At 55.7% G+C, this 57,671-nt stretch carries 47 protein-coding genes and 1 pseudogene (2 of these 48 cut by a window edge); 15 read left to right on the top strand and 33 right to left on the bottom strand.

Going from position 1 to position 57,671, the window contains the following annotated elements; genetic code table 11:
• The 6 genes from D0Y96_RS04195 to D0Y96_RS04170 all read right to left on the bottom strand — a co-directional run.
• Positions 1-912, bottom strand: partial view of a glycosyltransferase family 61 protein gene (locus tag D0Y96_RS04195; RefSeq protein WP_158562189.1) — the 5' portion only. The gene continues 78 nt to the left of window position 1, outside the view; 912 of the gene's 990 nt are visible here — the first part of the coding sequence; it begins with the start codon at positions 910-912; its stop codon lies off the left edge, out of view.
• Between the two features lie 235 nt (positions 913-1,147).
• Complete coding sequence (locus tag D0Y96_RS04190; RefSeq protein ID WP_117298118.1) at positions 1,148-2,719, bottom strand: carboxylesterase/lipase family protein; 1,572 nt, start codon at positions 2,717-2,719, stop codon at positions 1,148-1,150.
• 150 nt (positions 2,720-2,869) lie between these two features.
• Positions 2,870-4,174 (bottom strand): diaminopimelate decarboxylase, encoded by a 1,305-nt coding sequence (gene lysA / locus D0Y96_RS04185; RefSeq protein WP_117298117.1) that lies wholly within the window; start codon positions 4,172-4,174, stop codon positions 2,870-2,872.
• A gap of 220 nt (positions 4,175-4,394) precedes the next feature.
• Positions 4,395-4,880 carry a hypothetical protein gene (locus tag D0Y96_RS04180; protein WP_117298116.1) on the bottom strand — a complete coding sequence of 162 codons (486 nt, stop codon included), beginning with the start codon at positions 4,878-4,880 and terminating at the stop codon, positions 4,395-4,397.
• 56 nt (positions 4,881-4,936) lie between these two features.
• Positions 4,937-5,743: an alpha/beta fold hydrolase gene (locus tag D0Y96_RS04175; RefSeq protein ID WP_117298115.1), complete on the bottom strand. Its 807-nt coding sequence runs from the start codon at positions 5,741-5,743 to the stop codon at positions 4,937-4,939.
• A 203-nt stretch (positions 5,744-5,946) separates the two neighbouring features.
• The gene (locus D0Y96_RS04170) at positions 5,947-6,111 is read right to left on the bottom strand and encodes a hypothetical protein (protein ID WP_158562187.1); all 165 of its coding nucleotides are present in this window, start codon (positions 6,109-6,111) and stop codon (positions 5,947-5,949) included.
• A gap of 21 nt (positions 6,112-6,132) precedes the next feature.
• Here D0Y96_RS04170 and D0Y96_RS04165 point away from each other — a divergent pair, with 21 nt between their 5' ends.
• Positions 6,133-6,867, top strand: a complete 735-nt coding sequence (locus D0Y96_RS04165; RefSeq protein ID WP_147324903.1) for a bestrophin-like domain — start codon at positions 6,133-6,135, stop codon at positions 6,865-6,867.
• 729 nt (positions 6,868-7,596) lie between these two features.
• On the opposite strand, the gene D0Y96_RS04160 is transcribed toward D0Y96_RS04165, so the two are convergent.
• Complete coding sequence (locus tag D0Y96_RS04160) at positions 7,597-8,196, bottom strand: carboxypeptidase-like regulatory domain-containing protein (protein ID WP_117298113.1); 600 nt, start codon at positions 8,194-8,196, stop codon at positions 7,597-7,599.
• Positions 8,197-8,347: 151 nt separating this feature from the next.
• Between D0Y96_RS04160 and D0Y96_RS04155 the strand changes: the two genes are divergently transcribed.
• Positions 8,348-9,259, top strand: a complete 912-nt coding sequence (locus D0Y96_RS04155) for a hypothetical protein (protein WP_117298112.1) — start codon at positions 8,348-8,350, stop codon at positions 9,257-9,259.
• Here D0Y96_RS04155 and D0Y96_RS04150 read toward each other — a convergent pair.
• From D0Y96_RS04150 to D0Y96_RS04135, 4 genes are all read right to left on the bottom strand, one after another.
• On the bottom strand, positions 9,250-10,047 hold the full coding sequence (locus D0Y96_RS04150) for a DUF2076 family protein (RefSeq protein ID WP_158562185.1): 798 nt from the start codon (positions 10,045-10,047) through the stop codon (positions 9,250-9,252). The two genes, D0Y96_RS04155 and D0Y96_RS04150, sit on opposite strands and share 10 nt — an antisense overlap.
• A gap of 156 nt (positions 10,048-10,203) precedes the next feature.
• Positions 10,204-10,929 (bottom strand): RNA methyltransferase, encoded by a 726-nt coding sequence (locus tag D0Y96_RS04145; protein WP_117298110.1) that lies wholly within the window; start codon positions 10,927-10,929, stop codon positions 10,204-10,206.
• A 13-nt stretch (positions 10,930-10,942) separates the two neighbouring features.
• Positions 10,943-12,421: a protein kinase family protein gene (locus D0Y96_RS04140; protein WP_147324902.1), complete on the bottom strand. Its 1,479-nt coding sequence runs from the start codon at positions 12,419-12,421 to the stop codon at positions 10,943-10,945.
• Between the two features lie 120 nt (positions 12,422-12,541).
• Positions 12,542-12,865, bottom strand: coding sequence for a hypothetical protein (locus D0Y96_RS04135; protein WP_117298107.1), 324 nt, complete (start codon positions 12,863-12,865; stop codon positions 12,542-12,544).
• Positions 12,866-13,093: 228 nt separating this feature from the next.
• Between D0Y96_RS04135 and D0Y96_RS04130 the strand changes: the two genes are divergently transcribed.
• The 4 genes and pseudogenes from D0Y96_RS04130 (at position 13,094) to D0Y96_RS04120 (ending at position 16,361) form a co-directional block, all read left to right on the top strand.
• Complete coding sequence (locus D0Y96_RS04130; RefSeq protein WP_199480175.1) at positions 13,094-13,537, top strand: CoA-binding protein; 444 nt, start codon at positions 13,094-13,096, stop codon at positions 13,535-13,537.
• A gap of 10 nt (positions 13,538-13,547) precedes the next feature.
• Positions 13,548-13,979 (top strand): annotated as a pseudogene (locus tag D0Y96_RS20360) (protein-disulfide reductase DsbD domain-containing protein); the annotation flags it as partial.
• A gap of 141 nt (positions 13,980-14,120) precedes the next feature.
• Complete coding sequence (locus D0Y96_RS04125) at positions 14,121-15,716, top strand: protein-disulfide reductase DsbD family protein (RefSeq protein ID WP_252263553.1); 1,596 nt, start codon at positions 14,121-14,123, stop codon at positions 15,714-15,716.
• 30 nt (positions 15,717-15,746) lie between these two features.
• Entirely contained in the window at positions 15,747-16,361 is a 615-nt protein-coding gene (locus D0Y96_RS04120) for a thioredoxin family protein (RefSeq protein WP_117298105.1), read from the top strand.
• A 90-nt stretch (positions 16,362-16,451) separates the two neighbouring features.
• Here the strand turns inward: D0Y96_RS04120 and D0Y96_RS04115 are convergent, their stop codons facing one another.
• The 3 genes from D0Y96_RS04115 to D0Y96_RS04105 all read right to left on the bottom strand — a co-directional run bounded on the left by D0Y96_RS04115 (position 16,452) and on the right by D0Y96_RS04105 (position 19,513).
• A complete protein-coding gene (locus D0Y96_RS04115) occupies positions 16,452-17,057 on the bottom strand; it encodes a hypothetical protein (RefSeq protein ID WP_117298104.1) in 606 nt (201 codons plus the stop codon).
• Positions 17,058-17,174: 117 nt separating this feature from the next.
• On the bottom strand, positions 17,175-18,509 hold the full coding sequence (locus D0Y96_RS04110; protein ID WP_117298103.1) for a replication-associated recombination protein A: 1,335 nt from the start codon (positions 18,507-18,509) through the stop codon (positions 17,175-17,177).
• The gene (locus D0Y96_RS04105; RefSeq protein WP_252263482.1) at positions 18,506-19,513 is read right to left on the bottom strand and encodes a TrmH family RNA methyltransferase; all 1,008 of its coding nucleotides are present in this window, start codon (positions 19,511-19,513) and stop codon (positions 18,506-18,508) included. The genes D0Y96_RS04110 and D0Y96_RS04105 overlap by 4 nt, the downstream gene beginning before the upstream one ends.
• 30 nt (positions 19,514-19,543) lie before the next feature.
• Here D0Y96_RS04105 and D0Y96_RS04100 point away from each other — a divergent pair, with 30 nt between their 5' ends.
• Complete coding sequence (locus tag D0Y96_RS04100; RefSeq protein WP_117298102.1) at positions 19,544-20,188, top strand: L-threonylcarbamoyladenylate synthase; 645 nt, start codon at positions 19,544-19,546, stop codon at positions 20,186-20,188.
• A 50-nt stretch (positions 20,189-20,238) separates the two neighbouring features.
• Complete coding sequence (locus D0Y96_RS04095) at positions 20,239-20,835, top strand: YdcF family protein (protein WP_434090767.1); 597 nt, start codon at positions 20,239-20,241, stop codon at positions 20,833-20,835.
• A gap of 109 nt (positions 20,836-20,944) precedes the next feature.
• Here D0Y96_RS04095 and D0Y96_RS04090 read toward each other — a convergent pair whose 3' ends face one another.
• Positions 20,945-21,820, bottom strand: coding sequence for a DUF92 domain-containing protein (locus D0Y96_RS04090; protein WP_117298100.1), 876 nt, complete (start codon positions 21,818-21,820; stop codon positions 20,945-20,947).
• 113 nt (positions 21,821-21,933) lie between these two features.
• On the opposite strand from D0Y96_RS04090, the gene D0Y96_RS04085 reads away from it, so the two are divergent.
• Positions 21,934-23,490, top strand: a complete 1,557-nt coding sequence (locus D0Y96_RS04085) for a YncE family protein (protein WP_117298099.1) — start codon at positions 21,934-21,936, stop codon at positions 23,488-23,490.
• A gap of 72 nt (positions 23,491-23,562) precedes the next feature.
• On the opposite strand, the gene D0Y96_RS04080 is transcribed toward D0Y96_RS04085, so the two are convergent.
• The 13 genes from D0Y96_RS04080 to tssB all read right to left on the bottom strand — a co-directional run bounded on the left by D0Y96_RS04080 (position 23,563) and on the right by tssB (position 38,692).
• On the bottom strand, positions 23,563-24,015 hold the full coding sequence (locus D0Y96_RS04080; protein ID WP_117298098.1) for a hypothetical protein: 453 nt from the start codon (positions 24,013-24,015) through the stop codon (positions 23,563-23,565).
• Positions 24,016-24,026: 11 nt separating this feature from the next.
• Positions 24,027-24,419 carry a hypothetical protein gene (locus D0Y96_RS04075; RefSeq protein ID WP_117298097.1) on the bottom strand — a complete coding sequence of 131 codons (393 nt, stop codon included), beginning with the start codon at positions 24,417-24,419 and terminating at the stop codon, positions 24,027-24,029.
• A complete protein-coding gene (locus D0Y96_RS04070; RefSeq protein ID WP_117298671.1) occupies positions 24,419-25,249 on the bottom strand; it encodes a PAAR domain-containing protein in 831 nt (276 codons plus the stop codon). The genes D0Y96_RS04075 and D0Y96_RS04070 overlap by 1 nt, the downstream gene beginning before the upstream one ends.
• Before the next feature lie 11 nt (positions 25,250-25,260).
• Entirely contained in the window at positions 25,261-27,447 is a 2,187-nt protein-coding gene (locus D0Y96_RS04065) for a type VI secretion system Vgr family protein (protein ID WP_117298096.1), read from the bottom strand.
• Between the two features lie 62 nt (positions 27,448-27,509).
• Positions 27,510-30,179: a type VI secretion system ATPase TssH gene (tssH, locus tag D0Y96_RS04060; RefSeq protein ID WP_117298095.1), complete on the bottom strand. Its 2,670-nt coding sequence runs from the start codon at positions 30,177-30,179 to the stop codon at positions 27,510-27,512.
• A 35-nt stretch (positions 30,180-30,214) separates the two neighbouring features.
• Positions 30,215-31,273, bottom strand: a complete 1,059-nt coding sequence (tssG, locus tag D0Y96_RS04055; RefSeq protein ID WP_117298094.1) for a type VI secretion system baseplate subunit TssG — start codon at positions 31,271-31,273, stop codon at positions 30,215-30,217.
• Entirely contained in the window at positions 31,237-33,078 is a 1,842-nt protein-coding gene (gene tssF / locus D0Y96_RS04050; RefSeq protein ID WP_117298093.1) for a type VI secretion system baseplate subunit TssF, read from the bottom strand. Before tssF ends, tssG begins: the two co-directional genes overlap by 37 nt.
• Before the next feature lie 5 nt (positions 33,079-33,083).
• Entirely contained in the window at positions 33,084-33,548 is a 465-nt protein-coding gene (tssE, locus tag D0Y96_RS04045) for a type VI secretion system baseplate subunit TssE (RefSeq protein ID WP_117298092.1), read from the bottom strand.
• Positions 33,549-33,565: 17 nt separating this feature from the next.
• Positions 33,566-35,413, bottom strand: a complete 1,848-nt coding sequence (gene tssA / locus D0Y96_RS04040) for a type VI secretion system protein TssA (protein WP_158562182.1) — start codon at positions 35,411-35,413, stop codon at positions 33,566-33,568.
• Positions 35,400-36,128: a type VI secretion system accessory protein TagJ gene (locus D0Y96_RS04035; protein WP_117298090.1), complete on the bottom strand. Its 729-nt coding sequence runs from the start codon at positions 36,126-36,128 to the stop codon at positions 35,400-35,402. Before D0Y96_RS04035 ends, tssA begins: the two co-directional genes overlap by 14 nt.
• A gap of 12 nt (positions 36,129-36,140) precedes the next feature.
• Complete coding sequence (locus D0Y96_RS04030; protein WP_117298089.1) at positions 36,141-36,617, bottom strand: Hcp family type VI secretion system effector; 477 nt, start codon at positions 36,615-36,617, stop codon at positions 36,141-36,143.
• A 66-nt stretch (positions 36,618-36,683) separates the two neighbouring features.
• Positions 36,684-38,177 carry a type VI secretion system contractile sheath large subunit gene (gene tssC, locus D0Y96_RS04025; RefSeq protein WP_117298088.1) on the bottom strand — a complete coding sequence of 498 codons (1,494 nt, stop codon included), beginning with the start codon at positions 38,175-38,177 and terminating at the stop codon, positions 36,684-36,686.
• Entirely contained in the window at positions 38,174-38,692 is a 519-nt protein-coding gene (tssB, locus tag D0Y96_RS04020; protein ID WP_117298087.1) for a type VI secretion system contractile sheath small subunit, read from the bottom strand. The genes tssC and tssB overlap by 4 nt, the downstream gene beginning before the upstream one ends.
• A gap of 315 nt (positions 38,693-39,007) precedes the next feature.
• On the opposite strand from tssB, the gene tssK (D0Y96_RS04015) reads away from it, so the two are divergent.
• Positions 39,008-40,360 carry a type VI secretion system baseplate subunit TssK gene (tssK, locus tag D0Y96_RS04015; RefSeq protein ID WP_117298086.1) on the top strand — a complete coding sequence of 451 codons (1,353 nt, stop codon included), beginning with the start codon at positions 39,008-39,010 and terminating at the stop codon, positions 40,358-40,360.
• Positions 40,361-40,398: 38 nt separating this feature from the next.
• Here tssK (D0Y96_RS04015) and D0Y96_RS04010 read toward each other — a convergent pair whose 3' ends face one another.
• Positions 40,399-40,623, bottom strand: coding sequence for a hypothetical protein (locus tag D0Y96_RS04010; protein WP_117298085.1), 225 nt, complete (start codon positions 40,621-40,623; stop codon positions 40,399-40,401).
• 1,766 nt (positions 40,624-42,389) lie between these two features.
• Here D0Y96_RS04010 and tssK (D0Y96_RS04005) point away from each other — a divergent pair.
• The 3 genes from tssK (D0Y96_RS04005) to D0Y96_RS03995 are packed head-to-tail and all read left to right on the top strand — an operon-like array spanning position 42,390 to position 47,875.
• Complete coding sequence (gene tssK / locus D0Y96_RS04005; RefSeq protein ID WP_117298084.1) at positions 42,390-43,742, top strand: type VI secretion system baseplate subunit TssK; 1,353 nt, start codon at positions 42,390-42,392, stop codon at positions 43,740-43,742.
• Positions 43,742-44,428: a DotU family type IV/VI secretion system protein gene (locus D0Y96_RS04000; RefSeq protein WP_117298083.1), complete on the top strand. Its 687-nt coding sequence runs from the start codon at positions 43,742-43,744 to the stop codon at positions 44,426-44,428. The genes tssK (D0Y96_RS04005) and D0Y96_RS04000 overlap by 1 nt, the downstream gene beginning before the upstream one ends.
• Before the next feature lie 9 nt (positions 44,429-44,437).
• Positions 44,438-47,875: an ImcF-related family protein gene (locus D0Y96_RS03995; RefSeq protein WP_117298082.1), complete on the top strand. Its 3,438-nt coding sequence runs from the start codon at positions 44,438-44,440 to the stop codon at positions 47,873-47,875.
• A gap of 64 nt (positions 47,876-47,939) precedes the next feature.
• Here D0Y96_RS03995 and D0Y96_RS03990 read toward each other — a convergent pair whose 3' ends face one another.
• Positions 47,940-48,749 carry a PP2C family protein-serine/threonine phosphatase gene (locus D0Y96_RS03990; RefSeq protein ID WP_350448962.1) on the bottom strand — a complete coding sequence of 270 codons (810 nt, stop codon included), beginning with the start codon at positions 48,747-48,749 and terminating at the stop codon, positions 47,940-47,942.
• Between the two features lie 213 nt (positions 48,750-48,962).
• Between D0Y96_RS03990 and D0Y96_RS03985 the strand changes: the two genes are divergently transcribed.
• Positions 48,963-50,576 (top strand): serine/threonine protein kinase, encoded by a 1,614-nt coding sequence (locus tag D0Y96_RS03985; protein WP_117298080.1) that lies wholly within the window; start codon positions 48,963-48,965, stop codon positions 50,574-50,576.
• A 12-nt stretch (positions 50,577-50,588) separates the two neighbouring features.
• Complete coding sequence (locus D0Y96_RS03980; protein ID WP_117298079.1) at positions 50,589-51,572, top strand: CsgG/HfaB family protein; 984 nt, start codon at positions 50,589-50,591, stop codon at positions 51,570-51,572.
• A 38-nt stretch (positions 51,573-51,610) separates the two neighbouring features.
• Here D0Y96_RS03980 and D0Y96_RS03975 read toward each other — a convergent pair whose 3' ends face one another.
• The 3 genes from D0Y96_RS03975 to D0Y96_RS03965 form a co-directional block, all read right to left on the bottom strand.
• Positions 51,611-52,318 (bottom strand): YkgJ family cysteine cluster protein, encoded by a 708-nt coding sequence (locus D0Y96_RS03975; protein ID WP_252263549.1) that lies wholly within the window; start codon positions 52,316-52,318, stop codon positions 51,611-51,613.
• Between the two features lie 232 nt (positions 52,319-52,550).
• Positions 52,551-56,777, bottom strand: a complete 4,227-nt coding sequence (locus tag D0Y96_RS03970; protein ID WP_117298077.1) for a TonB-dependent receptor — start codon at positions 56,775-56,777, stop codon at positions 52,551-52,553.
• A gap of 70 nt (positions 56,778-56,847) precedes the next feature.
• Positions 56,848-57,671 carry the 3' portion of a tetratricopeptide repeat protein gene (locus D0Y96_RS03965; RefSeq protein ID WP_147324901.1) on the bottom strand. It continues 223 nt past the right edge of the window, so 824 of the gene's 1,047 nt are visible here — the last part of the coding sequence; its start codon lies beyond the right edge, outside the window; its stop codon occupies positions 56,848-56,850.

Genomic DNA, 57,671 nt, shown 5'->3' with positions numbered 1-57,671 from the left:
CTCCGCCGTTTCACCCACCACAAAGGCGTACCGCAGATCCAGACAATCGGCGCGGTCCTTGTATACATTGTTGAAGCGGAAGGGCGGCTGCAGTGCGCAGATCGCTCCTCCGTCGGCCACGCTGTACAGCGCATGCGCCAGATGGCTGCCCTCGATCCCGAAGGCGACCCGTGCGCCCACCATCTGCCGCGCAATCTCTTCGGCCGTCATCTCCTCCGGCGTTACCATGACGAATCCCTGCGATACCAGCCACGCCTCGACTTCGTCGATATTCACCAGGTCCCGCTTCGCGCCGCCCTTGCCCCGCCGGATCCACACCCGATGATTCTTATGCGCCGCGCCCACCGTCTTCAGCCGTTCGCGAAGCTGCGCATACCGGCTCTTCCGGAAGCTGTTCTGCCCTGTGTCTCCCAGCAGCAGCAGCCGTTTGCACTGAATGTTCGTAATCTCTCCCGGATTCACCCCGAAGATCGCGCTGTATCCCGGCTCATGCGTAAAGCGCTTCCGCTTAACAATCACCGGAGATGCATAATCCTTCAGCACCAGGAACCGCGCCACATCATCCGCCATCCAGTGCCCGAAGTAGACGCCCCCGTACAGCGAGCAGGCCAGCGCGGCCTCCGGAATCTTCTCCGTCCGCTCCCTGATCACGAGCGGCCGCCCCTCCGCCGGGCTAACCGGATAAACGATGGCGCGCTTATACACATAGCCGTTCAGAATCTGCGCATTCCACAGCTCATGCACCATCGTGGCCCGGTGCTCCTTGGCCCCGCCGCGGATACGCAGCCTCTCCGTATCCATCGTCGTGTCTTCCATCACGGCGGTGATCAGGTCCAGATCGCTTTCGAGATAAATGGCGGGCCGGGATACCAGCGTTTCCGCCGGCGACAGTACGATCTCCCGATCGCTCATGTCATGCAGCGTCAGAGGTCGCCGGAAAATCTTCTGCAGCAGCCTGAATCGGAGCGGAGTGAAGTTCATGCGGGTGCAAGGCCATTATGCCGGGTCATCGAAGACGATGCCAGCATGTTCTCTGTCACCGGCCCCGAACGGAGTCGGACAGCCCTCGATCAGAACGCCGGAAGAAACAATTTGAGAAAAGATTTCAAGGTGGACGAGCCCTCCCGCCCACCTCAAAGCACGGAGATCATTCCGCCGCTGGTTTGCTCCACACATCCTGCAGGAACAGATCCCGGTCGCGATGCTCATCCGGCCTCGCCTCTGAATTCGCGTTCAGATGCATCACCTGCCACTCCGGAGCTTTGTACTGCGGCCAGTTTGGCACCGGGGTCCCCGGCGCGCCAGCTGTGGACGTACCATTCGGATCGCCGGTTTTGGCGAAGTTCGTCCAGTATGTCTCGATCAGGTCCGACATCTTATAGTCCTCAGGCGTCCACTTCGCATCCGGTCGCGAATCCAGCACCCCGAAGACATACTCGATATCGTCCGAGTGGAACGTTCCCATCGATGCGCTGTGAAATTTGTCCCCCGGCTGCGGCATCTCGAACTTGTAGCGGTACACCGGAGCGCCGCCCGTCTTCACCTGCGCCTCCAGCCACGCCCAGGTTGAATACGCGATAAATTTGTCGCCCGCGTAATCCTCCATCGCGCGCACCGCTTCCGCATCGCTGGTCGCCGCATACGCCTTTAGAAAATCCGCAGCGCGATCGCCAAACAGCTTTTCTGCCTGTGCCTTCATGTTTTCAACCGTCGGCTGCTCGGCCGATGCAAGGACATTCTCCGTCCCTTCATCGCGATTCCACCCCGCCAGCAGCGGCACATGCGCCTGCTTGCCCTCCGCGTAAATCTGCGGAACACTCTCGGGCAGAAAATATCCGTCCACGTCGGGACCGAACCGCTCCGGCGTTCCCTCTACCTTCTTCGACACCGCGGCCAGCAGATCCTCCGCGCTCATCGCCCGCAGCTGCGCCAGGTCCGAAGTCCCCGTGGCCCGTTTGATGTAATCCGCGTCCCTGACCTCACGGGTCGCCAGCGGCTGAAACGGCAGCGTCGCGCTGAAGGCCCCGCCGCTCTCTCCGATCGCCCGCTCAAATAATCCCCGGGCCAGCGGAGACGCCATCTGCGCGCTTACCGAAAACGATCCCGCCGACTCGCCGAAGATCGTCACCTGCGCCGGATCGCCCCCGAACTCCGCAATATTCTTCTTCACCCACTGCAGAGCCGCCGTCTGATCCATCAGCCCGTAATTCCCTGCTGCGTGCTGCGGCGACTCCGCCGCCAGGTCCGCATGCGTAAAGAATCCGAAGACGCCCAGCCGGTAGTTCATCGACACCACCACCACGCCCTTGTGCGCCAGATGCTCGCCGTCCTGCCGTGGCTCCGACGTGCCGCCGCCCGTAAAGCCTCCGCCGAAGATCCACACCATCACCGGCTGCTTTGCATGCTTGTCCTTTGCCGAAGTCCATATATTCAGGGTCAGGCAGTCCTCGCTCTGCCCCGCATCGCGAAAGCGCATGTCGTCGTAGATCTGCGGCTGCATGCAGCGATGTCCGAACTCCGTCGCCTGCCGTACTCCGCTCCACTTCTCCGCCGGTTGCGGAGCCTTCCAGCGCAGCGATCCCACCGGCGGCGCCGCATACGGAACCCCCAGGAAGGCACGCACCTGCCCATCCGCGCTCAGCCTGCCTTCGACCCTGCCCTTATCGGTTTTGACCTTCAGATTGTCCTTTGCATAGCCGGGAAGAGCCAGCATCGCCATGCACGCACACCCCCAAAGCGCACCGCGTCCGGCACGGAAAACCTCTGCGCGAGAAAACATGAGCAGCTCCATTGTCAGGAAATCACAGCGTTCAACACCCTATCAGACCTGCCCCGTGCGGCGCACCTTAAGCCCTTGGCGGCTGCGGCCTTACAGCGTCTCCGGCGCCAGCAGATCCTGCATCGTCTCTCTCCGCCGGATCAGCCTCGCCCTGCCGCGCTCGATCAGCACCTCCGCCGGCCGCGGCCGCGAGTTGTAATTCGAGCTCAGCGGCATTCCGTACGCTCCGGCATCGAGGATCACCGCCAGATCGCCGGACTTCAGCGCCGGCATCTCCCGGTCGCGCGCAAAGAAATCGCCCGACTCGCACACCGGACCCACAAAATCAGCCACCACGCGCTTCTTCGATTTCGTGCGCGTCACCGGCACAATCTCATGGTGCGCCTGGTACAGCGCCGGACGAATCAGATCGTTCATCGCCGCATCCGCGATCACGAACACCTTCTCGCCGTTCTTCTTCACGTAAAGCACGCGCGTGACCAGCGCTCCGGCCTGGGCCACCAGAAATCGCCCCGGCTCCAGCAGCAGCGTCACGTCGCTCACTCCCTCGACGGCCTTCTTCACCGCCGCCGCATACTGGGTCACTTTTTCCTTTGGATCAAAGCTGTGCGCGCCCGAAGCATCGTCTCCGCTCAGCGACAGGTGATACTCAATCCCCAGACCGCCGCCCGCATCGAGAAACTCAATCGTATGGCCGTCCCTGCGCAGATCCCGGATCAGCCCCGCAACCCGCTCCGCCGCCGCTCCAAACGGCTCCGCGCTGCGAATCTGCGACCCGATGTGCACGCTCACGCCGCGCGCATCCAGATACTTCGCCTTCGCCGCCTCTCGATACACCCTGCGCGCCCTGCGAATGTCGATTCCGAATTTGTGCTCCCGCAGCCCGGTCGAAATGTACGGATGCGTCTCCGCAAACACATCGGGATTCACCCGCAGTGACACCCGCGCCCGCTTCCGCTGCTTCGATGCGCGCTCCGCCAGCAGCTCCAGCTCGCCTTCGCTCTCCACGTTGAACAGCAGAATGCCCGCGCGCAGCGCTGCATCCATCTCCGCGGCCGTCTTGCCCACGCCCGAGAACACTACCCGAGCCGCCGCCGCGCGGTTCACCGCCAGCACCCGCTCCAGCTCGCCGCCCGAGACAATGTCGAAGCCCGCGCCCTGCGCGTCCAGCAGCTTCAGAATCGCCAGCGCCGAATTCGCCTTCACCGCATAGCAGATCAGGTGCGGAATCTCCGCGAACGACTCCTGAAACAGCTTCAGCCGGCCGGCGATCTGCTCCGCCGAGTACACGTAGAGCGGCGTGCCGAACTTCTTCGCCAGCCTGTCAAGCTGCACACCATCGCAGCACAGAATCGAATCTTTACCGGAATAAGCAAACGGACGAGCAGAGTTCAAGCGGCCTCGAAGTCAAAAGAGTTTTTCCTGAGACTATCGGGCTTCCCTTGCTCCCGTAAAGTCGCTGCATCCTCTGGCAGCGGGCCGGATTAAAATCCGGCAGCAGGCCGGTTGAATGGTTCTGTATCAGGGCACGGCTTCAGCCGTGCCGTAACCAGCCTGAAAAGGAAGGGGCTTCAGCCCCTGCGGAGATACTGACCCACGACCTGTCTCCGTAAAGTCAGCGCATCGCAGGCGGCTGCGGAGGCATAGCCCAGGCGTACCGGCGCCTGCGGAAAAAAGCGCTTATCGTATAGAGAATCAAAATAAGAATCACCACCGGGACCATCAGCAGAGCAAACGGAAAGATCACCGTGTTCTCGTTCACCTGTCCCGCTTTATGCGAGTGCAGACCTCCGCCAAAGACCACGCAGTTGCCGCCCACGCTGCCGTTTTCACCAAGCTGCACGCCACCCAGAAAGGTAACGACGTTGCCCTCGATGTGATTTTCCGATTTCACGCTGCCCAGAAAGGCGACCGCATTCCCGTGCAGCTCTCCCTCGACCCGAATCGAGCACAGAAAGCAGACCGCATTTTCCGCCGTATCTCCCTGCTGCACCACAATGTCCTGAAGAAACCCCACACGGTTCCCATCGGCCCAGGCCTTCGGCAAAGCCACGCTCGCCAGCAGAGCCAGGCAAATCACCGTCATCAGGCGACGAATCATCGTCAACTCCTTACACGTATCTGCTGTTCCTACGCAGAATCCCGCTCCGCGGTTCCTTAACCGGCAACGGAATCGAAAAATCTTCTGAGCATCGACCCCGTCACCTCCGGCTGCTCCCACGGCGCAAAGTGTCCGGCATCGGGAATCTCGTGATATTCCGCGCCATATCCCCCGTTCCGGATCGTCTCCGCCAGCAGCCGCATATCCGCCGGCGGGCTCGCGCCATCCTCGCCGCCCGCGATCACGCAGCATGGTACCCGGATCGTCTTCGCCGTCGCCACCGAATCCGGCCTGGCCGCCAGCCCCTGCTGCACCGCGATCACCGCTTCGGCGCGCATCGCCTGCATCATCTCCCGCGCTTCGCCGACCTTCTGCGGTGTCCGTCGCCGCGCCGTCGGCCCGATCAGGCTGTTCAGCGACGCTTCGATAAAATCCCCTGTGCCCCGCAGCCGGACACCTTCGATCGTCTCCCGGCGCTTCGCCCGGTTCACTTCCGCATCGGCCTGCGGCCTGCTGCCGCTGAAGACCAGCGCCTGCACCCGCTCCGGCATCCGCCGCCATATCTCGTAAAGCGTGTAGCCGCCGATCGAGCAACCGCCGAAGAGCGCCTTTCCAATGCCTTCCTCCGCCATCAGCCGCTCCACATCGGCGCCCAGCTTCTCCATCGTGATCGCGCCTTCACCCGCCTCCGACTGCCCGTGGCCGCGCAGATCCGGCAGGATCACGCGATACCGCTCTGAGAGAACTTCCGCGACCGGCAGCCAGAACCGGTGGTTCACCGGCGTCGGATGCAGCAGCACCAGATCCTGCCCACTGCCCGTTACGGTGTAAAAGAGCCTGTCTCCGCCCGACGTATAGAACATCCCTCTATCTCAACCCAAATCCCGCCCTCTGTCCAAATCTCTGCCGGGCGCCCATCCTTTGCACCTGTCTTTGGCGCGATGGATGGAAAGGCATAAATCCCAACTGCGTCATCCTGAGCGAAGCGCCGCAGGCGCGAAGTCGAAAGATCTGCGGTCGTTTCATCTCAGGGCCTTGTATCAGAGCTTTGTATCAGGGCACGGCTTCAGGCCGTGCCGTAACGAGCGAAAAATAAGCCGGGCTTCAGCCCCTGAAACACTCCTTTTTTTAATACCCCTGTTTCAATCCAGTTGACGATACGCTTCGTAGCCGGAATGCTGAATAGCTGGATATCAGGGAGGGCCGCCTCGTGTTCTGGCTGATCGCTCACACAGAAATCTTTTTTCCTTTTTTGCTTCTCGGCCTGGCGCTGCTGGTGGAGCTTGGCCTCCGCACCCGGCGAGCTTCGGGTGATCTCGATGCCGTCCAGCCATTCATCGAATCGGCGCGTGACAGACTCGGTGTGCTCCTGAGTTTATTGCTCGGATTCTGCCTGCCCATGTCCCTGCCGCACTACGAGCAGCGCACGCAGCTGGTCACCGACGAAGCGAACGCCATTGCCACGGTCGCGCAGCGGGCTCAGATGATCCCCCAGCCATTCCAGGGCAGGATTCTTCAAACGCTGCCTGCCTATGTGGATGCCCGCCTCGAATTTGCCCAGGTCAGTCTCGACGGACCGGCGATGACGGCGTCCGTCTACCGCGCGGAACAGCTGCAGCAGGAAATGTGGCATCAGGCGATGATGCTCATTCCACAAAACGTCACTCCGCTGACTGTTCCTCTGGTGCAGGCCATCGGGGATTTAAGCAACTCGATCGAACAGCGTCAGGCCGCGGCTGAAAAGCATATCCCTACCGTCCTGTGGTGGGTTCTCATTCTGATATCGGCGCTGACCTGCTTTGTGGTGGGCTACAGCATGCGGGGGCGAGTCCTGCTGGGCATACTCGTTCTTCCGCTGACGGTCGCGATTGTCCTCTCTCTGGTCTCTGAGCTGGATAACCCCAGAACCGGCCTGGTTCGCGTGAGCCAGCAGAGCATGCTTCGGCTTCAGCAGAGCCTCAATGCAGAACCTGCACCCGGCCGGTAACTGTAATCCGTGGTATGCCAGCGCTCTCTGTGTCTGCAGCGCAGCGGCTCTTATTCGATCCGAAACCAGGAATGCAGAATCCCAGCCGTTGTCATCCCGACCGAAGCGCCGAGGCGCGCAGCGGAGGGATCTGCATTTTCTTTCCCTCTGAAACCCGGGTGCCCCACCTTCGCGACCGGGGTCCCCTGCGAACAAAGTTCGCTGGGGTGGGAAGCTAAGGTGGAAAGGTATCTTGCACCAGCAAGATCTCGTAGAAGCCCCGGCTTTTAGCCAGGGAATAAAGTCCGACGCGAACACGCCCTTTCCCGCTGCCGAAGCCGGAACGCGGCAGCTCGAGGATGCGTCTGTCAAGTCCCTTTATCGCCGAATACTTTCCATATGGTTGATTCCGCGGAGCTTATTCTTCCATCCAGATGGCATGAAATTTCCTCCGCCCTGCTACGCTGAATACAGAACCTGCAAAAAAAAACGCTGGAAATCGCGTCGTGAATGCGTCAAAGACGGCCCTGAGCGTACTGCTCCGGAATCAGGCACATCGCTTCACTGACTGCCGTCGATGCCTTACAGACGTCCGTCCATGCGGCACTCGCATCCGTGACCGAAGTGCTCTGTTTTCCGTCACATAGCTAGTTCATGCCAACTCGACGTGTTGAAAACAGGGCACTTACGGAAAGGAAGAAAAAATCAAACAAGAAGCAGGGATGTTCGTCCCGGTATCCGGTATGAAGCTCAGTGACTGGGCTGTGAGCCGGAGCTGCTCTGAGCGTCCTGCTGGCTGCCCGTCTGATCCTTACTCCGGTCGCTGGTCTGATTCTTCGCATCCGGACTCTTGCTGTCATTATTCTCCGGAGCCGGCTTTGCCGCTGGCTGTTGCGGTGGCCCACCCTGCTGCGCCGCAGGATTGTGCTTTTCGTAGATCGAGTACTGACGGGACGGTGACTGCAGATGGATCACAATCTCCTTCGTATCCGCCTTGATCGGATAATCGTTCCCGAAGGTCTGATACCCGCTCTTGATGACCTGCAGACGAAGCGTATCGCCGATCGGGATCACGTCCAGGATCGCCTGGCCGTCTTCGTTCGTCTTCAGCTCCATGCCGCCCTCATCCTTGTTGTCGCGGATGGGGTGAAACACGACGGCGGCGCTCTCCACCGGCTTGCCGTTTTCGCCCTTCACCACGGTGACCGTAATCCTGCAGGTCGGCGGCGGAGGCGTGTACTTCCGTCCCCGGCGTGCCTGTGCGTGAAGCGAAACTGTCAGAAGGAAGACCGATAACGATCCGGCCAGAACGGGGACAAGTCCCCGGCGAAGACGTACTGCGAAGCCCATGCAACTATTCTAAGCACGCGCGCCGACCGCTGAAAAGAGGCATTCGGATGGCCGGTTGCCGCCCGGATAAACCTCGAGCGCCGGTAATCCGTCTAACAGGATGTGCATACACCACAATCAGGGCAGAATCGTTCCAGGCAGGAGAACCTTTGTGCGCTTTAGGCACCTTGCTGGTCTGTTCTTCTTCTTTCTGATTCCCGCTGCCCCGGGTACCTTTGCGCAGCAGGCTCCGGCCGCACCGCCGCAGTCCTCTGCCGCTGATGAGGCCCCGGTTGCTCTCGTGCGCATCGCCACACAGAACGAGCTTGCCGCAGTCCGGGAGCACACGCCCCTCCGCTTTCAGCTGCGCAAAATCGATGACCGCCGCGATACGACCCGCGAAATCATCGAAACCCGAAACGGCGACGTGGCCCGCCTCATCGCAGTCAACGGGAAACCTCTCAGCCCCGACGCCATGCAGGCCGAGGTGGGACGCCTCGAATATCTGAGGGAGCATCCTGAGCTGCAGGAGCATCGCCGCAAGCGGGAGCAGGAAGACACCGATCGCGTCAACGGCATCATCCGCCTGCTGCCCGATGCCTTCCTCTATCGGGATGAGGGTATGACCCCCTGCCCTTCGGGACAGTGCCGCCGCTTCACCTTTTCACCGAAGCCGGACTTCGATCCGCCCAACCTCGAAGCGAATATCCTGCGCGGCATGGCGGGCGAAATGTGGATCGATCCCGGCCAGCAGCGTATTACGCGCATCGAAGGCCACCTGATTGACGATGTTGATTTTGGCTGGGGTGTTCTGGGCCGCCTGCACAAGGGAGGCACGGTGCTGCTGGAACAGTCTGAAGTGGGCAGTCACCAGTGGGCGATCACCCGTCTGAAGCTGAATCTGACCGGCCGGGCGCTGCTCGTCAAGTCTCTCAGCATCCAGCTCACCGAAGAGGAGAGCAGCTTTTCGCCGCTCCCCTCTCCCGTCGATTTCCGCCAGGCCATTCAGATGCTGATCCACTCCGATGGCAGTTCGGCGCAGCTGGCCGGCCTCCGGGATGAACCAGCGCCCGCTCAGCTGTAATCGTCTCCGCTTCCGCTGAAGTCTCCCCCGCCGGAATCGTCGACATAGCTCTGATCGTCACCGGTGTCGCCGCCGGAGTTGTCGTCATACGGTCCCTGCGGCTGTTCGTCCGGACCGCTGATATCGGAGGAGGCATCGAACGGTCCCTGAGGCTGCTCATCGGGACCGTTCGTTCCGTAGTTGTCCTGCTGCGGTGACTCGTAGTAGTTGTTGATCACGGTCTCTTCACCGGGAGCGCCGGGATATCCTGCGCCGCCACCCCAGCCGCCTCCATAACCGCCGCCGTGCTCAAAACCGTGAATCAGGGATTCAACCCCCTCAAAGGCCAGCATGCCTCCCGCAACTCCCGCCGCCGTCGTTGCCGCCGACCGCAGAAATCCACCCGCGGCGCCCGGCCCCGGCTGTCCATAAACAGGAGGAGCCGCAGCATACTGCGGAGGTGCCTGTGTGTATTGCGGCGGAACCTGCTGGTAACCCTGCTGCTCCTGCGCATAGGCCTGCTGCGCAGGCGGTGCATTGCGATGCAGCAATCCGCCCAGGAAGCTGGTCGCCCGCGCCGGCGGAGGCTGTAACGTCTGCTGCTGGCGAAGCTGCTGAAGCTGTGCCCGCGCCTGATCGAGCGCGATGTTCTGAATCAGAACGGTTTGCGCCAGCTTGTAAATCGCATCCGGATCGCGCGCGAGGCCGTCCTCGAGCAACGCCTCTGCGTCAGGGTCCTTTTCCGTAAGTTGTGTTCCCTGGACTTTCTGCACCAGGTCCTGCAACATCTGTGCTTCCTGCGGAGTCATGCCTTCTCCTTTGGCCTGCCTCACGCAGACAAATGTGACCCGGCGAGGCATCCTCTCTTCGATACGTAAGATGCAGCAGGAATGTTTCAGTGCGATAAAGCCGATGGCTTCTGAAGGAGATCCGGCGTCACAAACGCTGTAGAACGTCCTCTGTTTCTACCGGGCCCGGCTGATCCTGGACCGAATCTTCGCCAGCATTCCAGTCAGAATTCGTGCATCTTCCGAATTGCACTGCAGACGGCGAACAAGGCGGCGAATCTTCTCGACGCTGCTCGTTTCTGTACCAGCCTTGATGTAGCCGCTTTCCGCGAGAGTTTCAGCCAGCATCCCGGTCAGCCGTTCCAGATCGCCCGCTTCCGCGTATTCAAATGGCTCTTCACAACGAGCGGAAGCGTTGTCATCGCGTACGATCTCGTAAAGACACACGGCCACAGCCTGCCCCAGATTCATCGAGCTGTTTTCAGCGTGCATCGGGATATGCATCAGCCAGTCGCAGTGGCTGAGATCCCCTTTTGATAACCCGTGCTTTTCCGAGCCAAAGAGCAAAGCGACTTTGCCGGAAGTCAGCCGCTTTCGTATTTCTGCGCCGCCCTGCTCCAGCCGCAACAATGGATGCACGATCTCTCGGTGTCCCACTGCCGTTGTGCCGACAATCAGCGAGCAATCCGCAACAGCATCGGCAATGCTGCCGAATTCTTCGGCTTCCTTTAACAGATCGGCTGCACCCACGGCGGACTGCGCTTCGCGAAAAGAGACTTCATAGGGATGGACCACGCGAAGCCGCGAGAATCCGAAATTGTTCATGGCTCGCGCAGCCGCACCGATATTGAGCGGATTACGCGTCCGCACCAGAACAACCTGCAGAGAATTGAGTTCGGTCATCACCGGCAAGAGGCTATTTTAACGGGATCGTATTGCCCCCCGTCGCCACAGTTACCGTATGAACCCGGTAGTTGCGCGCATAACTGTCTCGCGGCAGCCCGGCACGAACAGCCTTTGCCCTCAACTGCATCGATTGCTCCCGGCTCATCCATCCGCCCAGAGTCACGAGATAGGGTTTGCCTCCATTCGGAGAAAACACTTCCGCAGTGAATTGTGGATACTTCTGAGCCAGCGCACTAACTTTTTGCTCCGCCTCGCTCCGCAGACCATAGGTCCAGACCACCACACGCCAGTTCTGAGCGGGTCCCGGCTGTTGAGCAATCTCCGACACCGGCCTCCCCACAGGCCGAGCAACCATGGGTTGCGGCATAGCTTGTGCCGGAATTGCTGACTGTTCAGACTTGATCGCTGCGGAAGTCGTGTGATGCAAAGCACTCCACATCACCACCGCCACGCCGATCAACAACAGCACGGCAACTCCGATAATCAGGGGAGCACTTCTGCGCGTCATTGAGCTGCTGGTCCATGTTTGCCGCCACTGCCGGAGCTTCCGGAGGATCTCTCCCTGCTGCGCTTCCTGATCATCATCTGATGATTCCGCCGGAAGCGCAGAGGGCGCGCGACGCCCGGTCTCCTCCCCGGACACCACCCTTGCCGCTTCCACCAGGCTCGCCGGAAGCTCCGTAATCGGATCTTTCGACGATGCAGGCATTGCCTGAAATGATCGATCGACAGATGCTGGTGTCACCGCCGGCAGTTTCTCCGCATCTTCTCCGCGCGAAACAATCGGTGCAGGTGTATTTACACGCATATTGACTTCGTGCCGAATCACGCCTGCCGTGGGCACCGAAATTGGAGTTACCTGAGCAGGACCCCCGCTTTTTTGCTCACGCTTCGGCAGAGCTCGCCCAATGATTCTGCTGATCCCATGCAGATCTTCTGCCGCGCAGCTCTCGAACTCAGCGCCAACGTCAACCTGCTGAAGACAATCAATGCGCAGCTTTACCGTCTCGCCGGAGGCCACGACGCTGGATGCATCCACTTTTCCATGCACGAGACCTTTCTCATGAACGGCACCGAGACCGGACACCAGCGCATTGACGATCTGCCGGGTTTCCGCTGTTGTCAGCGTCCTCTGCCGCAAAATGTCGTCGAGATTCTGCTCAACTGGCTCCATAACGGCATAGACCAGTGGAACCTCACCGATTTTTGCTATCCCTACATCCTGAATGGCAACCACATGAGCATGCTGAATCCGCGATGCAGCCTGCAGCTTTTTCAGTAATGGGCCTTCGTCATTCAGGACCTCGGTGACACTTACCACAGCGCACCGGCCCTGCTCATCTTTTTCCGTATCGAACCACGCCAGACGGCCTTCTGAGCGCATTAGCCGGTTCAGCCGGTAACGTCCGGCCAGAAGATAGCCCTCCAGATCGTTCCATAAGACCGGATGCTTTACACGAGACAATCTCATTTTCTTTGATGACTCCACCGAAACTACTCGGCACTACGAAAGAACTCTTCGGCAGATCATTTGCGGCGGGGTGTTAAGCAGAATGATTGCGAGGAGCTGGGAATTTGAATTCTTTCGATTCTTGTCTGTCCCTGTCGCTCAGGCTGTAGCCAGAAAAGGCCGGTCTCCTTCGGCTGAGGTGGGCGCGGCGGTTTTTACCTGCGCCAGCAGGCGCATACCTTCCGCTGCAAGCTCGCGTGCCATCTGGCGCAGTTCGCTTGGCCGCTCGTTGTAGGTATTGGTGAGCTGAACCAGTGCCGCAGCAGCCTTCAGCTTGGCGACACCTTCGAATGCTGCGTCATTTGCCCCTGCAATGGCCTGGACAATGTTGTCCGCTGTGACGCGAAATACATCTTCGCCAGAGATGATGTAGGCCGTCTGTTGCTGTTCGCTCTGTGGGTTGAATCCCGGAACGCTGGACATTCTGCGTTACCTCACTGCATGAAAATTCGCTCCATCGGCAAACTCATTTATGCCGAAAAGCTTTTACTGAATAGTAAACTTGCATTCCGGCCTCATGAACGCCGTCGCGGCAAAATTCCAGTAGAAAATTACATCGGAACAAAGATGGATACCGGACGCCAAAACCGCAGCATACCTTTCGTTTTGCACACTCTGTATGCTGTATGAAGTCGATTGGGAGATCTGCTGTTGAATGAGCCGGAAACAATCCGCGAAATCCTCGATAAAACAGAGACCATCGCCGTCATCGGTCTGAGCAATCGCGAAGACCGCGCGAGCCTTGGTGTCTCGCGATTTATGCAATCCCGTGGTTACAGAATTATTCCGGTAAATCCCGCTATTGAAAATGTGCTCGGAGAGAAGGCTTATCCGACCCTGGATGAGGCCGTCGAAGCGCTTGGTGAAAATCAGATTCAGCTCGTAAACGTCTTTCGTGCGCCGGAATTTGTTCCTGAAATCGTGAAAGATGTGATTCGCCTGAAGCTTGCCTATCTGTGGCTGCAGGAGGGTGCAGGCCACCCGGAAGCTGCCGCCACGGCTGAAACTGCAGGCATTAAAGTCGTTATGGATCGCTGCATCCTGCAGGAGCGCATGGCCGCAGGATGGTCCGGACATCCGGAACGCGTAAAATAGCGCTATACACATGCGCACGCGGCTTCAGTTCGCTCTGCTGATCTTTGTGGGAGTCTTATTCGCCGTCCTGCAGGCAGACGCGGCGACCCCGGCTTCTGCACCCGGTCCGTCTGCTGACTCTCAGCATCTGACTTTGGAACTGGTATCCCCTGCGGAAGCAATCTATCCCGGAGAAAGTTTTCACGCAGGCCTTTACTTCAGGCTGGAGTCAGGATGGCATGTTTACTGGACCAATGCTGGCGATTCCGGAGAACCACCCTCTGCTCAATGGACGCTGCCGGCCGGTGTAACGGCCAGTCCTATACAATTTCCGACTCCCCGGCGCCTTCCTCTTGGGCCACTGATGGACTTCGGCTACGAGCATGAGGTGCTCTTTCCTGTCCCCATGCAGGTTGCAGAGAACTTCAGGCCGGCCGGATCAACAGCAGTTATCGCAGCAAAAGTGAGCTGGCTGGTTTGCCGGGAAGTATGCCTTCCTGGAAAAGCGGAAGTAGCTCTGACGCGCAAGGTACTTGCTGCACCGCCATCGTCTGCAGAAGAAGACGCTTCGGCGAAGGTACTTTTCACGCGATTTGCCGGAACTATGCCACAACCTTTGCCGGCAACCGATAAAGCTACCTTCTCCAGCACGTCAAAGGAATTTACTCTGGCCGTGCAGACTGGTTCGCGCGAAAGCTCTGCGGAGTTTTTCCCATTCGACCAGACCATCATTGCCAATGCAGCACCGCAACCAGCTAAGCCATTGTCCAGCGGTATCGCGCTCACCCTTACCAAAGATGACAATATCCAGTCTTCCCCCAAAGAGCTTCACGGCCTGGTTGTCTTTCCGAACGGAAAAACATATGAGATTCACGCGGTACCAGGCAGAATTCCGGATGCGCCAGCCGCTGCTGGCCTGACAGAAGGTGGTCCTGGAACTCTCATAAAGATTGCTGGTTTTGCCTTTCTCGGCGGCATCATCCTTAATCTGATGCCGTGTGTCTTCCCCGTTCTCTTCATAAAGGGACTCGCTCTTGTAAATTCCTCACAGCATGAACGGCGGCAGATGCGCCTGCACGGCTGGGTCTATACGCTCGGCATTGTTGCTTCATTCTGGGCCGTCGTGGCTTTGCTTTTGATTCTGCGCGGCGCAGGCCAGCAGCTTGGCTGGGGATTTCAGTTTCAGTCACCCACCTTTATCGCGGTGATGGCGCTTCTGCTCTTCTTCCTGGGACTCTCTCTCGCCGGTCAGTTCGAAATCGGCTTGTCCCTGACCAGCGCCGGCGGCAGCCTCGCGAATAAGGGCGGCTATGCGGGCAGCTTCTTCACCGGCGTACTGGCTATGGTGGTAGCCACTCCGTGCACAGCTCCCTTTATGGGGGCTGCGATCGGTTACGCACTCTCCCACTCTGCACTGGTCAGCTTTGTAGTTTTCACTGCTCTGGCGCTCGGACTGGCCGCGCCTTACCTGCTGCTGGCATATAACCCGCGCTGGACAAAGCTTCTGCCCAGGCCCGGCGCGTGGATGGAGATTCTGAAACAGGCTGTTTCAGTGCCGATCTTCGGCACAATCATCTGGCTCGTATGGCTTTTCACGCAACTGGCGGGAACTAATGCACTCCTCGGCCTTCTGGCAGGATTTCTGTTACTGGCAATCACAGGATGGGTGCTCGGCCGCTGGCCTGCAAAGCCATTTTCCACTATCTGCGCAGCTCTGCTTGTGATTCTCAGTGTTGCAGCTCCGGTTTATGCTGTGCGGAATCTATCTTCCGCGGCAATGGATCATGTCTCAGACAGTACGGCAAAAAGCAGCTGGCAGCCCTTCTCGCCTGCATTAGTGGAGCAATACCGCATGCAGGGCCGCCCCATGCTGGTCGACTTCACAGCCAGCTGGTGTTTAAGCTGCCAGGTAAACGAACGAGTCGTGCTTGATCGCCCGGACGTGCAACAGCGGCTAAAAGACAGTGGTATCGTTCTTATCCGTGCAGACTGGACACGGCACGATGAGTCCATCGCTCAGGCTCTGGCGGCTCTGGGCCGCAGCGGCATACCGACCTATGTTCTGTATGACGGCAGCGTGAATGCTCAGCCGCGCCTGCTGCCCGAAGTATTGACCCCGGGAATTGTCTTCAGCGCACTTGATTCCCTGCCGAAAGTCAGGCAACAATCAGCGCAGCTGGTCCGTCCGTCAGTACGTTGACCGATACCGCGATAAGAAGGAGGTCCTTTCATGCGACGTCTTTCCGTTCTCACCGTTGCCGTCATCTTCTCGACTTTTACTCTGATCGCTTATGCTGTCCGCGTCGGCAGTACGGCGCCCAATTTTACCGGAACAGACATTCATGGCAAGACGCACAAACTGAGCGATTATCGCGGCAAATACGTGGTTCTGGAATGGACTAACAACGGTTGTCCCTATACACAGAAACATTATGAGAGCGGCAATATGCAGGCTCTTCAAAGGGAATGGACGGCCAAAGATGTCGTGTGGCTTACCATTCTTTCGTCAGCTCCGGGCAAACAGGGATATATGACCGGCCCGGCAGAAAGCGCTTATCTTTCTCGCGAGCATGCCGATCCGACGACTGCGCTCCTTGATCCTGCCGGAGGCATAGGGAGGCAGTACGAAGCGAAAACCACTCCGCACATGTTCGTCATCGATCCTTCAGGCAAACTCATCTATGAGGGCGCTATTGACGACCATCCGACGACAGATCCAGCCGATATCCGGATATCGAAGAACTATGTGAGCGAAGCTCTTACGGAAGCGATGTCCGGACAGCCCGTGGCTATTCCCTATACGCGGCCTTATGGCTGCAGCGTGAAATATCCCGATATAGATTAGAGAAAGCGATATCTATTCCTGATAGCGCTGGAACATGCCAAAACGTCAGTTCATGGCGGGCAGGTGGAAGGATTGTCTCTTTTATTCAGCTTACTTTGTGTCGGTAGTGGCGAGTTCCCCGGGTACGACGCTGGTCAGTACAAGATCTTTTGCGTGTGCGAATGAAATCGTTACCTTAAAGGATTGCCTCTGATTCCATTGATCGAATGACAGAGGATAGTTGAAAATAAGCAAACCCTGCACGGCCGCACCTGGCTGGAGAGTGGTATTGCGAAGCACTGGCTGCTGATCGGCAAAGGAAGACAGCTCCGGATAATACTTAAAAACCCGCGGAAAGTCGGATGCTGAAATATCAAAGCTGCGATATTCGCTGTTCCCCATCTTCAAAACCGCATACATTTCTGTGATGTTGAGTGGTTTTTGGCCAACATTGCTGATGCGAACCGGGGTAAGGATAACAAGTGAACCATCCTGATCTGTAGCCGCCTCTGCGGCTTCCCCGGATGAATTATTGTCCGTTCGTAACTGAGGCCTGTACACCCTTACCTGCAGCAGTTTTCCTTCAGCGGAGGGCGGCGTTTTGTTCCAGAAAACATAGCCGGCGATCACCACTGCGACAAGAAGTGCCGCGATCCCCATCAGCCCGAGGATGCGGACTGGACGTACAGACGGAATTTCCTCATTGACGTTGAACATTGGCCGGTCCTGTTTGGGAAGGTGGGATTGGTGCGGCACCCTTGATCAGGTTATATCGCATTGTCATGGGAAACCAGTACTCATCACCTGGTCCCTGCACGTTCTGCCGCTCACACCTTACGTTTTGCTTTTGGATTCACGTATTTTGCGAATTTCATCCATGCGCTGTGACAGCAGCTTTTCCCGCCCCTCGATTGTTGGATGATAATAACGACGGTCGCGCAGGCCGTCCGGCAGACATTCCATATCAGCCACCCGGCCTTCCTCGTCATGCGCGTATTGATAATCGCGTCCGTATCCCAGCGATTTCATCAGCCCGGTCGGCGCATTGCGAAGATGCAATGGAACGGGTTCCTGCCGTGTCTGCTCAATATCAGATAATGCCGCACCATACGCCGTATAAAGTGCATTCGATTTTGGCGCCAAGGCCAGATAAACCGCTGCTTCCGCCAGGGCCAGATCTCCCTCCGGGGAGCCGAGGAACTCCATCGTATCGCGGGCTGAAAGCGTCAGATGCAGTGCTTCGGGTGCGGCAAGACCGATATCCTCAACCGCCATCCGAATCAGCCTCCGTGCCACATACATTGGATCTTCGCCAGCCTGTAACATACGTCCAAGCCAGTAGATTGTGGCATCTGCGTCCGAGTTCCGCACCGATTTATGCAGTGCCGAGATGAGGTTGTAGTGCTCCTCACCCTGTTTGTCATACATCAGCACACGCTGTTGCAGAGCCTCTGTAGCGACCTCCCGCGTAATCTGCTTCTCCGGACGCGCATCCGCAAGTTTAGCTGCGATTTCCAGAGAATTCAGCGCGTTACGGGCATCTCCTGACGCGTAGGAGGCCAGCATTGTGAGTGCGTCATCCTCTGCTGCAATCTCCATAGCGCCCAGCCCTCGCGGCTTGTCTTCGAGAGCCCGCTTCAACAGGCTGACGAGTTGTTCATCCGAGAGCGCATGCAGCGTATAGACCCTGCAACGTGAAAGAAGCGCAGAAATAATCTCAAACGACGGGTTTTCGGTTGTCGCTCCGATCAGCTTTATCGCTCCGCGCTCCACCCAGGGCAAAAAAGCATCCTGCTGCGCTTTATTGAAGCGGTGGATCTCATCCACGAAGAGAATGGTGCGGGAGCCATAGCGAGATGCCTTTTCAGCATCACCCATGACCTGCTTGATCTCTTTTATTCCGGACAGAACCGCTGAGAATTCAATAAAAGAGGCGCGCGTAGACTCGGCGATGATTCTCGCGAGCGTTGTCTTACCTACTCCCGGAGGCCCCCAGAAGATCATGGAAGCCGTATCGTCTCGTTCGATCTGGACACGCAGCGGTTTTCCCGGTCCAAGCAAGTGCTCCTGATTGAGGAACTCATCGAGAGAACGTGGACGCATACGTTCGGCAAGCGGAGCCGAAACCGCACCGGATTTGAGATCGGGAACCGGATCAAAGAGGCTCATCTATTCTCGCTTCTTCTCTGAGCCCTTTGCCGTGCTGCTTCATATAACAGAATCCCTGCGGCGACTCCTGCGTTGAGCGATTCCACAGGTCCAGGTGTTGGAATTGTGATGCGCTCATCAGCCATGCGCAATATTTCGGCTGGTAAGCCTCCACCCTCGTTACCGATGAGAATCGCGGATGCAGTTGTAAGGTCTGCATCGCAGCAGGCAACCCCACTCTCTGCTGTGGATGCATAGAGAACAACTTTGTTTTCCCGCAGCATCGCTGTCAGGTCATCCAGCGATGAGAAGACTACTGGCAGCCGAAATGCTGATCCGGAAGACGCCCGCAGTGCTTTAGGGTTCCACACGCTTACAGTTCCGGGCAAAACGACTACACCCGTCGCGCCGAAGGCCTCTGCCGAGCGCACCAAAGTACCAAGATTCCCAGGGTCCTGCAGCGCCGCAACGACGACCACAAGAGGCTGTGCGCCCTTTAAGACATCCTGCAGAGCAAATCGCGGTGGTTCAATCAGGGCCGCTATACCCTGCGGGGTCTCCGTTTGAACGGCGCTCGCAAACACCTCGGGGGTGAGCTCGATAACGGATATCTCTTCAGGCAATGACAACCGCTTCAGTGCCGCCTGATTGCCACTGCGCACAAAAACTGCGTGGAATTGTATTCCACTGCGCAGCGCCTCCTGTACCAGATGCTCCCCCTCGATACTGATGGCTCCTTCCTCGCGACCAGGCCGCGGCACATGGGTAAAACCGGCGCGCAATTCCTTTACGCGGGCATTTTGCCGACTCTGTACAATACTGAGTAGGCGCGAGCGGTCTGAAGCCGTTGGCATGGAGTGGATTCTAGAGCAATTCAGGCCTTTCTGTACCTGATGGGCGATGGTACATGATGGTGTTTTCTGAGAGACGGACAGCAGCATATCGGTTCGTTTGCCGGAATCTGTTAAGCTGCCATCCATCCGGTCATACCTGCCGGTTTTGCAGTTGGACTTCGCTTTCCTCATCGCGCTGCGTGTTCCTTTAAGGGAGAGGTCTTGTCAGCGGAAATTCTGCGTATCCATCCGGATGAACCGGAATCGGACCGGATTCAATACGTTGTGTCATGCCTGCGCAGCGGTAAGGTCGTGGGAATACCCACCGATACCTTCTATGGTCTCGCCGTGGACCCGGTAAATCTGCGCGCAGTGGAACGTATTTATGAGATCAAGTCGCGCCTGAAGCACAAGCCGCTATCTCTGCTGATTTCCAGCCTCGCTCAGGCCTATGAACTCTCGCGGGATATTGATTCCTCTCTCGACAAGCTGGCCGAAAAATTCTGGCCAGGTCCGTTGACAGTCATCGTCAAAGCCAGCTCAAGACTGCCGTTGCGAAGCACCGCCAACACGGGCAATGTGGCGCTGCGCGTTCCCGACGCTGCGATTCCGCGTGCCGTGGTCGAAAGTTTTGGATTGCCCGTGACCGCGACTTCCGCCAATCTTCGCGGAACCCCCGAATGTACTCATGCCGCCTGTGTCCGCGATATGCTCGGCGACCGCCTTCCGCTGATCGTGGATGGAGGGCCCACCGGCCGCTGTGTTCCGACCACGATTGTCGATTTGTCCGGAGGCGCCGGCTCATGGCAGATTCTGCGTGAAGGAGCCATTCCCACTCACGCCATTGCGCTTGCACTTCAGCGATGATTTTGCCCAGAACCCATCTGCGAACCGCCGACCGAGCCGCTTCACCCGGTGTGGCAGTTTTGGCCAGCCTGTTGCGTCTGGTGGGAACACTTGCGATAGTCGCAGCGGTGGCGTGGGTTGGATGGGTTGAATCGCAGATTCACTGGTATGCGCGGCACGATGAGGCCCGGCCCGCAAATGCAATCGCCATCTTTGGCGCCGCTGAATACGATGGGCGCCCTTCTCCGGTACTACGCGCACGGCTCGACCATGGCCTGGAACTGTATCAGCGTGGCCTGGCTCCTCTCATGATTACTCTGGGCGGTAGTGAGCCATCCGATCAGCATTCCGAGGGCGCCGTCGGTCAGGATTACCTTCTTGCACACGGAGTACCGGAATCGGCCATTATTGCCGAAACGCAAAGCAGCAATACCGAAGAATCGGCGCGACGGCTTTCAATCATTGCCAGGGCAAATCGCCTGAAAAGTATTGTGGTGGTAAGCGATGGAACGCATCTCTTTCGCACTCATGCCATTTGCGAAAAGTACGGGCTTACGGTGTATACTTCACCCCGGCCGGTTGGCCATAGTATTCCTTTGCGGGAAGCACTGAGACGCACAACCCATGAGGTTGTGAGCTATACGCTCTGGCGCATGCATATACATTGAGCTATTGATCTGCATCGTGCATAGCGGACATTATGCACCTGCCTTCTGTTCCTCGCGGCTCTAAAGCGGCCTCGCATCGCCGGACTCTTTTGAATGCTCCGAACAGATTTTATCGAATTGCAGGAAAGTGAACGCTGTAGAGCACGGTGGCTGTTATCGCAGCTGCGAGGGTCGAAAGGGCATTCACCGCGTCATTATTCAGCCATCCTCTGCGTTCCATCGTGGCTCCTAGCAGACTATCCACAAAAAGTCCGCAAATGCCGCCTGCAAGAATCAGAAACACCTCTCGGCTGGTAAAACGCAGAACAAAGGCAGCCGCCAGAGTCGTTATAACTGCTCCGATCAATCCCGCTATCGTGCCCGCCAGGCTAATGGCTCCATCTGTTCCTGCCGGTACTGTACGAAATGTTGTGAGCATGCGCGGTTCGCCGCCAAGAACCTGTCCCAATTCCGAGGAAAGCGTGTCTGCAGTTGCTTCGGCAAGCACGGCAGCCATCGCCAGCAGCGATACGCGCTCAACTCCCTGAGCTTTGGAAAAAACATGCACTGCTGTCAGCGGAATGAGTGCCAGAGCTGCCACGCCCAGATTAGCGGCGACCTGGGAGGCGTTCCTTCCCCGTTTCCCTTCCCCTGTGCCCAATATCTCCTTCCGGCGCCGTCGAAAGCGGGTCGCCGCAAAGGTCAGTAAAAAGAGCGCCAGCAGAGGCCATAAGGCCGTGCGCCATCCGGGGGTCCGAAAATACAGAATTGCCGCAACCAACGCCCCAGTCAGCGCTGCAGCTGGGGTGGCGGCGCGCAGCGCAAGCACCAGTACCGCAAATCCCAAGCTGATTCCTAGAGCCTGCCACAGAACGGCATTGCCCAAAAACCACGCCTGTCCCGCCTGCAATGTGACCCAGGCTGCGGCAAATGGAAGAAAAAGCAGCAAAATTCCCTGCGATTGCCACCGCAGCGTATGCTGATTCTGTTGACGGTTCTGTGTCATGGTGTGCTTCCCGCAGCCTACAGCAAAAGAAGTGGGCCCGGTGATTTACAATCATCTTTCGCAGTGCCAGATTTGCAGCAGCGAGCGGAGTGAGTTACTTGCGAGTACCAGGAATGGCAGGATTGAACCGTTCTTACGATTCATTTGTGCAGAGTGAAGGCAATTTGAGCTGCAGCTCTCTTCAAGACATCAATAATTTTAACAGTACGTCATCGGCCGCAAAGCCGTTTCACAAGGCTTTTCACATGTCCGTGATGCTGCTTTTAGCGGTTATGGCCGGATGCGGCAATCAGTATCGCCCCACGGTCACGCCCATCAACCCAACCGGACCGTCCGCTCAGCCGACCGCCCAATTGGTCGTTATCTCCCAGCCGGGAATGGACAATGGCGCAATCATTCCTTCGAACTGCATGGCTAATGCTTATGCTGATCCGGGAGTCACCACGGTCATTGACTTCTCCGGCGATTCGGTGATGGCTCAGGCGCAGATCGGATATGGCCCGCTGACCTTTGCTCTGGCCAGCGGAGGCACGTCGGCTTACAGCCTGAATACAGACTGCAGCGTGAGCAATATTTCAGCCACAACGACCCTGCAGACAAAGGCCGTACAAACCAGCACATTACTCTCCGGTCTGATTCCGATCAACGCTCTTTCAACTACCAGCTCTCTCTATGTCGTACAACAGAATGTCACGACACCAGGAGCAGATTCGGTTGGGCAGTTTACCGGCTCACCTGAGAAGCTGCAGCAAACGATTTCGGTAGATCCGGTTCCGGTCAATATCGTTGGTGCAACTTCCGCACAACGCGTTTATGCCATCAGTCAGGGAGACAGCGATGGCGCATCCCCGCAACGAGGAGACTGCGATAATCCCTCCGCGGTAACGGCAACAGGAATGGCCGATGCCATTGAGACCGCCACGAATACGGCGACTGCGCGTATCCCACTGGGTGTCTGCCCAGTCTACGGAATGATGACACCGGATACCCTGCGCACCTTTATACTGAATCGCGGCAGTGGTACAGTCACTGTCATCAACTCGCAGCTTAACGCGCTGGATTCCACAAACAACCTTTCCACTGGCGGTGGTATGAACGGCAGCGGAACCATCACCGTGGGAGCGGGACCAATTTATGTGGATTACTATGCGGCGAGTCAGATTCTGGCCACGGCGAATTATGATTCGGGAACTGTAAGCTTTATCGATGCCAGTACCGATATTTATGGAAATGACAGCCCGACTTTCGGGAGAGTCATCAAAACAGTTACTGTGGGCGCGCATCCGGTCGATCTGTCCATCCTCCAGGATGGAAGCCGTGTCTATGTAGCCTGTCAGGGCAGCAATACATCGAGCATCGGTACCGCGCCAGGTTCTGTATACGTCATTAACCTGCCCGGCTATAACGTCGAAAAAAGTATCCCGCTTACAATCAACCCACGCTCGATTGCTTCGATTTACAACTATCCCATCGGTAAGGTTTACGTTAGCTCGCAAAACAGCTCGAACCTGACGATTATTCGAACGGATACAGACGTCATCAGCTCAACCGTTGGTATACAGGGCAATATTGTTGATATCCGCGCAAGCAGTCCTTACCCCGGAGCTTCCGCGCCTACATCAACAAACTACATTACAAATAGCCGGTCTATCGGTTCAGGTATGCCATAGTCTGTTTTTCAGCAAAGATTAAAGGCTGCCTTACGGCAAGCCTTTAATCTTTAGACCCGTGACCGGTTCTTACTATTCGGCAGCAATCTGTAACAGCTTCAGAAACTGATCGAAATCCGGCCGAATTCTGAGCAGTTCCGATTCGATCGTCGTCAGGGTCACAATCCCGATCCAGCTTGCAACACGAACATATTGCTGTACCTGCAGAACGCTCACCTGATTCATCGGCTGATGCTTCAGCATGAGCATTGCGGCCTCTTCGGCACCAGGAAATGGAGTAAGCAGCGGCCCCGCAATCATTGCATCCCTAAAGCTTTGCTTCATCAGCGTAATCTGAGCCTGAACATAAAGGACGAGTTGATTCCCCACAAGCAGTTCGTCTTCCCGCAGATAAACATTACCAGGAATGATCGTTTCACCGCTGCGTTGTATGCCAAAGCCTGGAACCCAGGTCCATCCATACGGAATCGCAGTGACAATCCAGCGGCCAATGTGTCCGGTGCCTGTTGCCGATGTTTGCAGCATAGGGTTCGTTCTCAGGGAATGCCGGCTGCGGCACAAATCTGAAAGGCGACAGTTACAATCCTCGTCTCCAGAAAATCTAGCTTCTGCGCGTGTTCAGGACCGGCAAAATCCAATGGAAAACCATCCAGATCTTTCGCCAACCCACGCTCCTGCTCTGCCCATGTAAGTATCGATTTGCTTTGCCCCGACTGAAAAGCGGCCGCACTTTCCTGAATATCTTTATTATGTTTCTGCAGTAAGGGCAGCACTTTATTGCGCCATGCCCTTAACGGCCAGGAATCTGCCGCAGCATTCTTCTGCATCGCTTCAGCAACAGCGGCGGCCACTTCGTTGACAAAGTCATTGAAGACAGCGGCAAAGCCTTCCACCAGAGCTGGCGGTACAGCAGATATACTCCCCGACATCACTTTCCTCCCTTCCCTGACCAGGGCGAAGGAAAGATCGCATCCGGTTTTGCAGTTCCGGGAGGAACCCAAAGCTGGGTTCCCCCGCCACCGAGACTTCCCTGACTGGAAGCCGGCCCCATCCAGGCTTTCATACCACCTGCCGGAACTTTGCAGACAGCAACCTTACCATCGCTGTTCCACTCCGGTTTTACTGCGCAATCCGAACGCCATGTTGCCTCATCGGCCGGGAGGTCTGGTGCCCAGTAGCCACCGGCAGGATTAGAGTCATCATCGATAACACGATATATCGTCGTACCTTCGGGTATTGTGACGGGTTGTGCGGACTGGAAATTAGGCGTTTCTTTGGCAGGCAGGTCTGGCCACCCCGGTTGTTGAAGGGTAATCGGTGGCAGGCGTCCTCCAGCAGGAGCTGAAGTCTGTATGGTTCCATCCTGCTGCAAAGTAGCTTTTGGCTGCGAATCGGATGCAGGAGGCGCCTGCATCGGAACAGAAGCACCCATGGCAGCAATACCACCCATTGCTCCCATCACTCCACCCGCGCCCGCCATACCGACAAGAACGGTTTCCGCACCCATCACTGCAATATCAGGGGGACCAACACAAACCAGTTGGTCTGTCACACGCGATTGCGGCATCATGCCAACCAATACCGTTGGCGAGCCCAGAACAAAGGGGCCGCCAACATGCGGCACGATCCCGGTTACCATCGGACATACATGCATGTCGCCGATGCGTGAAGCCGGCATGAAATTGATCAGTACCGTCGGATAGCCAACGGTGACTATGCCGCCATGGGCAGTCTGACTGGTAATGGTGCAGGCAGGCATTCCCATAGCGCTCAGGAACTCGCCTTCGAATAAGGATCATCTCCAGGGAAGGTCGGCGCTGTGGGTGCAGTAGGCGAGCCAGGCGCCTGCGGGTCCTGCGTCTGCGCCGGTGAACCCTGCAACGCAGCACCTCCGCTATTGATCTTTACCAGCATGCCCTGAATGGTGACTCCGCTCGGATCGATGGAGACAAAGCCTCCAGGTCCGGAAAGACAAACCCCGAGACCGCCTTCTATCACAACATTCATCCCGCCCTTGATATGTACTTCCTGGCCCGAATCGACAACATAAACCATTCCTGCCTTGCTGTATTGATTCATCCCGACATTTGAGGAATAGTTCATCCCGATCTTTTCATTCAGATTCTGACCAACATCAATATTAGAATCCTGGCCGATTTTAAGCTTGAGGTTTCCAGTAATACCTTCCGACTTATCCGCTCCCACCTGAACTATTTGATTGCTTTTGACATTCAGATGCGCTTCGTCGTCATTCTCTTCCAGCTTCTTTTTCTTGATCAGAATGTGTGATTCGCCATCGACCTCTTCATACTGGTTAGCCGTGATTTTTCTATGCTCTTCATTTCCCACGAGAGTATGCCAGTCATGCTCAACATGAAGGTCATAATCCCGCTCAGCATTCATATAAATCTGCTCGCTGCCCTTTAGATCTTCAAAACGAAGCTCATTCGCATTGGCTGCAGCGCCATTTTTTGAGCTTCGCGAGAGAATACCGGAAAGTGTGTACTGACCGGCCGGATCATATTTCGGCATGTTGACACCGTTATAGACAGAGCCAACAACGATCGGCTGATCCGGATCGCCCTCAATAAAATCAACGAGAACTTCATCATCCACTCTGGGCCAGAAGTACGTACCCCATCCTTTACCCGCCCATTGCTGCGCTACGCGCAGCAATGTGTTGTCGGTGGTGTTCGGCTTTCGAAGTCGATCCCAGAAAAACTGCACACAGACCCGGCCATATTTATCCATATAGGACTCTTCTCCGGAAGGGACAACCACCTTGCCTGTATGCATGCCGTTGACGGCCGGTTTCTTCACGCGGAATGGAGCCCGAAAGGGGGTAGAGAAAGGGATGGCGGTAAAGGTATTGCTATATGGACTGGACGCGGCCCGACCGCGCGTACGGTACGAAGGAAGCTGGCGCACAGCATGCTCGACACGCGTGGTCAGATATTTTGCATTCAGGCTGTTCTGCGGATATTCGGTGAGAGAAAAGCTATAACCGGTTTGCAGTGGTACAGCATTGGATGAGCCTTCAACGATAACCGCGCTGGCATCGCACTCCTCTTTTCGAATCTTTCCAATAAATGTTGCAAGGTCGGATATCTTTGTATCGGAAGCTTCTTTTTTCAGATATGCTGCTGCGCTTACTGCATAGTCATATTCTTCGTGATTATTTGCGCCAAGAGGACCGCTGGTCGTCGCATCCGCCAGCGGATCAGGGAGCGTTTTATAACGGATAAAGCTGTAATCCCATGCCAGATGATGCCCAGTCACGAGGCTGGTTCTGGAACGAAACTTCTGAACTACAAAATCGTAAAAACCTTCTTTGAGATTTTCTTCAGGAGCGTAACGATAACTATCCTGAATCGCGCAGGCGCTTAGCTTGCTCGATGTATCCTGAAGAGTCATCGTGTGATCGTTCTGAGTGTGCTTGAAGAAATAAAAGACGCCGTGCTGCTCCATCAGCCGTGAAATAAAGTCAAAATCTGTCTCACGGTACTGAGTGCAGTATTCCATTGGTGTGTAGCTGACTGAGGTCTCAACAGCGGGACTGATGTTGTACTTCGACAAGACGGCTTTGATGACATCTGTAACCGTCTTGTCCTGAAACACACGCGTATCTGTATTCAACGTTAATAGCCAAAGACCGGGTACCACATACGCGCAATAGCTGTTGAGCTCCTCATCCCCGCCCGTAAATTCAAATCCGGAGACGATGCCATTGATATATCGTTGGCCACCGGAATCCGCTGCCTGAATACCGATGGTAACTTTTGTCCCAATAATTTTTTTAGGATCAATCGCTGTTTGCACCGGCGCAAGCAGTTCAACTTTATAGTGAAAAAGCTCAGATATAGCTTCCGCGCCTGACACAGATTCGATCAACAGGATGTCTTTGCCCAGCGAGCTGGTAAAAGTCAGAAGCCGCTCATCATGAGTGTAATTTGCCATATCGGTGTATTAGCGTCTCATCGCTCCGGTGATTCGATGCTGGGCTCTCATCCCTTGAAGATCTACCACTGGTAAGTAAACTGTCCTTCCTGAGAAACACCTATCGTCACGCGCTCTGTCAAAGTCTCTTCTGCCATACGAGTCAGAATCTGGCGCGATACTTCCGGCAGCATCGTATTAGACAGGATGTTATCTACATTCCGTGCACCGCTTTCTACTTCGGTACAACGCCTAGCAACCTCGTCCAGAACGTTATCCTCGTATGCAAGCGCAATTTTATGATTCTCCTGCAAACGGCGCTGAATTTTCCCGATTTTCAGCCGAATAATCTGTTTCAATGCCTCATCTCGTACGGGAAGATACGGAATGATCAGCATGCGGCCGAGAAACGCCGGTTTGAAAATCTTGTTCAGCTCAGGCTTTAATGCCTGAGCCAGCGCTTCGGTTTCCGGCATCGTTTCTTTATCGGCCGTCAGCTTCATCAGTGTGTCAGTCGCGGCGTTGCTGGTAAGAATGATTACAGTATTCTTGAAGTCTATTTCGCGGCCTTCGCCATCCTCGAGCTGTCCCTTGTCGAACACCTGATAAAACAGCTCCAGTACATCCGGATGAGCCTTTTCGACCTCGTCAAGCAATACGACGGAGTAAGGCCTGCGCCGAACTGCTTCTGTCAGCACACCACCCTCTCCATAGCCGACATATCCCGGAGGCGATCCTTTCAAAGTGGAAACCGTGTGCGCTTCCTGAAACTCCGACATGTTGATGGTGATCAGGTTTCGCTCACCACCGTAAAGAAGATCCGAAATGGCAAGTGCCGTTTCGGTTTTGCCTACACCGCTTGGTCCAACGAGGAGGAAAACGCCGATCGGTTTACCGGGATCGTCAAGGCTGGCACGCGATGTGATAATGCGCTGCGCAATCGCCGACAAAGCATGATCCTGGCCGATGACTCGCCTGGAGAGCTGACCATCCAGTTCCAGCACGGCAGCTATTTCATCCTTCACCATCTTGCGCAGTGGAATACCCGTCCATGCGGATACGACCTCGCCGACGATATGTTCATCCACACAGACCCGCATCAATGGGTCTTCTCCCTGCACCTGGCGCAGTTCTTCTTCCAGAGCCTGAAGGCTTTCCACCGTTGCCTGAATCGATACTCCATCGGCATCTGTTTCTACATCTTTTATCTTTGCTTCCGTCGCACCCGACTCCAGAGCCTCCCGAACTGCACGAATCCGTTTCACCAGATCGATTTCGCGTTCCCACTGCTCTTTAAGGGCTGCCAACCTCGCTTCCGTCGCAGCCAGTTGCTCTTCGATATTCGCAATCCGCTCTGCATGATCTGCCCCGGTACTGGTTTCGCGATCGAGAATCTGCCGCTGAACCTTCAGGTCGTCTATGCGGCGCGTCGCATCCTCAATCGCCGGCGGAATCGTGTTTTGCCCCAGTGCGAGTCGCGCACAAGCAGTATCAAGAACACTTACGGCCTTATCGGGAAGCTGTCTTCCCGCAAGATAGCGGTGCGTCAGCCTGACAGTTGAAGTGACAGCCTCATCCAGGATGCGCAGATTATGGTGCTTTTCAAGAGCAGAAACGATGCCGCGCAGCATGGTGCAGCATTTTTCTTCATCCGGCTCTTCTACTTTCACTACCTGAAAGCGTCTTGCAAGAGCCGCATCTTTTTCAAAGTATTTTTTGTATTCCGACCATGTGGTCGCTGCGATGGTTCGCAGCTCACCCCGTGCCAGAGCAGGCTTCAACAGGTTTGCCGCATCATTCTGACCGGCCTGTCCGCCCGCACCTATCATGGTGTGTGCTTCATCAATAAAAAGAATGATCGGATGCGGCGAGGATTTTACTTCCTGAATCAGGCCCTTCAGGCGGTTCTCGAATTCACCTTTAACACTCGCACCGGCCTGAAGAAGAGCAAGGTCAAGGCTGTGCAGCTGTACATTTCGCAGTGCAGGTGGAACATCACCCTGACTCACGCGAAGCGCGAAGCCTTCCACAACGGCGGTTTTTCCAACACCGGCCTCGCCCGTGAGAATGGGGTTGTTCTGCCTGCGGCGCATCAGGATATCCACTACCTGGCGAATTTCCTGATCGCGTCCCAACACCGGGTCTATCTTTCCTGCTTTGGCATTAGCCGTAAGATTGACCGTGTATTGATCGAGATGCGGTGTTTTTCCTCCCGGTCCAGCTTTTGTGGGCGCACCGCTCTCTGAAGCACCTGACATGGGTGCCGATATTGTCTGCTCTTCTTTTGACTGCGCAGTGATCGCGTAATAGTCCTTGCGTAACGCTTCAATCGGGATAAGCTGCAGTTCTTTGCTGATATCGCGAACGAGCCGTGCGAGTTCATCACTGGAGAGAAGCGCAAGCAGTGTGAATCCGGTACGGATCTGAGTGGCGTCATATTCGATGGTGGCAATTGTCCATGCTTCGGTGAACATCTTCACCAGTTGCGGGCTAAAGGCAGGGCTTCGGGCGTTGCCGCTCTTCAGGCGGTCGAGACTGCGCTGAAGCTCGGCGGTAAGCCTGGATCGATCGACGCCGTATTGTTTCAGAATGAATGCAATATCGTTGTCGGAGCTATCGATAGCCTTTAACAGATAATGCTCGACTTCGATGTCATAGTGCGTGCGGGAAACGCATAAGCCTGCAGCGGCTTCCATTGCGCTGCGCGTTGCGTCGTTTAATTTGCCAATCAGTGCTTTCAGATTGAGACTCATCGTAACGTGCTCCGAAGAATAGGCTCTTTTTCAATTCACGACAATCGGTAAGTGGCTTCGTCGGGGTCGTGCCCCAGAGGACGATTCTTAATCCAGCTGACCAGTCCAAGCCTCGATGCTGAGGGGCCGGTCTCCCCCAGCTTCATTCCAGGCGTCTGCTCACGTTCCAGAACCAGCTGGATAATAAAGTCGATTTCGCGGCTGGCATAAATTCTTAGCCAGGCATGAAGCTCCCTGCTCGCGTCAGCACCTGGCAAAAACTGCTGGTAACGCTCAAAATTCATAGGCCCGAGACGCAGTGTCACGGTGCCATGCTGGTCCCACACTTCATCCCCAACAATTGTTCCCATGCCGAGACGCTCACAGAACATACCACTGTCACGCAGGAAGGTCAGATTTGTCGGAGGAAGGCGCTTCCAGACACCTGTAAACTGCTGTACCTGTACCGGCATATCAAAATAGTCTTCAATAAGCTGCTTCAGCCCCTGAGCTGTCGGGCGCCGTTGCGCAAGCAGGCCGGTGTAATACAGACAGGCCTCATCGGCGACCCCCATGCGATGCTGCAGGCCTTTGGTTCCGAGGCCAATCAGGTCCATCAGCCGGGCACTGATCACATCATCTCCCGCGCCCGTCCGCTCGTATGCAATATAGAAGCGGTACTTTTGCCATGCGCGGTAAAAAAGTGAAATGACCCGGTGATTGAAAACGTCGAAAAACTCCGCCGGACCCCGATCTTTTGCACGTGCTCTTTCCAGTAAAAACTCTGTATAAGGATGAGGAAGCGTGCCGACTGCAGCAGATAGTCCCATGAAGTTCACAGAAAGCTTTGCAGATCCTGCTTTCTCTTCAAATGCCTGAATTTCACTGGCAGGAAAGGAGAGGCTGGGTACGGACGAAAAACGTACCACCTCGGCTGAGGGAGAGACAAAAAGCCCCACAGGATGGCGATCCGGGTAAAGCCGCTCAAGCAATCGCACAGCCTGAAAGAACCGAACGCTGTAAGGATCGCGATCCAGCAGTGCCCGCAAAGGCTGCAGGTTGCCTTTCGACTGCTGCGTCAGATCAGTGGTTTGTTGCCCGCTCTGGGTGGCCATTCGCCGAGTACCTCCTTTCTTTGGTTAGTACGCGCAGCGAACTGGCAAAAACTATTGATGGACGTGTATGAGCCGAGAAAGTGATTCAACACGCCGGCAAACAGATAAACGCCGCCTCCAACAAATTGACGTTCGTCAAATTCCATCTCGATTCGTGTCCCTCGCGCGGGGATATTGCCATAATCCGACTGCATCACGGCAAAGTGAGGGCTCGAATTCAGGCCGATAATGCCGCCTATCTGATTTTCCAGATGAGCTGACTCCGTGAAGTTATGAAGCCGAAGGATTTCCTGAAAGGCACTCAGCCCCTCCTCAACCAGGGAAAGGTAATTCAGGGAAAGCTGCGAAGCCAGTCTCCATAACTGCCCCTTCTCCGCGGGAGGATCGTAGCTCGGCGTAGGCCGTCGTAATGCCGTGATGCGCTGTACCGCCGGAAAATCTTCAGCGCTGAAATCCCCTTCCTCCGCACCATATGGCAATCGCGAGGGGAGATCGAAATTAGAGCATGTACAACGAACTGTCAGCACCTCTGCGTCAGGCTGAGTGAGTTGTCCGTCAATGTCGACCAGTGACAGGAATAGCCTGGAAGGCTCACGTTCACCCAGAGGATTCCCCCGGCGTACTGAATGCCAGTATGTACGCCCTGCTGCGTTGCGCGCCTGAAAACGATAGGAGTAAAGCGGCTCCAGCTCGACGCTTTCGCGCCGGCTCGTATTGGATGCAAGCACGTCATCAACAGAAAAAATCTCTGTCGTTTCCTGATGGCGAACATCCGGAATAACTTCATACTCGTGCTTTGTGTGAGAAACGAGGATCGGCTCTGCTGTTTGTGAAAAGAGGTTAATGACCGGTGTGCAGCCAGGTCTTAGCGTACGCGAGGTAACTCCCACCTCGAGATCCTGACTTCGCTCAGGGCGATCAAAGCGTGAAAAATAGAAAAGGATTTCCGCCTGTTCCCTGCAGCCGGTCTCCGCAATGGCCTTTAAGCCATCAAGTTCGAAAAAGAGAAACTTTTCGGAAAAGGTGAAGTACTCCTGCAGAAGGCGATAGCCGCTGAACGAGCGCCGCGGATATGGAAGCAGCGCTTCGTCTTCTTCAAAACCCATTGCAGCCAATTGTGAAACCGGTACGGCAGAGACGGGCCCATTCGATTTCTGCGGATCGCGCACACAGATCGCTATACAGTTTCGGCAAAACAGCTCATAAAGCGTGTGAACCACATTTGTATCGCCGGTCAGATGGAAGCGCAGCATGTCCAGTTCCAGCTTTTCAAATGACACATCCGGAGCACATTGCAGACGCATACGGATTACACCCACCGCACCGGGTACACGAATAACCTGCGTTAACCGTTCCGGCTGGCGCCATTCACATTCAGATACAGTAAACGGCCAAAGCTCCACATTATATGCCGTGCGGAAACGGCAAGGCAGACTGTCAAAGGTGCGCTTTGTGGCAAGATGCGTTCCGGCAGGAACCTTCAGGCCGGCAGTCTGCTTACCCTGCTCCGGGTCAAGCTGGCATTCCACAATTGTCATAGATGGAATCGACCGAAGGTAATGAGGAGCGACAAGGTTAAGCAGCGCTGCCGTGACCTCCGGAAAGTCGTCATCAATGCGCAGGTGTACACGCGCTGCCATGAAGGCAAAGGACTCTATCAGCCGCTCGACATGAGGATCATCACAACGATCCGGCTCGAGCAAAAGACGACTGGCCACACGCGGATATTTCTGAGAAAATTCCGCGCCCAGTTGCCTTATATAGGCCAGCTCACGCTCGTAATATTCGAGAAGTTCTTCACGCATCTCTCTTATTTCACCTTGTATTCGCCGCTGGACAGCTCAAGCACGGTGTCAAAGGAAATCTCTTCCGGAGATGGATCGAGTTTCATACTTCCTTCAATGTGAAAACGGAGGCGGCGGTTCGCCGTTTCCGCTCCATCCAGGGAAACACGCACATCAGCCAGGCGAGGCTCAAAATTTCGGATTGACTCTTCTATCGCTATACGCAACCGCCGATGATCAGAGGCTGAGCTCAACCCCAGAGAGGTAATATCCGGCAGCCCATAGTTGATTACAGAATTTTTCGCCGCATCGTATTCCGCAAGCTCGGGAATGGGAGGGCGTCTCGTATTCAGCAGCCATTCCAGATCACGTTTCAGCGCATCTTTAAAATATCGAAGCGACTGCGAGCGAGTTGCCGGCCAGTCGTCAACGTTCGTAAGCCGGTCAAGAACGGATTGCGTGATCAGCGATTCTGTAGCCAGACGAGCCAAAAGAGTGCTCCTGATATTCAGCGAGAAAGGTCCATTGCCGCGATCGGATCAATACGGCACAAGCGGGAAAATAGTGCTTCTCTTTGCCCGTTGGTATCACCGGACGGATCAAGACATTTCAGCAATAACGCCAGTGGAGGCGCAATCACATCGCTGGCCTCCCATTCCTCCAGACTGCGTTGCTCGATCTCTCGTACCAGTTCTTCGAGTACTGGATATGCGACTTTATTTTGCCCGGCAGTGATACATAGCTGCGCCACCTGAAGGCGCCGCTGAAACCGGGCCCGGCCACTGGGCTGCTGGGCTGCGTCGCGCACCAGGAGCTGGATTGCCTGGGCAACCTGCCCTCTGCCGATCAGTTCTCGTGCCAGGCTCAACACATCCGGCGCTGCTTCATCTTCTTGCTCTTCTGCGGGCGCAATTTTTTCGACGTAGCTTAGCCCCGAATCAGGAGCTGGCTCCTCTGCTGGTGCCGGCTCTGCAGGCTTTGGAATAACCTGTTCCTCCAGCCAGCGCTGCGTTTCCGGGTTCGCAGCCGGTGTGTCGTCATCGAGTGTCCACGAGGGAATTTCGGGAATCTCTTTCAACAGACATTGCAGCTGATTCAGAACTGCTGCACTGATCGCTGAATATCCCGCCTCATAGCTTGCTCTCCAGATGTAACGATGTACATCCAGCCATGCACGCCCGCAGGACTCTCCTGCAGCGGCAGTTGCAATGCAGAGTAATTCTTCCCAGTTGGCTTCCGATGCCAGGCGCTTCAGGCTCTGACGAATATCCGTAGGCGGAGATACGAGGAAATCGTATGCTGGATAATTGCCCTGCTCCCGCATCTCGCCCCACCTTACCGCGGTTTGCAGCAGGTAAGGTATGGGGCTGGAAGGGCGTTCTTTCTGCATGAAACGCGCACAGTCCTGTATGCGCTTCATGGCATCATCCCAGTCTGCCGGCTCAGCAGAAAGAGATTTAGCTCTGGCAGGTTTTGCAGCAGGTACTACAACAGCGGCGGAGACATCTTCCTGAATTTCTTCCTGTTCTTCCGAGGGCGTCTCCTCGGTCATCTCCGCTGTCTCTTCCGCTGCTACAGGATCAGGTTCCAGTGTGCGTTTTTCGCCCAGAAGGTTGCTGATAACCTGACCGACTTCTTCAAGGCCGGCTTTTAGTTTGCCGAAACCTGGCCCATCATCCCGATACTTGTCCTCACAATCGATCTGCAGCGTCTCAAGCACCTGAGTGGCGCTGTGAATGGCCTCATCCAGCGAGACATAAAACGCTTTCGGCGTCGATCCAAACCCCGCATCAAATTCTTCTCCGGTAATCTTGCCATCCTGAACAGCAAGCTCCCGTGCTTCACGCTTTGCGTCGTTATATTCCGTCTCACTCTCGTAGCCAACAGCTCTTGATTCCCTGTACTGGAAGAAGCTAAGGCCATTCTTAGTAATCGGAGCTTCGCGGAGGATCGCTCCAATGCGATTGGCCGTCCACTCGATTGGAACGGCGCGCATTCCGGCGTCGCCTTCGTCAATCTCCGGGTAAAGCGTATCCCAGAAATTATTCTGCAGGTCCAGCATTAACTGGAGACAGGGAGCGACCATAACGATGCCTTCACGTTTTACGTGAGCTTCGCTCAGCCACGCTGCCAGTTGCAGATCTTTACTTTTTGTTGCGAGCGCTTCCCCAGCCAGTTTAAGGACGAGAGGATAATCGGCCTTTTTTACCTGACGCTGCCAGGCTCCCGCAGGTATGCTTTCGTCCTCTTCGGTGCGCGCTTCCTTGATTTGGTCGTAGATGCGTTCATATCGGAGGCTGACACCTGATGGATTGTCGCCAGGAATCGAATTCAGGAGATCATCACGTAATGGCACTTTCGGCCGTCTCCCGCGCGTGATGGAAGGTAAGACTACGGAGCTCTAAAATCGATTCTTCTTCCTCATCGCTTAAAAGTACTTTCTGACCGTGAGGAATGGCTCCGTATTCCGCATTTTCTTCCCACACGGTTTTGTGTCCCAGCCGCACCATATCGTCTGCGTGCCTCCAGGATAACGGTGCGAGCGCGGGCAGCAGCACCTCGCCCAGATCCTGAAGGCGAAAATCGGACGTAGTATGCAAAATCGCCGGAATCCAAAGAGTATCGCGCAATCTTTTGGGAGGCTGAATTTCCAGCGACTCTATGTACGCCAATGGTATCCACGTATAGCTGCCGGCAATGAATACTTCAAGATGCGAACCGATACGAAGATCACCGTCCGTCAGTGAAGTGAATTCCCGATGATTCCACTGTCCCGAGGGCGACGCCAGTGCAGAACCAACGGGCAGCTTATTTTCCGCGAACATCGCCTGTCGGGTTGTCTCAGCATGCAAAGCGGCTCTGTAGAGCATGGAGCCAGCGGCAGCTTCTTTTCCCGAATCCGAAAGAATATCAAGCTGCTTGCCCGCCCGCTCGTATTCACCGGCAAAGCACAACAATTCGAATAAAAAGGTACGGCGCCTGACGTCGAGCGGCTGCTTTCGCAACTCAACGCCAAGCGCTTCAATCGCCGGCTGCAACTGACCGGCTCGATAGAGAGAAAGCGCGTCCATTTAAAGATCGCCTTAGGTCAGCTTGTTCTGCTTCAGGTTGTATGTCACCGCGCCAGTGCTGGTGAGATTGCCCTGCTCATTCTGTACCGAATAATCGACTTTGATCTCGTTATAGGTGAATGAAATGCTGACAGTTGGGATCTCGCTGGAGGCAGAGATCTGAAGACTGCTGACAAACAGCTCCTTAAAGTCGACCTTCAGATATGGCTTATTGTTCGCGCCGGACTTAATGGCTGTCATGGTGCCGGTCTTGATATGAGCACCTTCGCAGATTGACTTAAAGAACTTCGGCGTTCCTTTATCGAAGTTAGTCATGATGCTGAAATCCGACAAATCAGCCTTACCGGCTCCGGAGCCACCGGTACCAGAGACGGAGGATACCTGTGATGCCCCCCAGCTCCAGCTCATGATCTGAATCTCGTCTTTGTGCGCTGCGTCTTCGGATTCACCCTGGATTCCATCCAGTTTCAGAAAATAATCAACAGCCATGGAAAAGCTCCTTTCCTGTTTCGCAAAATGCTGTTTTCAACTGCTGTAGACTTCCGGCCGGTTATGCTACTTCCGCGCCGACGCCGGCAGGTCGGCCACAAGACGAAGCGAAACAGATAGCTCGTCGAGCTGGAAATGCGGCTTGAGGAATGCAACCGCGCGATATGCACCAGGTTTCCCTGCAACCTCCGAGACCTGGATCACAGCCTCCCGCAGAGGCAATTTTGCTTTGGCAGCCTGTGACGCATTGTCATCTGCGCAGACATAGCTACTGATCCATTGATTAAGAAACTTTTCGCAATCCTGGCGACTCATAAAGCTGCCGATTTTGTCGCGCATCATGGCCTTCAGATAATGTGCAAAACGGGACATCGCAAGAATATACGGCAGCTGTGCTGATAGACGCGCATTGGCATTCGCGGCTTCTTTGTCGTACAGCTTCGGCTTGTTTGCCGTCTGGACGCTGAAGAACGCTGCATAATCAGTGCCCTTGCAGTGCACCAGTGGAACCAGCCCCTGATCGGCCAGCTCTTTCTCACGACGATCTGTAATCGCGACCTCAGTCGGGCACTTCAGTGCAATATCTCCTTCGTCGGTGCGGAAGGTATGAGCCGGCAGACCTTCGACGAGACCGCCCCCCTCCACTCCGCGAATCGCCGCACACCAGCCGTGACGCGCAAAGGAATTGGTCAATCGGGCTGCAAGACCGTAAGCCGCGTTGCCCCAAAGATATTTGGAGTGATCACTGCCATCCACCGCTTCTTCGTAGTCAAATGCCTCTACCTGTTTCGTATCCTTGCCGTAAGGAAGACGCATCAGGATGTGTGGGAGGGTAAGAGCCACATAGCGAGAGTCGTCGGACTGACGGAAGGATTTCCACTTGGCATATTCCGTGGAATCAAATATTTTCCCGATGTCACGCGGCGCACCCAGCTGTGTATAGCCGGACAGATTCAGCAGGTCGGAAGAAGCGGCGCTGAGGAACGGCGCATGGGCAGCCGAAGCCACCTGTGAAATGCGCTCCAGCAGCTCAATATCCTCCGGACCACGGCCGAATTCGTAGTCTCCTACCAGCGATGCAAACGGTGCACCGCCAAAAACACCGAATTCCTCTTCGTAAACCTTTTTGAAGAGAGCGCTCTGGTCAAACTCCGGAGCCCGCTGCAGATCTTTCAGCAGTTCGCGCTTGGAGACATTCAGAACCTTGATCTTGAGCATATCGCTGGTTTCAGACTGATCCAGCACATACTTGATACCGCGCCACGTGGACTCCAGCTTTTGAAATGCCGGATAGTGGAGCACCTCGTTCAACTGCAGCGATATCAGCTTGTCAATCTGAGCAATGCGCGCCTGAATGGAGGCTTCCGCATCACGCGTGAGCGTCATGTGACCATCGAGGACCTGGGAGACGAACTCTTTCACCATGTCCCGGCCGCGCTCAAGGGTAGCGGCATCGCGGTTGAAGCGTCCCTGAGAAACGATCTGGTCAAGCAGCGTCTGCTCCGAAGCCTGTTCGGTTGTCTGTGCTGCGGCGGCTGCAGCCGTATTAGCAGTGCTCATTGCTCACCTCCGGTTTTGCCGAGCTCGGCGCGCAGTTTTTCACGGGCTTCCGTACTGGAAACGGCCTCAAACAATGCCTCATCCAGTTTGTCGTTACCCTGCAGACTGCCTCGCAGGTCCGAAAGACGCGTACGCAGATCGAGAAGCTCGCGCAGAGGACCGACCTGCTTCGCCACATTTTCCGGAGAGAAATCGTCGAGACTTTCAAACTTCAGATTGACACCGATCTGACCCGCGTTCGGATCGTCGCTCAGCTTGTTGGCGACGGAATATGCGAGATGCGGCTGCATTCCTTTCAGCACGCTGTCAAAGTTGTCCGGCGTGATCTCAACAAACTTACGATCCTTCAGGGCGGCCAGAGGCTGTTCCGGCTGTCCGGTCAGGTCACCCAGAACACCCATTACGAATGGCAGCTCCTTGAGTTCAATCGCATCGCCGATCTCGACGTCGTAGGTAATGTGGACGCGCGGCGAACGCACGCGGTCCAGTTTGTGCTGCGTACTTTCCCTTGCCATATCTTTTTCCCTCGATTGGCCAGCGGAGGCACCGCCGGTTTTGATTCGGAACTCACAAAACCGATGTACTCGGATAGTGTGTCTGGATCATTATGCGTTACTGGTATTTTCGGACTTCGTTCACCATGCAGCAGAGCAACCCAATTTTCTGGAAGATGGCAATTCCGTCGAACGAAGGCGAGAGGATTATTTATCTGCGCTCAAAAGTGTGTCAAGCTGAAAACCGGTCCAAAGGTAACCTGCTCTCTGAAACAGACTCTTTCTTCTGTACATCGTTCCTCACGGTATACTCTAACCCCAGCGGGAATAACTGGAATGCGACAATTGCAGCCTGTTGTCTGGTCGAAAGGCGTTTTTCTCTCTCCTCAGCATCTGCAGGCACAGGATCGCTTCTTTGGTGAGACGCTGCGCTTCCTGATCGAGGCCCTTTCCAATCCTTACTGGGGCTTCATCGAACTTCAGCTCGATGGGACATCTCTGGGTGAAGGGCTGCTTGCCATTTCCCAGGCATCCGGCGTTTTTCCGGATGGATTGTTACTCGACATGCCATCTTCCGACACGCAGCCGCGTGCGCGCAGCCTGGACGAGTGCTTTCAGGATGGACGGAAGACCTGCGTTTTTTACCTGGCAATCCCTCAGGATCGCCCCGGAGGAATGAACGTCGGTACTCAGCGTGGGGTCAGCACACGTTTTTACGCAGATCTGCAGATGCTGCGCGATGAAAACAGCACAGGCACAGAAAAACCGGTCTCGCTGGCGCGTAAAAACCTCCAGATTCTGGCCGATGGAGAGAACCAGGAGGGATCAGTACTTCTTCCCTTCGCACAAATCGAACGCACTGAGGCTGGAAGCTACCGTCTTGATACAAAATTTGTGCCGCCGATGCTCAATGTCAGGGGCAACGAGCTGCTGAACGGCATTCTGCGTGGTCTTATCGAAGTCATGGTGGCGCGCTGCAGCCAGCTGGTAGGAACCCGACGCCAGCGCAACCAGTCCCTGGCAGACTTCAGCGCATCGGACATTGCGAATTTCTGGCTTCTCTACACACTCAACACGCATTTGCCGGTACTTCGCCACTTTCTGGAAGCAGATCATGTCCATCCGGAAAATCTGTTTGTACAGATGCTCTCGCTGGCAGGCGCTCTGACCACATTTTCACGCAAAATTGAACCTCGTGATCTGTCGAAATACGAACATGACAGGCTGGGCCCGTGTTTTATCGCGCTTGACGCGCTGATCTCCGAACTACTTGAAACAGTCGTGCCGGGTAATTTCGTCGCACTGCCGCTGAAGCCGCTGCGCGATTCTATTTACGCTGCGGCAATCGATCAGGACAAGTACTTCGAAAATTCACGCTTTTATCTGGCTGTCTCTTCGGATATGCGCGATGCGGATCTGATCAGCCGTGCTCCCTCTCTGATCAAAACCTGTTCGGCAACGCATATTGAGCAGCTGATTCGACAGGCACTGCCGGGGCTTAAGCTGACCCACGTACCTGTACCTCCTCGCGCGATTCCCGTGAAAATGCGCTATCAGTACTTCAGCGTCGAGCGCTCAGGCGGAGTTTGGGAAGCAGTCCAGCGTGCACGCAATTTCGCTGCATATGTTCCCGGCGAAATCCCAAATCCTGAGATGGAACTGATCATCCTCTTTGCCAGTACCGACTAGAGCATTTCCCTGCGCATCCTCTCAGGCTTCCTTCTCTGTTACTTGTGGCGTATCACGAAGAACAGAATCAGCAGGATCACCAGCAGCACAAAGACGTTCAGAATCAGAATCAGCGGAAGGTATTGCTGAAGTTTGCTCTGTGGGGCTGCGGGAGGAGCCGGAGCCGCTGCTGGTGGCTGTTGCGGCGGAAATGCAAATGCTGGAGGCTTAAAAGCAGCCGATTGCGGAGGCGCGGCAGCCTGAGGAACCGGGGCCACTGGCATGTGTGGCATCTGAGGAGGCCGGGGAACCTGCAGAGACGGCACTCCAGCAGGCGAACCGGGGACTGGCTGCTGTGGCAGAACCGGTGGACCGGAGGCCGGTGTCAGCCCAATGGTGTCACGCAAAGCCGAACTGGAGATCACCCGTGTAAATTCTCCCGGGCCGCTCGCCGGGGATTGTGTGGGAAAAAGTGCTGGCGGCATTGCCGCTGACGCAGGCTGCGCCGTGGAAGGTTCAGCAGAGAGCGTCCGCAACAATTGAGTAAACCCGCCCAGAGCCGGACCAGCGCCTGTCGCAGCAGGGCCGGAGGGCGCAGGGTCCGGCAAAGGCATCTGGATCTTCTCCGCTTGCGGTTCCGGATTCAGCGAGCGAAATAACTGCGTGAAACCTCCCTGAGCCGGTGTCGCCGCCCCGGAATGAGGATTCGCTGCCGGGAAGCCCACTTCGGCCTGAGCCGGTAGCTTCTGCCGGGGCTTAACGGGCGATAACGGTGCAGGCTGCACACCGAAGCCGGCATTCTGTCCCTGCGCGGGGGAAAGCTGTGAGAATACCTGCGTGAACGCCCCGGGGCTCGTTGAAGGCAGAGATGCTTCTTGTGCCGCAGGTGCGGGAGAACCAGGAGGAGTAGGCTTTTGTGGTGATATAGAATGAAACAGCTGAGTGAAAGATCCGGGAGCTTCAGAAGCAGCAGGAGGCGGCATCACTTCCGATCCTGTCTGCACCTTTCCGGGGGTAGAACTCTCCGGATGCTCCTCCTGTTTCACCGTTAAAGACTGAAAAATCTGTGTGAAGCTGCCTGAGTCAGCCGGCTTTTCTGTTTCGACACGCGCCGGCGGTACTGAGCGCACCGATTCGAAGACAGTATTTTCCTGTTCCTGTGATGGTTTGACCGCCAGTGACTGAAACATACCTGTAAAACCGGCTGACTCCGGTAAGGCTTCCTGCTGCCTGTGTGTCTCAGGCGATGTGACTGGACCAGGTTGATGTGACGGAGACACCTCATCGGTTCCGGAAGTTTCAGAAGCCTGAATCGTTCGCAGTAATTGCGTGAACTCCCCCGCGCTCTGTGGTGCGGGCGGAGCTGCAAACGGCAGTTGTTCTGCCGGGATCGCAGATGGCGATTGCACAACAGGCCTCTGCTGTCTGACTACCGATACAGGGGTAAATACGTTTGCAATATCTACGCCGGATCTTGATACCGAAGCTGCTTTCGGAGGGGCCGGCACCGGCTCATCCCTGTGAATTGCTGGAGGAGCAGGAGGTGTCTTCGTTTCCGGTACTGCCGGCGAAGTCAGCGACTGGAAGAGCTGAGTGAATTCTCCCGGCCGGGCTTCGTCTGTCGTCTGTAAAGATGGCGCATTTGCGGCCGAAGCAGGGGCTTGATTTAACGGAACATCCTGCTGCATGCTCATTTGCTCCGGTGTCGGGGGACCTGAATTCTTCCCCGCGGCCTGGGCAAAGATGCCTGTGGCGCTGTATGTCTCGCTCTGACCCGAGGGACTGCTTTCATCGAAGGGAGGCTTTGACCCGTCCATATCTGGCGTACCGTGGCTTCTCGTATACTTGCGGTTCCGGTGACTTAGATTATCGCGATGCACGAAGACAGTAAAGCCCGCAGAGATCGTGATGCGGCCCTAACGGGCTTCCGGAAATTTACACTATCCAGAGAACAGACACACGGGGTACTGTGTACCGTGGAAACAACATACAGACAGCTCCGCGCACGTGGCATTCGCTGCGTCGTACTTTGCCAGATGGTTCGGTCACTATGAAATTTCTGTCGCGGGTGGTGTGGTCCGAAGGGATGTACCTTGGACCGCATCATTTTCAAACACAGACCCGCTATTTTGAAGATTCGATCGCCTTTCTTGTTGCCAGCCTTTGGCACGAACCATGGGGTCTGCTGCATCTGGAGCTGGACCAGAAAGCCATCCGGAACGGAAATGCTGTACTGCTTCAGGCTTCTGGTATTTTTCCGGACGGGCTTCCCTTTGAGCTGCCCGGTTCCGACCCGTCACCCGCGGCTCGCAACCTGACCGACGTCTTTCCTTCGACCGACGCCTCATTACTTTTGTACCTGACAGTTCCCGCACGACGCGACAATGGCTTCGACTGCAGCCTGAATGGGGCGGGTGCCGGAACCCGGTTCTCCCGCATGCAGCGTCAGCTGCGCGACGAAACCAACGGGATGGATGAGCGCGAAGTTGATCTTGGCCAAAAGAACATTCAGCTGCGGACCGAGGCCGAGCTGACTCAGGATATGCACTCTCTTCCCATAGCACGGGTTTTGCGCGATGGACGCGGTCACCTGATCTACGATGAGGAGTTCATTCCTGTTTGCCTGCGCATCAGTACCAGCGAATCGCTGATGCTGTTGCTGCGCCGCCTGGTCGAAACACTTGGGGAAAAAAGCGCCACAATCGCCCGCGGAGCCCGCCATCAGGGTCGGTTTGAGGCGGGCACTTCAGCGCTCGATGTCGCCAATTACTGGTTTTTGCATGCTCTCCACAGTGCTCTTCCGGCTATTCAGCATCTCTACATCACGCGACGTGCTCATCCGGAAGAGCTGTTTCTCGAACTTTCACGTCTGGCGGGCTCGCTCTGTACCTTTGCCGTCGATTCCGACCCACATAATCTGCCGCCCTATGATCATCGCGATCCGGGCCCGGTCTTTCGCGACCTTGATGCTCATATCCGGCGGCATCTCGAGATCATCGTTCCGTCCAATACGGTCACACTAACCTTCCAGCCGACTGAACCGTATATCCAGGAAGCTGAGGTCCTCGATGAACGCTGCCTGCGCCGTGCCCGCTGGATTCTTGGTGTAAGGTCCAGCCTCGGAGAATCCGATCTGCTGCGGCTCATTCCGCGCCTGGTGAAGGTTTGCTCTGCCCGCTTTGTTCCGGAGCTCGTCAGACGGGCACTGCCTGGCCTTACGCTGACGCATCTGCAGGTCCCGCCTACTGCCATCCGTGCTGAAGCCGATATGCAGTACTTTGCAGTCGAAACTACCGGTCCATGCTGGGAACATATCCTGCAGACCCGCAGGGTTGGCGTCTATATTCCTGGTGAAATTTCGCAGCCGGAATTTGATCTTACCGTTATCGTGGAGGCGTCCTGATGGTTCCCGCGCGCGTAAACAGCCTGGCTCTGTCCTTTCAGGAAGCACTCACCGCTATTCTGCGTGTCCGCTTTCAGCGCCAGCAGGTTCAGGACTCAGAAAGTTTTCGTACACAGATGCGCCGCGCCCTGCAGGCTGCGATGCAGGAATCGCGGGCCATGGGCTATTCCTCTGAAACTGTACAGATGGGCGTCTTTGCCGCTGTGGCCTATCTCGATGAGAGCGTACTGAATCTGCAAAATCCCGTTTTTGCCGACTGGGCGCGCCGGCCTCTCCAGGAAGAGCTCTTCGGCGGCCACATGGCCGGCGAAACCTTTTTTCTTAATCTTCGCAATCTGCTCGGCCAGCAGGACTCTGCTGAAGTGGCGGATGCTCTTGAACTGTACTGCCTTTGCCTGCTGATGGGCTATCGCGGCCGGTACGCCTTCGGTGACACCGGGGAATTGCATTTGCTGCTCCGTCAGGCTCGAGAGAAAATTCAGCGCGTTCGCGGTCAGATGCAGATGATCCCTCCCTCACCGGTGCCGGAGGTTAAACCGCCTCGAGCAAAGGACTCATGGAGCCGCGGTCTGCTTATCACCACCTGCATTCTTGCCGTGCTTACCCTCCTTGCCTTCGGCGGATTTGAGCTGGCGCTCAGTTCCGGGATATCACAGATACAAACCAGCAGTCTCGTGGCACGTTAGGAGATTTCTGTGTTGCCGATTCTTATCTCTGTACTGGTTTTCGTTGTATCGCTCGTGCTGGCCTGGGCTGCAGGCCCTGTGCTGCACATCACCGGCTCTTCCCTGCTTATTCTGCGCATATTACTTGTGCTTCTCGGCCTGGCAGCATCTCTTACTATTCTCTTCTTCTATCTGCGCAATCGCCGTCGTGAAGCCGGTATCCGCAATGTCCAGGGGAATTCGGAGCTGGAAGTTCTCCTGCGTGACTCCGAGCGCAAGCTGTCCACGGCACAGCGTTCCGGTGGCAAGTCACTCGATTCCCTGCCCCTCCTTTACATCCTTGGAGAGGCGAACGCCGCCAAGACCACAACTATCCTAAAATCCGGGCTTGACCCTGAATTGCTTGCAGGGCAGATTTATCGCGATCAGGATGTCGTCCCCACCCCCGTCGTCAATCTCTGGTATTCGCAACAGTGCGTTCTGGTCGAGGCCGGAGATGCCGTCCGCAAAAGTCCACAGCTCTGGCGCAAGCTGGTCCGGAAAACCCGTCCGAGAGCCTACCGCGCTGCTTTGGGATCACAGGCGCCTGTCAGGGCTGCGGTTGTCTGTGTAAGCTGCGAGCAGTTTGCAGGAACCGCCGCATCTGAGACCGTTCCTGCATCCGCACGGGCTGCCAACCAGATGTTGCGCGACCTTGCGCAGCAACTCGGAACCGAGGTTCCTGTCTACGTTATTCTCACCAAGCTCGACCGTGTCCCGAACTTCGCTGAATTCGTTCGCAACCTCTCCACGGAAGAAGCAGCGCAGCCCTTCGGTATTGCTATGCCGCGCAGCGAGACAGCCAGCGGTCTCTATGCGGAAAAGGCCACGCAAGACACCACATCACATCTCGATCAGCTCATTTTTTCTCTCGGCGAATTCCGTCTTGAAGTACTTTCGCGTGAATCGGACCTAAAAAACGTCGATCCAGCCTACGAATTTCCTCGCGAGATGCGTAAGCTGCGCAATAATCTCTCCGCATATCTTGTCGAGCTGACCCGCCCCAGCCATCTCAATGCCAATCCATATCTGCGCGGCTTCTGGTTTACCGGCGTGCGCGCACATATCGTCGAGCAGATGGTCAGCGCTTCCGCGCCATCGGTGCAGGCACCGCAGGCCGATGCCGGAGCCACGCGGATGTTCTCGTTTCAGCAGATGCAGGCCGCTGCCGCACCGACACCTCAGGTTGTGGCACAAAAAATAGCGCAGTGGTGCTTCCTGCCAAAGCTCTTCCCGGTTGCCATTCTGCAGGATCGCAGCGCTTTGGCCGGTACCAGCTACAGTGGCCGCACACATCTGCTGCGCCGCATCGTTTTTGGAACCGTCTCCGCTCTTTTATTTCTTTACCTCATCTGTCTCGTCATCTCGTGGAGCAATAACGCATCACTTGCACATCGCATCAACTCCGCCGCTGAAGGATTGCCTGTCAAAGCTGTACCGGCTACTGCGCTCGCATCCACGCAGGATCTGACGTCTCTTGAGAGCCTGCGCGAAGTCGTCGCCCAGCTGGACACCTATCAGCACGATGGGCCACCTCTCATGTACCGGTGGGGTCTCTATCACGGTGATGCAATGCTGGCAGCAGCGCGGGCGCTTTATTTCGATCGCTTCCGGCGTCTGCTGCTCACGAATACCCAGACAAATCTCGTCGCCATGCTGAGCGCATTACCGGCTGCTCCGGCTCCGGGAGCCGACTATGGAGCTGCTTACAATCCTCTGCGCGCCTATCTCATCACTACATCGAATGCTGACAAGAGCACACCGGAATTTATGACCCCGGTATTGGTGCAGGCCTGGCAGAACGGCATCGTTCCTGAATCTGCTCAGCAGAAGCAGCTGGCACAGCAGCAGTTCGACTTCTATGCGTCTTATCTGCAACAGCACGGTAACCCTTACTCCATCGTTCCTGTTACACCAGCTGTCACTCATGCCCGGACCTACCTCAGCAGCTTTGGTGGATTCGAGCGGATCTATCAACAGATGATCGCTGCGGCGAATAAGGCTGCACCCTCCGTCGACTTCAATCGTGTTTACCCCGGATCTTCACAGACAGTGATTGAATCGCACATCGTCTCCGGAGCCTTCACTCGTCAGGGTTTTGCCTTTATGCAGTCCGCTATCCAGCATCCTGCGAACTACTTCAGCGGAGAGGCCTGGGTACTCGGCGATCAGGCCCCGCCTTCACTCGATCAGGCTGGCCTTACCCAGCAGCTAGCAACGCGTTACGTATCGGACTATCTTTCGGAATGGCGCACTTATCTGCGCGACGCATCCGTAGTCCGCTATCGCAGTCTGCAGGATGCTGCCACAAAACTGAATCAGATATCGAACAATAATTCCCCCCTCCTTGCCCTGGTCTACCTGGCCTCGCATAATACTGCCGTAGCAAATGATCAGATCAAAAGTGAGTTTCAGCCCGCACAGACCCTGGTCGCTCCCGATAGTGCGGACAAACTCATCTCTCCTGGAAACACCAGCTATGTGAACAGCCTTATCTCTCTGCAGGGCAGCGTATCGCAGATAGCCCAAAACCCAGCCGCTGCCACTGATCCTGCGCAAACCGGCCCTGTCACCAGTGCAGCTATCGCAGCGCACGGCGCTGCTCGCCAGACTGCCCAAGCCTTCACTATCGATCAGCAGGGACATGTCGATCAGACCCTCCTCGGACTTATGGAAGATCCCATTACCTCTGTCGAAGCACTCGCCCGGGGTGCAGGAGCAGCCCAGGCCAATGGTGGCGGCAAGAGTTTCTGCGCTGCATTCACGCAGACGATGAACAAATTTCCGTTCTCTCCTGCTTCTGACATCGATGCAACGCCTTCTGAAGTAGCCTCGCTGCTGCAGCCCGGCACAGGTGCGCTATGGCAGTTTTATAACGCCAATCTGAAGATCCTGCTTATTCAGCAGGGACCGGCCTATGCAGCTGCGCCGAATGCGCCCATGAAGGTCAGCCCCGCATTTGTTCGCTTCTTCAATCAGGCTGCGACCCTCTCCGCGCAGCTCTTTCCCGCAGGTGCAGCTGCTCCTTCGCTCACGTTTACTGCGCATGTTCTTCCGTCAAAAGGCATGCAAAGCGCGACTCTGGCTGTTGATGCACAACGCCTTTCCGGCGCAGATTCAACGAAGCAGTTTACCTGGTCTGCCCAGTCCGCTCAGTCAGCACAATTGCTGGGAAGCATCGGCGCAACCGACGTCTCCTTCCAGCAATTTAATGGACCGTGGGCTCTCTTCCATCTGGTTCAAAAAGGACGCGAAGACCAGCCAGGTGATCCCTACCGGCGCCTCTATCCGCTTCAGTCGCTGAACACGCAGACTACCGCCGCAGGTTCGGCTCTTGCTATCCGTGTCGACTTCTCTGGTCCTGGAGCAGCCATGCTGATGCCCGGAGCCATGGGAGGATTACGCTGTGTCTCTGAAGTTGCTCACTAGAAGCCAGCACAGATCAATGGCTGCCAGACCATTTTCTATACTCCGGAAGTTCCTCCCGGAATTGTCATAACTCGGGTAAAATCCTCTGAGCGCGCGACTCTTCTGAAAATCGCAGCAGCAGACAGGTCACGTTATCTGCCGCGCCCGCAGCCTTCGCGGCATCGATCAGCGCCCGGCATGCTGTAAGCAAATCGCGAGGACCGGGCAGCCCTCCAGCCCTCTCTCCATCACCGCTCATTTCAAGAACCAGCGCTGCAATCTGCTGTGCATTGGCATAACGGGTCAGGCCATCGGTTGTCAGCAATAGGATGTCTCCGGCTTCCAGAGATGCGGCAAACATATCCGGCTCAACGAAATCCGCTGTTCCGATCGCACGTGTAATCAATGACTGCAAAGGCGAGGCTCCTGCTTCTTCCACACTGAGTACACCGCTGCGCAGCTGCTCTGCCACGAAGGAATGGTCGTGCGTAATCTGAACACAGCCACCGTCGCGCAGAAAATATGCCCGGCTGTCTCCCACATTGCCGATCACGATTCTGCGCCCATCAAGGCAGGCCGCTACCAGAGTTGTACCCATGCCGCGCAGCTCATCGCGGTTGCAGGCCAGAGCGCGCACCTCCCGGTTCGCATGCTCGATGGCACGGTACAATCGCTCTTCCACTGGCGCTGATCCATCCCCGGATGTATTTTGCGCAATGAAAAAACCAAGTAACTGACTGACCGCGGTAGAACTGGCTACTTCACCTGCAGCCATTCCACCCATGCCGTCGCAGACTGCATAGATTTGCGCTGCAGAATCGTAGCCGAAACTGTCTTCGTTGTTGGAGCGTCTGCAGCCGACATCGCTAAGAGCCGCTACTTCCACTTCCAGCACAGTCTGGCTTTCCATACATTCGATCTCGTCAGGTCGCGCGGAACAGGCTTCAAGACTGCCAGATGCAATACCAGCCTGTAAAGAGGCGATTCCATGATTTAAAAAATCTCCAAATTACACTGATGCGTTCAAAATGGCAGTACGGTACACTCATTGTCGCTCACGAACACCTCCCGGGTGCTCAAGCTGGTTGTCCTCTGCAGGAGACCGCATATGGCATTGGAAGCTGGTCAGCGCGTTGGGGATTATGAAGTCCTCGGATTATTAGGCGCAGGTGGAATGGGCCGCGTCTATAAAGTTCGCAACATCATTTCTGATCGCGTCGAGGCGATGAAGGTTCTGTTGCCCGACTTTGCTGCGGAGCCCGAACTCGCTGCCCGCTTCATGGCAGAGATCCGCACTCTCGGCGGTCTTGACCACCCCAACATTGCGCAGCTGCGCACCGCATTTCAGTTTGAAAACCAGCTCGTCATGATCATGGAGTTTGTCGAAGGAACCACCCTCGAAAAACTCGGCAGCCAGTCACGGCTGCCTGTCAGCGACGTTATCGAGTATGCGCTTCAGGCACTCTCTGCGCTCAGCTATGCTCATGGCCGCGGTGTCACCCATCGCGACATCAAGCCGGCCAATATCATGATCACCTCTCACGGCCTGGTCAAGCTGATGGATTTCGGTATTGCCAAATCATCGAATGATCTGCACCTTACGCGCCCCGGCACCACGATGGGATCGGTCTATTACATCTCGCCGGAACAGGTACGTGGTGGCATCGCCGACCCACGCTCCGACATTTACTCATTCGGTGTCACTCTCTATGAGTTGCTGGCCGGACGACGTCCCTTCCAGGCCGACACGGCTTACAGCGTGCTGAATGCACAGCTTAACGAGACGCCGCCACCGCTCTTCCAGGTAAATCCTGATCTTCCTCAGGAACTAAGCGGGATCGTGCTGCATGCTATGGCCAAGAGCCCGGCTGATCGTTTCCAGACCGCTGAGGACTTCCGCGCGGCACTGAAGAGCCTGCGCGAGCCACAACCAGCACGGGCTGCTGCAACTGCACCGGCACCCTCCCCATCTCCCTCATGGAGTGCCATTTCCACCACCGGTATGCCATCTCCTGAATCGCCGACAGCCGTTCCTCCCGTCATACGAAGCCATCGTGGGCTTTGGATTGGACTTGGAGCTGCCACGGCTATTCTGGCCATTGTTCTGGCAGCGACGATAGGCCCGCGCCTGTCTGGCTTCGCAAAAAATAGTAAACCCACAGCTCCTCAGGCAGACAACTCCTCCGTCACGCCTTCCGCTGCGCCGGACACTGCGCCTTCTGCAGGTACTTCGGGAAATGCTGCAGCGCCTGCCACAGCCATATCCCCACTCGCCAATACTCCTTTGACACCATCTCCCACTACTGCTCCTCGGGAAACCACGGCGGCACACTCCACAGCACTATCTTCCGGTTCTGGCAGCAACCTGCCTGCGAAGAGTTCCTCTCCGCAACAGCCTGACAGAGTTGCCAATCCTGCGCCTTCCTCTGTAACGCCGCCCCCTGGCCCATCACCATCGGAAGTATCGGCAGCTCGAACACGGCTGGTACAGCTGCGTGCCAGAGCTGAGACTGCCCGGAATGGCATACAGCAGATCCGCAGCCAGCAGCAGGCTCAGGGATTCGATATGCGTGGAGATGTCCTCGCTTCAATGAACCGGATGAATACATGGATCAATGAAGCGAATCTCGCCATGCAGCAGAATGACATCGACTCTGCCAATCAGAACATGGATCATGCGGAAAAAGAACTCACGACACTCGAGGCCTTCCTTGGGCAATAGGAGAAAGCTCTTATGTATAAAAAAGTTTTGACTCTTTTCTGCCTCCTTCTTATTACCGGATCGCTGTCAGCTCAACAGCCATCGACACAGCGCCATCGAGTGGCTGTGCTTGACTTCAGCTATGGAACTGTAATGACCAGTTCCCAGGCTATCTTCGGCACCAATGTCGACGTCGGTAAAGGCATTTCCGATCTGCTCATTGACAAGCTCACCAATGACGGCACTTACCGCATCATTGAGCGCAATGAAATTAATAAAATCATCAACGAGCAGAACTTTTCGAACAGCAATCGCGCCGATGCATCCACGGCTGCAAAGATTGGCCACATTCTGGGTGTAGATGCTGTGATCACCGGAGACATTACGCAGTTTGGACGTGATGATGAGCACCGAAATTATGGCGGCATGCTTGGCCGATGGGGAAAGGGCGCAGGTCTCGGTGATGTCGGGACATCGAAGGCTAAAGCAGTGGTCGCAGTAACGGCACGTATGGTTGACGTCAATACGGGTGAAATACTCGCTTCCGCAACAGGCAGAGGCGAATCATCTCGTTCCGGCACAAACCTTCTCGGTGGAGGAGCCAACAACAGTGGTGTCGGTGGTGGCGATGTCTCTATGGGAAGCAGCAACTTCGGGCAAACAATTATCGGCGAGGCCGTCACCGCCGCTGTCGCGCAGCTTGCTCAGAGTCTTGCCGCCGACAGTGACAAGCTGCCCACTGCAGCCGCTGTTGCCGTGTCCGGTCTTATTGCCGACGCCTCGACTTCCGATGTCATCATTAATGTGGGCAGTTCCGCGGGGCTGAAGGTTGGCGATAAGCTGATCGTTTCGCATCCTGTCCGTGTTATTAAAGATCCGACCACAGGTAAGCCATTGCGCACGATCGAAAATCAGCTTGGGCAGCTAACTATCACTTCCGTCGACGCCAACTCCGCTGTTGGGAGCTTCAGTGGAAGCGGCAAACCTCAGATCGGAGACACCGTAAAAACACAATAGATTGACGCTGCATAACCTGGAGGTCTGTTAACCGATCTCTAGGTTGCCTGCATGAGTCCGGCAGAAGTTTTTCCGCCTTTGTCTGTCGAAGCCATTGTCGCCAGATGCTCCATAAAGATACGAAGCACTTCCTGCCCGGTTCCGGTAAAGTGCTCTCCCGGATGAAGCCCGCTCTTCCCCCATGCCAGCAAAAAGACCATAGGAATCCATCCGCGATTATCGTGCTCCAGTTCCTGCCCTAACCGGTATAAAGCCCGTGACAGCGTAAATGGAAACTTCACACCACGTACGTCGTGGATGGACGGATCATCGCAAAGTGCCGGCGGTCCGGTTACAAGGTACTCGCGGCAACTCAGCGGGCGAATAGGATGAATGCTGCAGTTCTCGTTCTGCAGAAACGGGCATGCTACTCTTGCATGAAAATAATCGATGGCCAGCCTTGTAACCGATTCCTCGTCTTTGCTCCACTCTTCGTCCAGAAGCCGCTGCAGAATTCCATTCTCCCGCAGAGCGAGCAGCGCCTGATGAAACCGCTGCTCAATCATTTCTCTCTGTTCCTCCTGCAGATCGCTGAACCACTGGAAAAGAGCTTCCGCTTCGAAAATGCTTACCGGGACTAATTGTCTGCAACATGCTCCGCAGCCTGCGCGGCACGAAATCGAATGTCCGGATGCAGTTGCCTCATGCACAACCTTATCGATAACCGCGGTTTCCAGATTTTGCAGGATGGGCAACAGGCCAGTCATCGTGGTTTGCCCGGCCGGAACATCGACTTTAGCCTTTAGTGTCCCCACGCCCACCCGAAGCTCGAAATGCACTTCGACCATCGGCGATGACATATCTTCGGGCAAATATGGGTTTTCCGGCAGCGTAGTCATTTTAGCTCTGTTTCTCGGGCTCTGAATACAATTGGGCGTAGTCTACGTCCGCACCATACTCTTTGTCAGTCTCTTTCATTGCGGTACCCGGCCTCGATCCTCAGAACTCCAGGCGTGCACCAAACTGCGTCTGGCGCGGCGGATGCGATGACCGAATCAATCCAAACTCGGGGTTAATCTGAACTCCGTCCGGACTATAGTTGCTGATCGGATTATCAAAGTTTGCATGGTTGAAAAGATTGTAGACCTCGCCCCGCAGCACAAGCCTGACGGAGTCTGTTCCAAGTGTCGTTATCTTCTGCAGCGCAATATCCTGCGAGATGTAGTCGGGGCCGTAGAATGAATTTCTGCGATCTGCTCCCGGAATCGGCCCCGCTCCCTGCGGGGTACTCGAATACAGACATGAAATTGCATACAGGCTGGAACAGCCATTCAGATAGTTGGTTCCGATCAGAGAAATAGCGCCGGGTTTGTAACTGAAATAGCCGTTCGGATTTCTGTCCATATGTACTGGACCGTTGAGCTTCACCATCTGTGTAATCTGCCCATATGCCGGCCCGGCAAAGATCGTGAATGGTTGACCACCTTCAGCCAGAAGAATTCCGCTAAGGGTAAAATCCCGCATCAGCCTTGGCAGATGTCCTGATGGGATGTTGTAGATAAAATCTCCGGCGACTCGCTGGCGAATGTCAAAATCCGAGGGAGCATAATCTGCATTCAGGTTCAGCGGATTCTGCGGAATGCTGTAATGGCTGGTAATCACTGGCCGTGCTCCTGTGGTTGTCAGCGCTGAGTTAAGCGTATCCACAGAAGGAACATGCGCATTCAGTACCGCCTGGGCAAGACACTGCTGGGCCGTACAGCCTGATTCGAATTGACCGCGATCCCCATAGGCTGCAGTATTCGCTGCCAGTCCAAATGCAGCTGGATTACCCATCCCGTAAAATTGCCTTCCGAACAACTGGTTCCAGACCGAATCAACGACTGCAGGAAACTGGCTTCCCGCAATATCATCCAGCGATTTTGCATAGGCATAGGAAACATCCAGGCTCAACCCATGCCACTCTTCTGTCCTTACCCTTGCAATAAACGAGTTGTAGTGCGAATAGCCGAAGTTGGATTCGGTAAAGACCGGAAAGAACGTATTTGGCAAACACGTATTTTTAATGGAATTGCTTGCTGCAACTCCTGACTGGCAATAAAACTCATTCAGGAAATTACTGTCATAGATAGCCGGGTGACGATGCCCTTCTGATCCGACATATGCCAGCTCAAACACCACGTTGCGTCCAACCTGTTGTTCGATACTGGCTGTGTATTCGAACACCATAGGGTTCTTTAGCCGCGTCTGGTCACGCTCAAACAGAGGTCCCGCGCCGCTAGCTACCTGATACGCCGCCTCAACGCCATTTGCAACGCCTCCACTGAGCAATGCAAGCGCGCCGTTACCCAGTCCGCATTGCGTATTTATTCCGCCACAGTAAGAGGAGGCGAAGTTCTGTCCATACAGCGCCGATGGTGCGTTGATGTCGAAAGGCGTCGGCCTGTTGCGAAGCAGCTGGAGCGTATAACTCGCAGGCAGGCGATCATAATATAGTCCTCCGCCGATGCGGTAGACACGCCTTCTCTCCGCATCAGGGGCATATGCCAGACCGAATCGTGGGGCAACACTTGTCTTGTCTGTCGGCAGATTGAACCCCGGCGAACCCTGACCGCATCCGGTAGAAGAAAAGGCAATTTGCTGGGCAGCGTAAACAGATGCCAGCGAGGACTGCGCCCCCGAGCATGCATTGCCAAATGCATCGAAAGCCTGCGTTGTACCCTCACGTACCAGACCATTGGTGGAGTTGATGTAATTCCACAACCGGCCTTTCTGTTCAAGAGGCTGTCCGAAATATTCATAGCGCACGCCCAGCGTGATCAGAAGTTTCCGATTGGGCGTAAATCGATCCTCAGCAAATACTCCGCCTGTCCAGCTCCGCAAATCTCCTATGTATGGAGTGGGCTGACGCAGCGCATAATCGAATGAGGGTCGTACAAATGCTTTGCCGCATGAGATGCACGTTTCGCTGTCCGAGGTAAATTCGCCCAGATTGTTTGATACCACCAGACCTCGTGTCAGGCTCCCGTCGTAAAGAAAATTCTGGTTGTATCTCAGGTCGCCGCCGACATTGAAAATATGTCTGTTCGTTAATTTCAGCGAGAGCAGGTCATATAACTGAAATTCGCTGTCACGATGCTGCGACGGGGCTACCAGAGGAGCTCCCAGCCGTGCCATTGGAAATTCTCCGTCAAGTGAAGGAGTTACCGGCGAGGGAGACTGCCACGCAGCCGCCGGCTGGCTGTAGTTTGGACAATGCCCCGAACCAACAGTACCGCCGCACGATGCCCAGAAGGAATCAAACCACCCGCCAAATGCACCAGGCGTTCCACTCTTTGCACCTGCATATTGTGAATCGACACCACTCAGAACAAATGTCGGCAAATATGCATTTGCGCCCGAATGACGATCCTGCGGCAGCTCGTCGAGGCGAAATTGGGTAAACCCGATTCTCAGCTCATTATTTCCATACCGGCTTGCGCCCCCGAACAATCTTCCACTCAGGCTAAGCGCCGCACTTTGATTCTGAGCGAAGCGCTCTGCGCCATTTCCGGCATAGTCCACCTGCGCCGGCAGGTTGTCATCATGCAACTGATCGAGGATCTGCCCGGTATATCGAAGACTCAGGCTCTGCTCGTGCGGCAGAATGATATCCGGACGCACCAGTACATTGTGCACATGTGTAAAGTTCGGCGCAGTACCACGATAGAAGTTGAAAATGTTCCAGCCACCGCTTGATGACCCGCCACCAGTGATATTTGCCTTTGGATACAATCCCAGATAGCGGCTTGCCAGCCCTGTGTTGTCGTTTGCCGCCGCATTCGCAAGATCTGTTCCTGTCGGAACCCGTTCAAAAATCGGATTTGCATTGTTGATCAGCGTGCCCTCGTAGCTCGCGAAGAGAAAGACCCTGCGACTAAGCAGCGGACCTCCCAGGTTCGCTCCAAACTGACGAGATTGTACCGGGAGCACTCTGCTGTCATATTGCGCCAGAGCGCCTGCTGCGTCCCAGGGCTGGAAATTGCCGCATGGCGCTCCGCCACAGGGAGTTGCACCGATCAACCCGCTTCCCAGCAGACTTGCCATTGCATTGTAGGTAGTGGGGGCAAATGACAGCCACTTTGTACCTGCATCCACGGCCGACAAATTCGGACTCGCACAGTTCGCCGCCACATCGCTGATACAGTCGAATGCGGAATAGCTTCCTGCTGCAGTATATGTCGGCGAATTCATCGGCCCGGCATAGGCCACAGCTTTGGCAAAAGTAGTGCCGGAATAAGCAGAAATCGGGCTTCCAGCGTTCAGACTGTCCGAGTTGTAATAGCCGAAGATCGAGCCATGCCAGGCCCCGCTCTGACTTCCGCGTCCGCGACTCGTCACCACGTCTACCACACCACCCGATGCGCCACCATATTGGGCACCCTGGTTGGCATAGGTAATACGAAACTCCTGAATACCTTCGTTTACCTGAAACGGAATCGCCTGATCTGTACTTGATGCAATGTTGCCGTGCCCATCGATCAGAAAGTTCGTCGCGTACGGTGGAGAGCCCGAGATGCTGAAAGCCGCTCCCTCGAGCGCTGATCCCTGCGGAACATCGTGCACACCAGGAGACAGATTTCCCAGAGCAAGGAAGTTCCGATTGTAAAGCGGCAGCACGCGCAATTGCGTGCCCGAGACGTTGACGCCCAGAGACGTGAGAAACACGGGCTGCACTGCAGGCTGTCGCTGCTTCGAAACGTTCTGTCGGACTGGCAATGGTTGAACAGTCGCAGAATTTTGTACAGGATTTGCGGTGATCGTGATTCCGCCCGAAGCTGTTGAAGGTGCTGGTGCGGTCGCACGCTGAGACGAACTCGCCTGAACGGGAGCCTGCGCCGCTACTGCAGGCACGGCGGGCTCTTCATACACAATGTCCGGAAGCACGAGCTTGGGATTATCGATCGGCACTTCAAACGCAATCGACTGAATCGTTATCTTCCCCATCACCTCCACTGAGTAATCAGAGAGCGGAGGCACATCCTCAAATGTGTAGACGCCATTTTCATCCGTGACTACTTCTTTATAAGGCAGCGAAGGATTGATCAGGCGAACCCGGATACCGGCAACTGGCTTTTTTGCACCATCGACTACCTGCCCCGACACAATGGAGGTCTGCGCCATCGCAGCAGTTACTGCAGTCATTGCAAACATAAGCAGAATGCACGCCTTCAACCAGTCTTTCATTTGCACGCTCCGTCCGATTTATTCGGACTTCTTCTCGTAACTTTTTGTGCGTTGTTCCCTGGCTTGCGCTTTATACGCTGCCTTTCCATACATTCAGAATTCTGGGAGACACGCTGCCTGGCACCGGCCGATATCCGAGACTCTTCGCCTGCGAAAATTGTTTCCCCGCGTCAGTACGCAATCGCTGATCCGTCTGTCCCTGCAAAGTCTCTGCCGTCTCCGCCGCTCCAAGGAAAAAGTGCGCGGCGCCCGCATGGCCTGCGCCAGAATCGAGATACTGCTTCAGCGAATCTTCTGCGCCGCGATAATCGCAGGTCAGAAATTCCTTGATTCCCTCTTTCAGCTGCAGATCTGCATTCGCACGCAGCGCATCATCAATCGCTTTCAGCCCTGCCAGCGCCTCAGCATTTTTCGCATCGATACCCAATGCTTCCTGGAACACGGCCTTAGCTTTCGTCAGATCACCCTTGTCCTGTAAAGCATGCGCTTCTGCTAAAAGAGCTTTAGGGTCTTTCACCACCGATACAGAGCGGGCAGGCACCGCCGCCTTAGCTGCTGTAGTCTGCAGTTCGCCAATTCGCGCCTTTACCTGAGCATTGAGAGGAAAGGAAGGATCTGCAATCAACTGATCATAGATATCGATCGCGACTTTAGGGCTCTGTGCTTCCAGCCCCTGTGCCTTTTCATAGAGGTTGATTTTGAAAAGATACTGTTGCGCATCCTCATACTGATCGGTGCCGGACTGAACCTGCAGAAGCGAGGTTTTTGCCTGTGCCAGATTCCCTTTACGATAAGCATCTTTGCCTGCGTCCAGACTTTTCTCCGCAGGCGTCAGATTTGCTTCCCGCTGCAGGTTTTCCGCTTCCTGCTTTTTCTTCGTCGCATAATCAATCT

It is taken from the genome of Paracidobacterium acidisoli (assembly GCF_003428625.2).
GTDB lineage: Bacteria > Acidobacteriota > Terriglobia > Terriglobales > Acidobacteriaceae > Paracidobacterium > Paracidobacterium acidisoli.
This window is presented reverse-complemented; position numbering and strand designations above follow the sequence as displayed.

Excerpts from the sequence above, each read along its gene's own strand:
- D0Y96_RS04075 (WP_117298097.1), bottom strand. The coding sequence starts at position 24,419 with ATGTCGGGGAGTATATCTGCTGTACCGCCAGCTCTGGTGGAAGGCTTT.
- D0Y96_RS04190 (WP_117298118.1), bottom strand. The coding sequence starts at position 2,719 with ATGGCGATGCTGGCTCTTCCCGGCTATGCAAAGGACAATCTGAAGGTC.
- D0Y96_RS04180 (WP_117298116.1), bottom strand. The coding sequence starts at position 4,880 with ATGATTCGTCGCCTGATGACGGTGATTTGCCTGGCTCTGCTGGCGAGC.
- tssC (WP_117298088.1), bottom strand. The coding sequence starts at position 38,177 with ATGAGCACTGCTAATACGGCTGCAGCCGCCGCAGCACAGACAACCGAA.
- D0Y96_RS04125 (WP_252263553.1), top strand. The coding sequence starts at position 14,121 with ATGCCACAACCTTTGCCGGCAACCGATAAAGCTACCTTCTCCAGCACG.
- D0Y96_RS03980 (WP_117298079.1), top strand. The coding sequence starts at position 50,589 with ATGTATAAAAAAGTTTTGACTCTTTTCTGCCTCCTTCTTATTACCGGA.
- tssK (WP_117298086.1), top strand. The coding sequence starts at position 39,008 with ATGCGACAATTGCAGCCTGTTGTCTGGTCGAAAGGCGTTTTTCTCTCT.
- D0Y96_RS04150 (WP_158562185.1), bottom strand. The coding sequence starts at position 10,047 with ATGACTCCGCAGGAAGCACAGATGTTGCAGGACCTGGTGCAGAAAGTC.
- D0Y96_RS04160 (WP_117298113.1), bottom strand. The coding sequence starts at position 8,196 with ATGGGCTTCGCAGTACGTCTTCGCCGGGGACTTGTCCCCGTTCTGGCC.
- D0Y96_RS04175 (WP_117298115.1), bottom strand. The coding sequence starts at position 5,743 with ATGTTCTATACGTCGGGCGGAGACAGGCTCTTTTACACCGTAACGGGC.
- D0Y96_RS04000 (WP_117298083.1), top strand. The coding sequence starts at position 43,742 with ATGGTTCCCGCGCGCGTAAACAGCCTGGCTCTGTCCTTTCAGGAAGCA.
- D0Y96_RS03970 (WP_117298077.1), bottom strand. The coding sequence starts at position 56,777 with ATGAAAGACTGGTTGAAGGCGTGCATTCTGCTTATGTTTGCAATGACT.
- D0Y96_RS03985 (WP_117298080.1), top strand. The coding sequence starts at position 48,963 with ATGGCATTGGAAGCTGGTCAGCGCGTTGGGGATTATGAAGTCCTCGGA.
- D0Y96_RS04080 (WP_117298098.1), bottom strand. The coding sequence starts at position 24,015 with ATGCTGCAAACATCGGCAACAGGCACCGGACACATTGGCCGCTGGATT.
- tssG (WP_117298094.1), bottom strand. The coding sequence starts at position 31,273 with ATGGCCACCCAGAGCGGGCAACAAACCACTGATCTGACGCAGCAGTCG.
- tssF (WP_117298093.1), bottom strand. The coding sequence starts at position 33,078 with ATGCGTGAAGAACTTCTCGAATATTACGAGCGTGAGCTGGCCTATATA.
- D0Y96_RS04135 (WP_117298107.1), bottom strand. The coding sequence starts at position 12,865 with ATGTCCAGCGTTCCGGGATTCAACCCACAGAGCGAACAGCAACAGACG.
- D0Y96_RS04010 (WP_117298085.1), bottom strand. The coding sequence starts at position 40,623 with ATGCCAGTGGCCCCGGTTCCTCAGGCTGCCGCGCCTCCGCAATCGGCT.
- D0Y96_RS04110 (WP_117298103.1), bottom strand. The coding sequence starts at position 18,509 with ATGAGCCTCTTTGATCCGGTTCCCGATCTCAAATCCGGTGCGGTTTCG.
- D0Y96_RS04030 (WP_117298089.1), bottom strand. The coding sequence starts at position 36,617 with ATGGCTGTTGATTATTTTCTGAAACTGGATGGAATCCAGGGTGAATCC.
- D0Y96_RS04085 (WP_117298099.1), top strand. The coding sequence starts at position 21,934 with ATGGCAGGATTGAACCGTTCTTACGATTCATTTGTGCAGAGTGAAGGC.
- D0Y96_RS04065 (WP_117298096.1), bottom strand. The coding sequence starts at position 27,447 with ATGGCAAATTACACTCATGATGAGCGGCTTCTGACTTTTACCAGCTCG.
- D0Y96_RS04145 (WP_117298110.1), bottom strand. The coding sequence starts at position 10,929 with ATGACCGAACTCAATTCTCTGCAGGTTGTTCTGGTGCGGACGCGTAAT.
- tssH (WP_117298095.1), bottom strand. The coding sequence starts at position 30,179 with ATGAGTCTCAATCTGAAAGCACTGATTGGCAAATTAAACGACGCAACG.
- D0Y96_RS04115 (WP_117298104.1), bottom strand. The coding sequence starts at position 17,057 with ATGTTCAACGTCAATGAGGAAATTCCGTCTGTACGTCCAGTCCGCATC.
- D0Y96_RS03975 (WP_252263549.1), bottom strand. The coding sequence starts at position 52,318 with ATGACTGGCCTGTTGCCCATCCTGCAAAATCTGGAAACCGCGGTTATC.
- D0Y96_RS04070 (WP_117298671.1), bottom strand. The coding sequence starts at position 25,249 with ATGCCTGCCTGCACCATTACCAGTCAGACTGCCCATGGCGGCATAGTC.
- D0Y96_RS04035 (WP_117298090.1), bottom strand. The coding sequence starts at position 36,128 with ATGGACGCGCTTTCTCTCTATCGAGCCGGTCAGTTGCAGCCGGCGATT.
- tssK (WP_117298084.1), top strand. The coding sequence starts at position 42,390 with ATGAAATTTCTGTCGCGGGTGGTGTGGTCCGAAGGGATGTACCTTGGA.
- D0Y96_RS04090 (WP_117298100.1), bottom strand. The coding sequence starts at position 21,820 with ATGACACAGAACCGTCAACAGAATCAGCATACGCTGCGGTGGCAATCG.
- D0Y96_RS04105 (WP_252263482.1), bottom strand. The coding sequence starts at position 19,513 with ATGAGGAAAGCGAAGTCCAACTGCAAAACCGGCAGGTATGACCGGATG.
- D0Y96_RS04120 (WP_117298105.1), top strand. The coding sequence starts at position 15,747 with ATGCGACGTCTTTCCGTTCTCACCGTTGCCGTCATCTTCTCGACTTTT.
- tssB (WP_117298087.1), bottom strand. The coding sequence starts at position 38,692 with ATGGCAAGGGAAAGTACGCAGCACAAACTGGACCGCGTGCGTTCGCCG.